34 protein-coding genes are annotated in these 44,382 nt (G+C 64.8%); 22 read left to right on the top strand and 12 right to left on the bottom strand.

Annotation, left to right across the window (positions count from 1 at the left end):
• Nucleotides 1-193: 193 nt before the first annotated feature.
• On the top strand, nucleotides 194-628 hold the full coding sequence (locus tag PI86_RS08050; protein ID WP_014900453.1) for a GNAT family N-acetyltransferase: 435 nt from the start codon (nucleotides 194-196) through the stop codon (nucleotides 626-628).
• Between the two features lie 37 nt (nucleotides 629-665).
• Here PI86_RS08050 and PI86_RS08045 read toward each other — a convergent pair whose 3' ends face one another.
• A complete protein-coding gene (locus PI86_RS08045; protein WP_039320721.1) occupies nucleotides 666-1,256 on the bottom strand; it encodes a GNAT family N-acetyltransferase in 591 nt (196 codons plus the stop codon).
• Between the two features lie 641 nt (nucleotides 1,257-1,897).
• Between PI86_RS08045 and PI86_RS08035 the strand changes: the two genes are divergently transcribed.
• Both PI86_RS08035 and PI86_RS08030 read left to right on the top strand, forming a co-directional pair.
• Nucleotides 1,898-3,058, top strand: a complete 1,161-nt coding sequence (locus tag PI86_RS08035) for a porin (protein WP_039320718.1) — start codon at nucleotides 1,898-1,900, stop codon at nucleotides 3,056-3,058.
• Nucleotides 3,059-3,250: 192 nt separating this feature from the next.
• Complete coding sequence (locus PI86_RS08030) at nucleotides 3,251-3,910, top strand: M24 family metallopeptidase (RefSeq protein WP_082012175.1); 660 nt, start codon at nucleotides 3,251-3,253, stop codon at nucleotides 3,908-3,910.
• A gap of 67 nt (nucleotides 3,911-3,977) precedes the next feature.
• Here the strand turns inward: PI86_RS08030 and PI86_RS08025 are convergent, their stop codons facing one another.
• The 4 genes from PI86_RS08025 to PI86_RS08010 form a co-directional block, all read right to left on the bottom strand.
• Nucleotides 3,978-6,428: a phosphocholine-specific phospholipase C gene (locus PI86_RS08025; protein ID WP_039320711.1), complete on the bottom strand. Its 2,451-nt coding sequence runs from the start codon at nucleotides 6,426-6,428 to the stop codon at nucleotides 3,978-3,980.
• A gap of 103 nt (nucleotides 6,429-6,531) precedes the next feature.
• The gene (locus tag PI86_RS08020; RefSeq protein WP_039320709.1) at nucleotides 6,532-6,792 is read right to left on the bottom strand and encodes a hypothetical protein; all 261 of its coding nucleotides are present in this window, start codon (nucleotides 6,790-6,792) and stop codon (nucleotides 6,532-6,534) included.
• 44 nt (nucleotides 6,793-6,836) lie between these two features.
• The gene (locus PI86_RS08015) at nucleotides 6,837-7,517 is read right to left on the bottom strand and encodes an HAD family hydrolase (protein WP_039320703.1); all 681 of its coding nucleotides are present in this window, start codon (nucleotides 7,515-7,517) and stop codon (nucleotides 6,837-6,839) included.
• A gap of 39 nt (nucleotides 7,518-7,556) precedes the next feature.
• Entirely contained in the window at nucleotides 7,557-8,501 is a 945-nt protein-coding gene (locus tag PI86_RS08010) for a choline ABC transporter substrate-binding protein (protein WP_082012173.1), read from the bottom strand.
• A 260-nt stretch (nucleotides 8,502-8,761) separates the two neighbouring features.
• On the opposite strand from PI86_RS08010, the gene PI86_RS08005 reads away from it, so the two are divergent.
• From PI86_RS08005 to PI86_RS07990, 4 genes are all read left to right on the top strand, one after another.
• A complete protein-coding gene (locus PI86_RS08005) occupies nucleotides 8,762-9,442 on the top strand; it encodes an MgtC/SapB family protein (protein WP_039320700.1) in 681 nt (226 codons plus the stop codon).
• Nucleotides 9,443-9,485: 43 nt separating this feature from the next.
• Nucleotides 9,486-10,253, top strand: coding sequence for a DeoR/GlpR family DNA-binding transcription regulator (locus tag PI86_RS08000; protein WP_039320698.1), 768 nt, complete (start codon nucleotides 9,486-9,488; stop codon nucleotides 10,251-10,253).
• A 142-nt stretch (nucleotides 10,254-10,395) separates the two neighbouring features.
• The gene (locus PI86_RS07995; protein WP_039320695.1) at nucleotides 10,396-10,887 is read left to right on the top strand and encodes a molybdopterin-dependent oxidoreductase; all 492 of its coding nucleotides are present in this window, start codon (nucleotides 10,396-10,398) and stop codon (nucleotides 10,885-10,887) included.
• A 100-nt stretch (nucleotides 10,888-10,987) separates the two neighbouring features.
• A complete protein-coding gene (locus tag PI86_RS07990) occupies nucleotides 10,988-11,311 on the top strand; it encodes a winged helix-turn-helix domain-containing protein (protein WP_014900447.1) in 324 nt (107 codons plus the stop codon).
• Nucleotides 11,312-11,341: 30 nt separating this feature from the next.
• Here the strand turns inward: PI86_RS07990 and PI86_RS07985 are convergent, their stop codons facing one another.
• Nucleotides 11,342-12,685: a DUF2325 domain-containing protein gene (locus PI86_RS07985; protein ID WP_039320693.1), complete on the bottom strand. Its 1,344-nt coding sequence runs from the start codon at nucleotides 12,683-12,685 to the stop codon at nucleotides 11,342-11,344.
• Nucleotides 12,686-12,794: 109 nt separating this feature from the next.
• Nucleotides 12,795-13,298 carry a hypothetical protein gene (locus PI86_RS07980; protein WP_039320690.1) on the bottom strand — a complete coding sequence of 168 codons (504 nt, stop codon included), beginning with the start codon at nucleotides 13,296-13,298 and terminating at the stop codon, nucleotides 12,795-12,797.
• 437 nt (nucleotides 13,299-13,735) lie between these two features.
• On the opposite strand from PI86_RS07980, the gene PI86_RS17915 reads away from it, so the two are divergent.
• Complete coding sequence (locus PI86_RS17915) at nucleotides 13,736-14,140, top strand: nuclear transport factor 2 family protein (protein ID WP_039320686.1); 405 nt, start codon at nucleotides 13,736-13,738, stop codon at nucleotides 14,138-14,140.
• Between the two features lie 351 nt (nucleotides 14,141-14,491).
• Here PI86_RS17915 and PI86_RS07970 read toward each other — a convergent pair whose 3' ends face one another.
• The 3 genes from PI86_RS07970 to PI86_RS07960 all read right to left on the bottom strand — a co-directional run bounded on the left by PI86_RS07970 (nucleotide 14,492) and on the right by PI86_RS07960 (nucleotide 17,995).
• Nucleotides 14,492-15,973 (bottom strand): aldehyde dehydrogenase family protein, encoded by a 1,482-nt coding sequence (locus tag PI86_RS07970; RefSeq protein WP_039320684.1) that lies wholly within the window; start codon nucleotides 15,971-15,973, stop codon nucleotides 14,492-14,494.
• 21 nt (nucleotides 15,974-15,994) lie between these two features.
• Nucleotides 15,995-16,945, bottom strand: coding sequence for an agmatinase (gene speB, locus PI86_RS07965; protein WP_039320681.1), 951 nt, complete (start codon nucleotides 16,943-16,945; stop codon nucleotides 15,995-15,997).
• Between the two features lie 162 nt (nucleotides 16,946-17,107).
• Complete coding sequence (locus PI86_RS07960) at nucleotides 17,108-17,995, bottom strand: helix-turn-helix transcriptional regulator (protein WP_039320678.1); 888 nt, start codon at nucleotides 17,993-17,995, stop codon at nucleotides 17,108-17,110.
• Nucleotides 17,996-18,192: 197 nt separating this feature from the next.
• Here PI86_RS07960 and PI86_RS07955 point away from each other — a divergent pair, with 197 nt between their 5' ends.
• The 4 genes from PI86_RS07955 to PI86_RS07940 all read left to right on the top strand — a co-directional run bounded on the left by PI86_RS07955 (nucleotide 18,193) and on the right by PI86_RS07940 (nucleotide 22,411).
• Entirely contained in the window at nucleotides 18,193-18,537 is a 345-nt protein-coding gene (locus PI86_RS07955) for a cupin domain-containing protein (RefSeq protein WP_014900440.1), read from the top strand.
• Between the two features lie 85 nt (nucleotides 18,538-18,622).
• Entirely contained in the window at nucleotides 18,623-20,083 is a 1,461-nt protein-coding gene (locus tag PI86_RS07950) for an NAD(P)/FAD-dependent oxidoreductase (protein ID WP_039320675.1), read from the top strand.
• A gap of 87 nt (nucleotides 20,084-20,170) precedes the next feature.
• Nucleotides 20,171-21,361: an MFS transporter gene (locus tag PI86_RS07945; protein WP_039320672.1), complete on the top strand. Its 1,191-nt coding sequence runs from the start codon at nucleotides 20,171-20,173 to the stop codon at nucleotides 21,359-21,361.
• A 129-nt stretch (nucleotides 21,362-21,490) separates the two neighbouring features.
• Complete coding sequence (locus PI86_RS07940; protein ID WP_039320670.1) at nucleotides 21,491-22,411, top strand: LysR family transcriptional regulator; 921 nt, start codon at nucleotides 21,491-21,493, stop codon at nucleotides 22,409-22,411.
• A gap of 15 nt (nucleotides 22,412-22,426) precedes the next feature.
• Here the strand turns inward: PI86_RS07940 and PI86_RS07935 are convergent, their stop codons facing one another.
• Nucleotides 22,427-23,257 carry a helix-turn-helix transcriptional regulator gene (locus tag PI86_RS07935; protein ID WP_039320668.1) on the bottom strand — a complete coding sequence of 277 codons (831 nt, stop codon included), beginning with the start codon at nucleotides 23,255-23,257 and terminating at the stop codon, nucleotides 22,427-22,429.
• A gap of 238 nt (nucleotides 23,258-23,495) precedes the next feature.
• Here PI86_RS07935 and PI86_RS07930 point away from each other — a divergent pair, with 238 nt between their 5' ends.
• The 4 genes from PI86_RS07930 to PI86_RS07915 all read left to right on the top strand — a co-directional run bounded on the left by PI86_RS07930 (nucleotide 23,496) and on the right by PI86_RS07915 (nucleotide 29,392).
• Nucleotides 23,496-25,220 carry an amidohydrolase gene (locus PI86_RS07930; protein ID WP_039320665.1) on the top strand — a complete coding sequence of 575 codons (1,725 nt, stop codon included), beginning with the start codon at nucleotides 23,496-23,498 and terminating at the stop codon, nucleotides 25,218-25,220.
• Between the two features lie 211 nt (nucleotides 25,221-25,431).
• The gene (locus PI86_RS07925) at nucleotides 25,432-26,547 is read left to right on the top strand and encodes a polyamine ABC transporter substrate-binding protein (protein WP_039320662.1); all 1,116 of its coding nucleotides are present in this window, start codon (nucleotides 25,432-25,434) and stop codon (nucleotides 26,545-26,547) included.
• A gap of 97 nt (nucleotides 26,548-26,644) precedes the next feature.
• Complete coding sequence (locus PI86_RS07920; RefSeq protein WP_039320660.1) at nucleotides 26,645-28,228, top strand: DUF3138 family protein; 1,584 nt, start codon at nucleotides 26,645-26,647, stop codon at nucleotides 28,226-28,228.
• Nucleotides 28,229-28,315: 87 nt separating this feature from the next.
• Complete coding sequence (locus PI86_RS07915) at nucleotides 28,316-29,392, top strand: C45 family autoproteolytic acyltransferase/hydolase (RefSeq protein WP_039320658.1); 1,077 nt, start codon at nucleotides 28,316-28,318, stop codon at nucleotides 29,390-29,392.
• Nucleotides 29,393-29,449: 57 nt separating this feature from the next.
• On the opposite strand, the gene PI86_RS07910 is transcribed toward PI86_RS07915, so the two are convergent.
• Nucleotides 29,450-30,829 (bottom strand): MFS transporter, encoded by a 1,380-nt coding sequence (locus PI86_RS07910; protein WP_039320656.1) that lies wholly within the window; start codon nucleotides 30,827-30,829, stop codon nucleotides 29,450-29,452.
• A 387-nt stretch (nucleotides 30,830-31,216) separates the two neighbouring features.
• Here PI86_RS07910 and PI86_RS07905 point away from each other — a divergent pair, with 387 nt between their 5' ends.
• From PI86_RS07905 to PI86_RS16265, 6 genes are all read left to right on the top strand, one after another.
• A complete protein-coding gene (locus PI86_RS07905; protein ID WP_152608066.1) occupies nucleotides 31,217-40,585 on the top strand; it encodes a hemagglutinin repeat-containing protein in 9,369 nt (3,122 codons plus the stop codon).
• Between the two features lie 243 nt (nucleotides 40,586-40,828).
• Nucleotides 40,829-41,632 (top strand): hypothetical protein, encoded by an 804-nt coding sequence (locus PI86_RS16270; RefSeq protein WP_200885187.1) that lies wholly within the window; start codon nucleotides 40,829-40,831, stop codon nucleotides 41,630-41,632.
• Nucleotides 41,629-41,898, top strand: coding sequence for a hypothetical protein (locus PI86_RS07895; protein ID WP_039320651.1), 270 nt, complete (start codon nucleotides 41,629-41,631; stop codon nucleotides 41,896-41,898). The genes PI86_RS16270 and PI86_RS07895 overlap by 4 nt, the downstream gene beginning before the upstream one ends.
• A gap of 54 nt (nucleotides 41,899-41,952) precedes the next feature.
• Entirely contained in the window at nucleotides 41,953-42,198 is a 246-nt protein-coding gene (locus tag PI86_RS16980) for a hypothetical protein (protein ID WP_152608065.1), read from the top strand.
• Nucleotides 42,199-42,231: 33 nt separating this feature from the next.
• Nucleotides 42,232-42,852, top strand: a complete 621-nt coding sequence (locus PI86_RS07890; protein ID WP_039320648.1) for a hypothetical protein — start codon at nucleotides 42,232-42,234, stop codon at nucleotides 42,850-42,852.
• A 449-nt stretch (nucleotides 42,853-43,301) separates the two neighbouring features.
• On the top strand, nucleotides 43,302-44,360 hold the full coding sequence (locus PI86_RS16265) for a hypothetical protein (RefSeq protein WP_200885188.1): 1,059 nt from the start codon (nucleotides 43,302-43,304) through the stop codon (nucleotides 44,358-44,360).
• Nucleotides 44,361-44,382: the final 22 nt, after the last annotated feature.

Genomic DNA, 44,382 nt, shown 5'->3' with positions numbered 1-44,382 from the left:
ACATGAAGGCGGCGTTCGCGTCGGCTTGAGCAGGCGCCATGCGTGATGAAACGGCGGGTGCGCGATGCGCCCGCCGTTTCCCTTCCTGTCATGATCGGCGTGACCGCGCGCAGCTGGCGGACGCGCTATAGTCGTGCGACGCCCGCTTTGGACACTGCACGTCCGGCGGCCCATGTACGCACGCCTTCATACCATGACCGCGCACCCCGCCGTTTCCCTGCAACTGACCGACACCGAACAACCGGCCGCACGCGACCTCATCAGCCGCAAGCTCGGCGAATTCAACCATGCGATGACGGGGCGAGCCGATGCGGCGGCGCTCGACGTCTACGTGACCGATCCCGCGACCGGCGAGGTGCTGGGCGGCCTCACCGGCCGGACGTCGCTCGGGCTCTTCTTCATCGACCTGTTCTACCTGCCGGAATCGCTGCGCGGCGGTGGCTTCGGCAGCAGGCTGCTGCGCGAGGCCGAAGCCGAGGCGAAGCGGCGCGGGTGCGCCCGCGCGGTGCTCTACACGATTACGTTCCAGGCGCCGGATTTCTACCGGAAGCACGGTTACGAGGCGTTCGGCGAGGTGCCGTGCGAGCCGGAAGGGACGGCGCGCGTGTTCATGGTCAAGACCCTTTGAGCGCGCCGGCCTGACGTCACCGCTTCGGCGTCGCGCGTCAGGACACCGGCCGCACCGATTCCGGGTCGACCGTCCGGCTCTTCGCGCGCTGCCCGTCGCGCAAGTCCTTGTACCAGAAGAGGGCGACTTCCCCGTCGTTCGCGCCGTCGGCATACAGGAAGCGGTCGTGTCCGCCCACGACGAAGCCGGCGCGGGCGTACGTACAGCAGGCCGCGACGTTGTTCGCCTGCGTTTCCAGTCGCATGAAGCCGAACCCGCGGCTGCGCGCCCACGCTTCCGCGGCCGCCAGCAGGAACTGGCCGATGCCTTGCCGTCGGCACGCACGTTCGACCGCGAGTTCCGCGATCTCGGCCATCCCGTTCCAGCTTTCCGTGATCGCGACGAATCCCGCGAGGCGTCCGCCCGCGGTCGCCCGAAACAGCGCGGTGCCGCCGGACGCCTCGCGTGCCCAGCCGGCCGGGTCGAAGCCGTAGTCCTTGCGCCGCACGGGCAGCGCGCGCAAATCGAGCAAATCCTGGTACGGCGCATTCAGCTCCCATGCGATCTCGAACGAAAAGTCGCATCCGTTCAGTTCGTCGGCGGGCAGGTCGATCGCCTGTTCGATGCTGATGTGCTCGGTTTGGTCCATGTGTCGGTATCCTGTCTTCAGCGGGATTGTCTTGTATTCCCCCGGGGCGCGCGCCGCCGCCATGCGGCGAGCCGGAACGCACCCGCTCCTGTTTTGAATTGCTGCGCCCGCACAATGCTTACCCCCGAGGCGCCATGCAACGCCTGATTATGCGGGATATCGGCGCGGACCCCGCCGCGCGTCGGCTGTCGCCATCGGATTGACGTTTGTCGCACGCGCTGCGCGCGCCTGTGGACGAAAGGCGACAGGAACCCGAATAACTGTTTACCGCTTGATGACAACTCGATATATTCCGCAGGATATATCGAAGGTCGTGACGCCGACAGGCGCCACGCAGTCCACCGCTCCACGACAGCCGGAAGAGATTCTGGCCGGCATCGCCGGAGCCAGGCGTCGCGATCGCATGTGCAACCGATGCGCACGCGCAGCGGCGCTGCAAGTCGAGCGACTGCCCTCGCGGCATGCCGCTTCAGCAAGACCACACCGGCATCGTTCCCGAACATCGTGCACCCGCGCATGAGGCGTGCGCGCGTCCGGCCGATCCGGCGCGGCTTGCGTCCGTTCGTCATCGTGTTTTTCGTCAACACGCCGCGCGTCATGCAGCGATGCAGGCGCGTGCGTCCACAACAACAGGAAGCAGCATGAAGAAGACCATCGCGGCCGCGGCCGCACTCGGGATGTTCGGCGCCGCGCACGCGCAAAGCAGCGTCACGCTTTACGGGCTGATAGATGCGGGTATCACGTACTCGAACAAGGTGGCGACGTCGTCGGGGCACGACAAGCTCGTCAAGTACGGTGACGGCGTCGCATCCGGCAGCCGCTGGGGCATTCGCGGCACAGAAGATCTCGGCGGTGGGCTCAAGGCGCTGTTCGTGCTGGAAAACGGCTTCAGCAGCGGCGACGGCACGCTCGGCCAGGGTGGCGCGCTGTTCGGCCGCCAGGCGTTCGTCGGCCTGTCGAAGAACAGTGTCGGCTCGCTGACGTTCGGTCGCCAGTACTCGTTCTCGACCGACTACATCGGCGGCAACTACACGATGGGCAGCCAGACGCCGGCCGGCAATTACGCGTATCACATCAACGATCTCGACCAGCTGACGTCGAGCCGCATCAACAATGCGGTGAAGTTTCAGAGCGCGAATTTCGCGGGCCTGACGTTCGGTGCGATGTACGGCTTCTCGAACTCGACGCAGTTCGCCGGCACGCCGACGACGACCGGTGCGAACGGCGCGCAGGGCGCGTCGAGCGCGTACAGCTTCGGCGCGAACTATGCGCAAGGGCCGTTCGGCATCGGCGCCGCGTACACCAACATCCGCTTCCCGAACGGCGCATCGCCCGCGTTCGGCGTGAGCATTGCGAACATCAACACGCTCGGGTTGCGCGACCTCGAAACGTTCGGCATCGGCGCACGCTATGCGATCGCGGCGGGCCTCGTGTGGGCGAACTGGACGCATACGAAGTTCGAACCGCTGTCGGGCGAATCGTCGAAGCTGAACAACTATGAGATCGGCGGCCGCTATGCGTTCACGCCGGCGCTGAGCGCGGGCCTCGGCTACACGTTCTCGAAGCTCGACGACCGCTTCGAAGGCAAGTGGCACCAGGTCAACGCGGCCGTCGACTATGCGCTGTCGAAGCGCACGGACGTGTACGTGAGCACGGCGTACCAGAAGGCGTCGGGCAGCAATACCGTCAACGGCCGCGTGGTGCCGGTGCAGGCCGAGATCGGTTCGTCGCCGTCGTTCATCGGCAGCGCGGGCGCGAACACGCAGTTCGTCACGCGCATCGGCGTGCGTCACAAGTTCTGAGCGACGGGCAGCACGGGCGTTGCCGCAGCGGGCGACGTCCGGAGAGCGGGCGCTCCTTGCGAGCGCCCGTTGCGCTGTGAAGAATGACGCAACCAGCCGACGCGTCGGCGCGGAACGCGATATATTCGTCTGTACATATCGAAACGACAATCGACTGTACCGACCCACATTCACCAGCACGGGAGCAGCATGTTGAATTCGACGCAGCGGGAAGCCGTCGGCGAAGCGTTTTCGCTCGACGCGATGCAGCACGCAAGGACCATGACGTGGCAGGCCGTCGACGCGATCGCCGCCGGCATTCGGCCCGGCATGCGGGAATCGGAGGCCAACGCGCTGGGCTTGAGCGTGCTCAAGGCGCTCGGGATGGACCGCATCTGGCATCCGGTAATCGTCCGTTTCGGGGAAAACACCCTGCGCACGTTCAAGGAGCGCTCGGTAGCCGACCCGCTACTCGCCGACGACGACATCTTCTTCATCGACCTCGGCGCCGTCTGGGCCAGGCACGAGGGCGACGCGGGCGCGACCTTCGTCCGTGGCGACGATCCGGACATGCATGCCTGTGCGCGGGCCGCGCGCGTCATTTACGACGAAGTCGAGCGCCACTGGCGCACCACCGGATGCGCGGGCATCGCGCTGTACGAATTCGCGGCGCAACGCGCCGATGCGCACGGCTTCCGGCTGAACGTCGACATCAAGGGCCATCGCGTCAGCGATTTCCCGCACGCGATCTACAAGGCCGGCAATCTCGGCGACTTCGACGGCGCGCCGGCCGCCGGGTTGTGGATCCTGGAAATCCAGATCGCGCACCCGACGCGACCGTTCGGCGCGTTCTACGAGGATCTGCTCGTCTGAGGCCGAGGCTTGGCCTGAGCAAGAAACAAGGCGACGCGCGCCGTGAACGCGCGTCGCCAGTCCGTCATCAGATGCTGATCGCGACAGGGCCTGCCAACGGCGTGTAGCCGTCGTCGAACAGGAACCACGCATCGTACTGGCCCGACCCCAGCGCGCTGTTCGCCGTCGACGAGAACAGCAGCGAGCCCGTGCTCTTCGGCAGATAGGCCCACGACTTGTAGCCGCCCTTGGTCGGCTGCGCACCGCGTGCGTAGATGCCGACCCAGTTCTTCGGGCTGTGGCGCCAGGGCGGCACGACATAGTCGAACCGCAGCGTGCCGTACGACGATCCCTGCGACGCAAGCACGGGCACGAATTTCCCGTTCGTATTGCCGATCGCCGAATCGGTCAGCAGCGTGCCCGCTTGCGCCTGCACGCAGCCGGCCACGCGGCGCAGGAAATTCGGATCGTTGGCGTCGCGGATGCTCGCGTCGTACCAGCCGGCGTCGCCGTACCACGTGACGGCCTGAGTCGCGCCGGCCGGTACGCTGACCGACTGCGCCGGATTCATCCCGTACGCGTTGTCGACGAGCTGGAACGTCGTCGCGCTCGACCCTGCCGAGTTGTCGAGCGTGATCTGCACGTTGCCGTTCTGCACGTCGTAGCAGAGGCTCACTTCGGCCGACGAACCCGTATTCCCCGACGCGCCGATGGTGCCGCGCAACGTCTGCAGGAAGCCGTTCGGGCCGTAGACCGAATAGTCGTAGCCGCCGGCCGGATTCAGCGCGAGCGAATCGGACAGGTTCCTGCATGCGTTCACGCCGGCGGCGATCGTGTATTGCCGCGGGATCGTGCTGGTGCCGTCGACCCACGCCTGCAGATGCACGCCGGCCGTGCCGGTATTGGTCATCGTCAGCGCGAGCATCCTGGCGGACCGGTCGACCTTGCCCTGCACGAAGAACTCGTACGGCAGCCGGCAGGCGGCGTTGCGGCCGGTCGCCTGGGCCGGTACCGCGGTGGTGGTGGCCGGCGGGATGATGACCGTCCAGCCGTTCGGGTTCATGTTGCTGGCCGGACCCGGGATCGCCGGAACCGTCTGGTCGGGGCTCGTGAAGTCGAACGCCGACGTGAGATCGCCGCACACCGTGCGCCGCCACGGCGTGATGTTCGTCTCCTGCAGCCCGAACCGCGACTCCAGGAAGCGGATCACCGAGGTGTGATCGAACACCTGCGAATTGACCTTGCCGCCTTTCGACCATGGCGAGATCACGAACATCGGCACGCGCGGGCCGAGGCCGATCGGCACGTCGCCGCTGGCCGAGCCATCGGACGCCGCACCGTTGCTGGCGACGAATTCGGCCGCGGTCGAGACCGTCGACTGGCCGGTGCCCGCGGACGCGCTCGGCGGCACGGCCGGCGGCACGTGGTCGAACAGGCCGTCGTTCTCGTCGTACATCACGAGCAGCACCGTGCTGGCCCATACCTTCGGATTCGACGTCAGTACGTTGAGGACGTTGCTCACATACCATTCGCCGCCGCTCGCGGCCCACGACGGATGCTCGCAATATGCGTAGGGCGCGGCGATCCACGAGACCTGCGGCAGCGTGTCGTTCGCGACGTCAGCCTGCAACTGGCTGAAAAGGCGCGTGTCGTATTCGCTGCCACCGCCGGTCGGGTCGATCTGCGTGCCGTTGAGCGCCGGCGCGAGCGGATCATCCGCGCCGAGGTTCTGATACTGCCTGAAGTTGAGAATGACGTTGTCGCCGTAATTGCCGTTCCACCAGAGATCCTTGCTGGAGCCGTTGTATTCGCCGTGGCCGTGGCCGGCATCCAGCCCGTTGCCCTTGTCCTGGTAGAACTTCCACGTGACGCCGGCCGCGTTCAGCCGTTCCGGCATCGTGGTCCAGCCGGTGCCGGTCATCGTGTTCGTCGTGTACGGCGCATAGCCGGGCACGTTGCCGCAGCAACCGGTCCACAGATACAGGCGGTTCGGGTCGGTCGGGCCGAGCATCGAGCAGTGGTAGCTGTCGCACACGGTGAATGCGCTCGCCAGCGCGTAATAGAACGGGATGTCGTTCTGCGTGAAGTAGTACATCGTGCCGCTCGTCTTCGCGCCGGCCCAGTTGTCGTAGCAGCCGTTGTTCCAGGCGCTGTGCGTGCCGTTCCAGCTGTGGTCGAGGTCGCCGTAATAGGTGTCGCCGTTCGCGGTGCCGGCCGGCGGCGACGGGTTGAACGGGAACACGTAGGACAGCAGCCACGGCTGGCGCCAGACCGGATACCCGCTCGAAATCACGACCGGGCGCGGATCGCCGAAGCCGCGCGCGCTGTGCAGCGTGCCGAGGTAGTGGTCGAACGAGCGGTTTTCCTGCATCAGGATCACGACGTGCTTCACGTCCTGAATCGTGCCGGTGACGGTGGCGGCCGGAATCGACTGCGCGCGCAGGATGCTTTCGGGCAGCATGCCGGTGACCGCGGTGGCGCCCGCGAGCTTCAGCGCATCGGCCAGGAACTGACGTCGTGTCGTGGGTTTTTTTTGCATGATCGCTCTCAGTCATGAATTGCCGGTCGGGCTGGCCGGACGCCGCGGTGCGTCGTGCGCGGCGCGTTGCGCGGGCAGCCATCCCGACATGGGCGTGCGCCCGTCAGTGGCACGCGGTGGCGCAGTGCAGGACCGGCGCGGCGGCCGGGCCCGATGCCGATGCGCGGTTCGCGGCGACGTTGCCGGCGGAGCCGGAATCGCCATCGCCGCAACCGGCCAGCGTGCAGAGGAGTGCGATCATGACAACGCCGCGCCAGTGCGGAAAACGGCGTTCCATACCGGCCGGCGGAGCGGGGTTGTCATGACTCGATTCGAGTCGGATTCCTGACTGATTGAGACACGTCGTTCCGGTTCCTGCTTTCATTACCCCTCCAGAAATGAAATGAACGGCGGAGCATATCGCCCGAATCAGAACAACTTCATGACAGGCCATCCACGTGTGCTGGCGACGTGCGACAGTCGTGCATCGGGATTGGTGGCGACCGGATGCGTGACGTAGTCCAGCAACGGCACGTCGTTGATCGAATCGCTGTAGAAGTAGGTCCGCTCGAAATCCGACGGCGTATAGCCGAGCGAATCAAGCCATGCGTTCGTGCGCACGACTTTCCCTTCGCGAAAACTCGGCACGCCGGTGCTGCGCCCGGTAAATTGCCCACCAGGCGTGCCGTCGTCGGTATCGAGCTCGATACCGAGTAGATGCTCGACTCCAAACTCGGCGGCGATCGGTCCCGTCACGAACACGTTGGTCGCGGTGACGATGCAGCAGAGATCGCCGTTCTCGCGATGGCGATCGACCAGTTCGCGCGCCTGCGGCGTGATCGCCGGCCGGATCACCTCATCCATGAACCGCGCGTGCCAGCGTTCGAGCTGTACCCGCGGATAGCGGGTAAGCGGCGCCAGCGTGACGGCGAGATACGCGTCCATGTCGAGCGTGCCGGCTGCATAGTGGCCGTAGTGTTCGTCGATCAGCGCCGCGTGCGCGTCGTCTTCCAGCGAGCCGACCCGGGTGATGAAGCGGCCCCAGGCCTGGTCGCTGTCGAGCGGCAGCAGCGTGTGATCGAGGTCGAACAGCGCGAGATTCTTGTGCATGGTCAAGTCCTTGTATTGCGTGCCTGCTTGCGTGCCTGCTTACGCGCCGATCAGCTTGTCGATCGCGTCCTTCGCGTTCTTCCCGTCGATGGTGGTGACGCCGTCGAGCCACTTCGACAGCACGCCCGGGTTCTTCTTCGCCCACGCCTTCGCGACCGCGACCGGATCCGCGTGGTTCATGATCGGCAGCATCAGCTGGTTCTCTTCGTCGGTCGTGAATTTCAGGTTGGTCAGCAGCCGGCCGACGTTCGGGCAGCGTTCGAGATAGCCGGGCGTGACGAGCGTGTAGACCTTCGCCGACCCATAGTTCGGGCCGAACACGGTGTCGCCGCCTTCCAGGTAAGCAATCTTGTAGTCGATGTTCATCGGATGCGGCTCCCACGCGAGGAACACGATCATTCGATGTTCCTGCACGGCGCGCGTGACCTGGACCAGCATCCCGGCCTCGCTCGATTCGACGAGCTTGAAGCCGCCGAGCCCGAACTCGTTCTTGTCGATCATTCGCTGGATCAGCGCGTTGCCGTTGTTGCCGGCGCCGATCCCGTAGATCTTGCCGTCGAGCTGGTCGCGGAACTTCGCAATGTCGGAGAAGCTCTTGAGGCCCTTGTCCGCGACGTATTGCGGCACGGCCAGCGTGTAGCGCGCGCCGACCAGGTTCGGCTGCGGCAGCAGGTGCACGGCGCCGGCGTCCACGAACGGCTTCACCGTCGGCGTCATGCTCGGATCCCAGTAGCCGAGGAACGCATCGATCTGCGCCTTCTTCACGCCGGCCAGCACGATCGGCGGCGACGCGATCGTCTTGCTGGCTTCGTAGCCGAGCCCGTCGAGCAGCATCATCGCGACGCCGGTGGTGGCCGCGATGTCGCTCCAGCCGACATCGCCGAGCGTCACCTTTTTGCAGACGTCGCCTTCGGTTGCGTGAACGGGCGCCGTCGCGATCGACGCGAGCAGCGTTGCGGCCAGCATCCATGCCTTCTTCATCATGTTGGTCTCCTAAGCAAGTGTTCCGGATCGGTTGCGTGAATGGTCCGACGATCGATCGTATTGATCGGATGAAACGAACGAACTTGGGTCTGGCTGTGTGGTTTTTCGTAACGTATATTAGAACGCACAAAATCGCAAGTTCGCACAAAAATACAACCTGCGACGTGTGCAAATCGTCGGCTAATCGAAAGCAGGCGAGGTCGGGCGGCGGTCCGGGCGGGCCGCGTTTCATCAAGTTGGGTAACGGAAGGAGACTTCGCATGATCAGTCAGATGGAAATCATTTCCCGTCTGTTGCTGGCCGCATTGCTCGGCAGCATCATCGGCATCGAGCGCGAGCGGCTGTCGTGGGCGGCCGGGTTGCGCACGCACATGCTGGTGGCCGTCGGCGCGGCGCTCGTGATGGTCGTGTCCGCATTCGGCTTCGCGGACATCCAGAACGCGAAGAACGTGTCGCTCGATCCGTCGCGGGTCGCCGCGCAGGTCGTGTCGGGCATCGGCTTTCTCGGTGCCGGCTCGATCATGCTGCGCGGCGAGATCATCCGCGGGCTGACGACGGCGGCGAGCCTGTGGGTGGTGGCGGCGGTCGGGCTCGCGGTGGGCGGCGGCATGTACGTCGCCGCGATCGCCGCGACGGCGATCGTGCTGACGATCCTTGCCGGCCTGAAGCCGATCGAGAAGCGCTTGTTCGCCGCGCGGCAGCGCTGGGGCGTGCGCATCCTCGCGAGCCGGGGCGCGGTGAAACTGACGTCGCTGCAGGCGATGCCGGGGATCGACCACGCGCGCATCGTTCAGTTCGTCATCGAGCAGGACGACACGACGCCGGACGACGACCGGATCCACGTGGTGTTCTCGAAGATGACGAGCCGCGAATTCCAGGCGGTCCGTCAATCCCTGCAGACCCTCGCCGGCATCAAAAAGATGGAGGAGAGCGCCGCGTAGTCGCGGTTCGAATACCATTGACGTTCATTTCCGAGGACATTTCATGTGGCAAGAAGAGCGATATCAGAGGATCCGGCTTCTGTTATCGAAGATGCAGCGCGTCTCCACCGACCGGATCATGGCCGACCTGAACGTGTCGCGGGAAACCGTGCGCCGCGATCTCGTCGATCTTGAGGCGCTGGGGGAACTGAAGCGCGTGCACGGCGGCGCGGTGCAGGTGGGCGACGAAGCGCCGATCGCCGAGCGCGCGCAGACGCACGTGAAGGCGAAACTCGCGATCGCACGCGCCGCGGCCCGGCTGGTCACGGGCTCGCAGACGCTGTTCATCGACGCGGGCACGACCACCACGCTGCTGGCCGAGGAACTGGCGAAGCTGTCCGGCCTCACGATCGTCACGAACTCGATCGACGTCGCGCTGAAGATGCGTTCGAGCGACCCGGGGCAGGCGAAGAACGAAACGATCCTGCTCGGCGGGATGATCGGCAGCCGCGCGGCCGCGACGGTCGGCGACGGCACGATCGCCGAGATCTTCCGCTACCGCGCCGATGTCGCGCTGCTGTCGCCGGTGGGGGTCGATCACGTGCGGGGCGCGACGAACTACGACCGGATGGAAGCGGAAGTCGCGCGCGCGATGGTGACGAATGCGGCGGACGTCGCGATCCTGGCCGACTTCAGCAAGCTCGGCACGAACAGCCGGATCGGCTTTTGCGAACCCGCGCGGATCGGCACGCTCGTGACGGACCAGAAGGCGGAATCGGTCGACAGCTACAAGAGCATCAAGCAAGTCATCAAGCACATCGTGCTGTCGTGACGCCAGCCGGCGCGCCGGACGTGATCCGGCGCCGTTATCCCGCGCATGCGGCCTGCCTTCTGTCTCGCGGCCGTTTCCCGGCGTAATATATCGATCGATACAACGAAGGCGCGCGTCAGGCGGGCCGGCATGGAGGCGGGCGATGGGGATGGCAGACACGACAGCGCCTTCGGCGCATCAGGTGGCAGCAGGCTCGATCGCGCTGGCGGGCGCATTCGAGCGACCGATGACGGTGACGCTCGACGACTTGCGCCGGCACGCGTGCGTGAGTGCCGAATCGTTCGACCTGCGCTGCTTCACGACGAACCGCTTCATCCGCTCGGTCGAGCCGTATCGCGGCGCGCGGCTGAAGGACCTGATCGACGCGGCCGGGCTGCGCAACGACATGCCAGGCGACTTCAAGCGGATGGTGTTCATTGCGTATGCGCACGACGGTTACGCAGTCACGTTCTCGTGGCATGAACTGTTCAACACGCCGATCGGCGAGCGCGTGATCGTCGCGTTCGAATGCGGCGACGCACCGCTGTCGATCGACGACGGCGCGCCGTTGCTGTTCTCCGGCGCGGACGTGCTGCCCGCGCCGCGTCACGTGAAGCGGCTGGCGGGGATCGTTGCGCGCGTGCTCGAGATCTGAGCCGGCGCCGCGCCATCGATCGTGTATGCTTGCCCGCATCGTTCAACCGGCAGAAAACATGAAGACTTCGGCACACCCCAAGCCAGAGGTGCGGTTCAGGATGCGCATCCAGCAGGCCGACACGATCGCGCTCGGGCCGGGCAAGGTCGCGCTGCTTGAGGCCGTGCGCGAGCACGGATCGATTTCGGCGGCGGCGCGCAGCCTGGAAATGTCGTACCGGCGCGCGTGGCTGCTGATGGACGAGCTGAACCGGTCGCTGAAGTCGCCCGCGACGATTTCCGAACACGGCGGTCAGAGCGGCGGCGGCAGCGTGCTCACGCCCGTCGGCGAGGAGATCATCCGGCTCTATCGCGAGATCGAGGCGCGCGCTTACGCGGCCTGCGCGAACGAGATCACCGCGCTCACGAAAATGGTGCGTCGCTGACGGCAGGGTTGCGGCGGCGCGTGGCCTGACCTAACCGTGCCGCAAGCAGAAGCGCGGCGGGTCGCCCGCCGGCGTATCCCGCGGCATGACGTCGCGCGCATGCGCATCGAGCCGCCCGATCAGTTCGACGAAGCTGGCGACGCTCGCAGTCCGCAGCCGGTAGTACGCGATCTGGTGACGTTCGCACATGCGCTTGAGCAGGTTCACCGAATCGTGGTCGATGCAGTCGACCGGGAACACCACCATGTTCGCGCCCGGCAACGCGGCGGCCAGCAGGCCCTTGCGGTCCTCGATGCCGCCGTCGTGCAGCGTCAATTCACCGCCTGCCGTTTCGACGATGCGCCGGATCGCCCGGGTCGAGCCCGGCCGCCCGCCGACATAGACGACGCGCTTGTGCTGCAGCATCGACAGTGAATCGGCAGCCGCATCGGCCGGATCGTCGGTCGACGCCTGCACCGCCTGTTCGATCGCGCTCGCTTCGGCGCGCAGTGTCTTCACCATCGCCATCAGGTCGTCGAGCCGCGCGCGCATTGCGCGGGCGCTTGCCTGTTCGGCTGCGATCCGCTGTTCCGCCGCCTCGCGGCGGCTCGTGTGCAGCGCCAGGCGTTCATCGCGCGCGGCCAGCGCGTCGCGCAGTTCCCGCACTTCGTCGTGCAATGCGCTTTCAGCGCTTGTCGGCTGCGCGTTCTGGCGTGCATGACACGCATCGCGTTCGTGCAGCGCCGCATCGCGCTGCGCGCTCATCTCGTGCAGGCGCGCCTGCTGCCGTTCGAGCTTCGCCTGCAGCGCGGCATTCTCTTCCTCGAGCGCAACCAGCCGGCGGATATCCGCGCGATTGGCCGCGCCGACCAGGTGCGACAGCATGTGCAGGTCGCCGAACGCGGCCTGGCGGACGGCCATCGTCGTGCGCGGATGCGTCATCAGCGCCCAGTACGCGGGCGGAATCTCGCCGCTTTTGAGCGCGTCCTGCCACAGCGCGAGGAGTGCGTCCGCGTCCTTGGCTTGGTCGAATGCGCGGATCGCGCCCGCATAGCGTTCGTCGAGCGCCTTGTGCAGCGCCTTGCCGCCGGCCGTACCCTCGATCGCGAGTTCGACGGCCGCGTGGTGGATGTCCAGGTCGGTCGCGCGCTGGCGGTCGAGATCGGTGTATTTCGGCACGAGCTTGCGCAGTTCATGCGTGGTCAGGCAGGTGCCGATGATCGAGCAGTGCAGGTTCGAATCGAGTTCGGACAGGCGTGCGCGGCGCTTCAGCTCGGCTTGCTGCGCACGCGACGGCGCGCAGCAGGCGTCGATCCGTCCGGCGCCGGCGGGTGAAGGGCCGCCGGACGACGGCAGGCCCGCCGTGCGGGCCAGGCGAAAGGGCGGAGCGTGCATGTGGACCTCGATCCGGGCCCGACGGGCCGGAGACGGATGCGCGAAAGATTGGCGAAATATACCACGGAATATAACGTGCGAAATGCCGGGGAAACGCCCGGTTCGCGGTTCAACCGAGCGCGGCGGATGCGGCGCGCGATGCCGGCGTGTGACGTTCGATCACGTGGTCGACGCACAGCCCGACTAGCAGTACGTCGACGCGCTCCAGTGCGGCGACCGCGTCGCGCATCGCGGCCGGGTCGTTGCTGAACGCGTCGGAGAACACGTCGTCGCGCGTGCGCTCGAGGCCGCGCGCCTGCGCGATCGCGCGTTCGAGGTCGGGCAGGCGCGTGAAGCGCGCCGCGCGCGCGTCGCTTTCGAGCGTCGCCAGCAGGTCGCGCAGGCTCAGCGCGGACAGCGTGTCGTCGGTCGCTGCGGAGAACATCCGGATGAAGCGCATGACGCTGCCGCGCAGGCGCCGGAATGCATCGACGACGTCCGTGACCAGCTGCGCGCGACCGTCGCTCGGCAGCGGCTTGAGCGCGCTGATCTTGCGCGTCAGTGTCAATGTTGGCGTCGGCGGCTGGGCGCGTGCGGTGCGCAGCGGGGCGCGGTCCGTCGGCGTGCGGGGCATGGTGCGTCTCCGGTGGTGCAGATGTCGATATATTCTATGGGATATAACGATGGCGTAGCGAAGACGCTTCGCGGATCTCGATGGATGTCGTTGATCGACTCGTTGCTCTCGCGCGACGCCGCCACCGCTTGCTGCGCGGGAACGCCGCTGCACGACGAAATCGCCGCGCGCGATGCCGGCCAGCGTCGACTGGCGATGGGCCGGGTGACGGAGGCCATTGCCGCGTGCCATGGCGACGGGCCTGGTGGCCGGCAAAATTCACGCGCATGGGATCGTTGCGGCAGGATAGCGGCGCGCCGGATTGCTCATATCAAATCGACGCCGCTCGATTGCTCGCGAACCCTATATGTGCCGCCCCGCGGTTCGACTATGCTGAATTGTTTGCGGCCCGTACTCCGCGCCGCAACGCGGCGAACCGGCGATGGCGGGAGGGTGCGATGAGCGAGCAGGACAACGTGCAACTGGTGCAGCAGGCATACGCGGCGTTTGGCAGGGCCGATATCGAAGGCATTCTGCAGACGCTTTCCGACAGCATCGACTGGTTCATACCGGGGCCGGCCGACGTCGTTCCGTTCGTCGGCAGAAGACAGGGGCGGCAGGAGGTCGCGGCGTTCTTCACGGCGCTGGCGTCGACGCAGACCGCGGAACGGTTCGAGCCGCTCGAGTTCATCGCCAGCGGCAATCGGGTCGTCGTGCTCGGCACGCAGCGCTGGCGTGTCCATTCGACCGGGCGCACCTACGAGGACGACTGGGTGCACGTGGCCACGATCGAAGGCGGAAAGATCGCGACGTTTGCCGAGTATCACGATACCGCGGCCGAAGCGGCCGCACATCGACAGTGACGGCATCGCGCGCGCCGGGCCGCCGAGGAAAACACGGTAGAACAGGTAAGGCCGTATCTTGCGGCGCCGGCATCCGGCGCGGCGATTCCAGCCCGCGGTACCAGTGCCCGAAGTGGCCTCACATGAAGCCCGGATTCCGCGGAGATGGCATCTCCAGTCGCCCCAGTCTGGCGTCGACATCGACACCATGGGAAGCGTGAATCGCATGCTTCGGCTGGCCGTGATCGCCATCCCTTTCTGACGGAACGCAGACAGGCCCCTCCACCTTCCCCGGCATGCCGCAAGAACCAAAAAAAGGCGACGCCGCCCCACCGGGCACGGCGCCGCCAACGGCCTGAACGGCCGCCCTGGTCAACCGATCGCGCGTATCGCGTGGCGCAGTTCCTGGTAGCTGCGCAGGCCGGTCACGCCGAGTTCGCGGCCGATCCCGCTGAGTCCGAAGCCGCCCCAGCACACGTGCGGGTAGGTGAGCTGTGGCGCGTTGATCCACACGAGCCCGGCCCGCACGCGCGCCTGGAACTGCTTCGCGACATCCGCGTCGCGCGTCACGACGGTCGCGACCAGCCCGTAGCGGGTGTCGTTCGCGAGCGCGATCGCCTCGTCGTCGGTGCGGAACGACTTCACGCACGCGACCGGGCCGAACACCTCGTCGGTCCACAGCAGGTTGTCGGCGGCCGGCTCCGCGACCACGACGGGCGCCATGAAGAAGCCGTCGCCGCCCGCATCGGCGACGCGGCCGCTGAACGCGACGCGCGCGCCCGCCGCGATCCCTTGCTCGAGCATTGCCGCGACGCGCGTGCGTTGCGCGGCCGAGATCATCGGCCCCATCGCGACCTGTTCGGTATGCGGCGGCGCGACGACGAGCGCGCGCACGGCCGTTTCGAACGCGGCCATGAAGCTGCGGTAGACGCTGTCGTGCACGAGGATGCGCGCGGTGGCCGAGCACATCTGGCCCGCGTTCGTGAACGCGCCGGCGATCGCGAGCGACACCGCGACGTCGAGATCGGCGTCGTCGCGCACGATCAGCGACGACTTGCCGCCGAGCTCGAGCGTCACGCGCTTCATGTCCTCGGCCGCGGCCTGCATGACCTTGCGCCCGGCAGCCGTGCTGCCGGTAAACGAGATCTTGTCGATCAGCGGATGCGCGGTCAGCGCCGCGCCGACCTCGGCGCCGCCGTTCACGACGTTGACGACGCCGTCCGGCACGCCGGCTTCGGCGATCAGGTCGAAGAGCGCGTGCTCGGTCGGCGACGTCAGTTCGCATGGCTTCAGCACGACCGTGCAGCCGGCCGCGAGCGCGGGCGCGAGCTTCCACGCGGTCGTCACCATCGGGAAGTTCCACGGCATGATCAGCGCGGCGACGCCGACCGCGTCGTAGAAGCGTTCGGCCACGACGGCGTCGCTCGGCAGCGCGACGGGCTCGGCCGCGAACAGCGCTGCGTCGTCGCACAGCTGCGCGTAATACGCGAACGTCGCGGCGACGTCGCCGACGTCGGCGTCGGCCTCGAACGGTGGCTTGCCGCTCACCTGCATCTGCAGCGCGGCAAGGCGCTCGCGTTCGGCTTCGACGCGTTCGGCGATCTTCGCGAGCAGGCGGCCGCGTTCGGCGGGCGGCGTGCGTTGCCAGCCGGCGAGTGCGTCGCGCGCGGCACGCACCGCAGCGTCGACGTGCGCGGGCGTCGCGAATTCCTGCCAGCCGATCGTCTCGCCGGTCGAGGCGTTGAAGATCGGCGCGCCGGCTTCATCGGAATGCGTGCGCACGGGCTGGCCGGCGATGCGCGCGGCGGGCAGCACGAGCGTCGCGGCGGAAGGGGAAAGCTCAGCGGTGGACATGGTGTTTTCCTGTCGATCGGGTTAGCGGTAGGCGACGCCCGGCATCACACAGAGCATCTCGAATGCGAGGTTCGCGCCGACGAGCGCGGTGGTGCCGGTCGGATCGTACGGCGGCGACACTTCGACGAGATCCGCGCCGACGATGTTCAGCCCCTTCATCCCGCGAATGATCTCGAGACCCTGCTGCACCGACAGGCCGCCGATTTCCGGCGTGCCGGTGCCGGGCGCGAACGACGGGTCGAGGCCATCGATGTCGAAGCTCAGGTAGACCGGCGTGTCGCCGATGCGTTCGCGCACCTGCGCCATCAGCGGCGCGAGCGACTTGTTCCAGCATGCTTCCGCCTGCACGACCGTGAAGCCCTGCTGGCGGCACCAGTCGAAATCGTCCGCGTGGTAGCCGGTGCCGCGCAGGCCGATCTGCGTGACCTTGTCGCATTGCAGCAGGCCGTCTTCCACCGCGCGGCGGAACGGCGTGCCGTGCGCGATCTTCTCGCCGAACATCGTGTCGTTCACGTCCGCGTGCGCGTCGACGTGCACCACGGCGACCTTGCCGTATTTTTTATGCAGCGCGCGCAGGATCGGCCACGCGATCGTGTGGTCGCCGCCGAGCGTGATCGGCCGGCAGCCGTTCGCGACGATCTCGTCGTACGCTTCCTCGATGCGGCGCACCGAATCCTTCAGGTCGTAAGGGTTGGTCGCGACGTCACCGATATCGGCGACCTGCAGCGAATCGAACGGCGCTGCGCGCGTGGCCATGTTGTACGGGCGCAGCAGCACGGATTCGGTGCGGATCTGGCGCGGGCCGAAGCGCGAACCCGAGCGGTTCGACGTGCCGAGGTCGAGCGGCACGCCGACGAAACACACGTCGAGCCCGTCGGTCGTGTCGGCCTGCGGCAGGCGCATCATCGTGGCGATGCCGCCAAAACGCGGCATCTCGTTGCCGCCCATCGGTTGGTTCAGTTCGCGGTGCATGGGGCCGTCTCCTCTTTCTGGTGAAAAACGATCGGCCGATGGTAGAGGAGAACGCGGGCGCGAAGATTTTGAAGTCGCAACGTTTACATCGACGGGTCTCGATGCGAGTGGTGCCGCCGCATCGACACGGCGCAACCGTCAGCGGCGGTGGTCAGCGAACGATCAGCGTGACGGCGCGGGCGGCGCGTCGTCGTTATCGTGCGCCGCAGCCGCACGGAACGCCGGTGCGGCCGAACCCCATGCGGCGAGCTCGCGCTTCGTGCGCACGCCGAGCTTCGCGAACGCGCGCTTCACGTACGACTCGGCCGATGCGACCCGCACGTCGAGGATGTCGGCGGTTTCCGGCACGGTCTTGCCGGAGATCAGGTGCTTGCAGGTTTCGTATTCGCGCTTCGACAGCTTCACGCCGTCGGCCGCGATCCGCGCATCGAACTGCGCGAGCGGATGCACTTCGGGCGTCGGGTGTGCGACGCGCCGCGCGGCGGTGGTCGACGCGTGCAGTTCGAGCAGCGGGAACAGCACGTCGCTGATGCTGCGAAAGCGGTTCATCTCGGCGAGCGTGAACGGCGGTCGGTCGCGGCCGCGTTCCAGCGCGATCGAATGCTGCGCATAGCGGGTGCCGCGCGCGAGCACGCATTCGTGGCCGATATGCACGTCGTCGAACAGCCGCTGGCGGAATTCGCCGGGCGGAATCGCCGCGATGTCGCGCACGACCAGCATCGTGCCCGTCTTGCCGCGCAGCCCCGCGAACAGCGGGTCGCTGTCGAGAAAGCGCTCGTAGTAGAGCGTCATCACGTCGGAGATTTCGTTGGATTCGGTGCCGATGCCGCTGCTGCCGATCCATTCGCAGCGGTAGCCGGTGGGCATCGTGCCGTCGACGCGCGAGCGTTCGACGTGCGCGACGTCGAGCGGCACCACTTCATTCAGCAATTGCGTGAGACGCGGCACGAAGTGCGGCGTGCCGACCGTCTCGATCAGCTCGCCCAGCGCCTTGAACGACACGTTGAAGCGGTCGTTGTCGCGGTGGAAGGGGTTCACGTTGAGCAGCATGCGGTTCCCCGGTGAAAAGCGGGCGCATTGTAGCGTCGGCAACGAAAAACGTCATTAGGGGGAAATACCGGCAGGTGTCCTTGCGACCTGCCCGGCCCCGGAAAACACGGTTTGTCCCCCCCGGAGGGGGGCATACCGGGGCAGTGTAAATGAGTAACTTTGTCTCTGCTTTTTCAATCAAGAGACGAAAGATTCCGATGACCAAACTGATCAAGGACATCCTGCCGCTGGGCGCAGGCGTGGGCGAATTCACGAAGCTCGACTTCGGCATGGACGAAAGCGACTGGCGCGCGGCCGAAGGCAAGAGCGGCAACTACCTCATCGGCTGGTGGGAAGGCAAAGTCGGCTCGGTGGAGTTTCCGGAAACGGCGGCCGACGAAGCGGTGTGGCTCGTCGAGGGCCGGATCGCGCTGACCGACGTCGAAGGCAACCGCAAGGAATTCACGCCGGGCCAGGGTTACCTGTTGCCGGCCGGCTTCGCGGGCCGCTGGGAGACGATCGAGGACGCGAAGAAGTTCTACGTGCTGCTCGAGAAGTCGTGATGTCCGAAGCCGCCGCCGTGGTTTCGTCGTCCGTGTGACGCGCGCCCGGCGGCGGTTTCGTTTTTCGCGTGTGATGGGTGGGATCATGGAAATGGAAGTCAACGAAGCAAAACAGACCGCGCCGATGCAGGCGCACGCGCTGCGTGGCGCGCCGGTCGCGCTGGGCGTCGAGGCGGCGCTCGCGAACACGAAGCTGTTCCCGTACTGGCTCGACAACCCGACCGCGCCGGCCACCGAGCCGGAACTCGTCGGCGACGTGACGGCCGACCTGCTGATCGTCGGCGGCGGCTTCACGGGGCTGTGGTCGGCCGTGCAGGCGAAGGAACAGATGCCGCACCTGAACGTGGTGCTGATTGAGGCCGGCAAGGTCGCGCACGGTGCATCGGGCCGCGCGGGCGGGATCATCTCGACGTCGGTGATGCACGGGCTGCCGAACGCGGTGCGCGTGTTCCCGAACGACATCGCTGAGCTCGAGACATTCGGCCACCACAACCTCGACGGCTTCGAGGAAACGCTGAAGCGCTACGACATCGACGCCGATATCGAGTGGAACGGCGAAATGACGGTGGCGGTCGACCCGGAGCACATCGCGCACCTGAAGGGCGACTACGACCTGCATCGCGAATACGGGCACAACGTCGTGCTGCTCGATCGCGAGGAAACGCTCGAACAACTGAACTCGCCGCTGTTCGCGGGCGCGCTGTGGTCGCGCAACCGCAGCGGCATCGTGCATCCGGCGAAGCTCGCGTGGGGGCTCAAGCGCGCGGCGCTGTCGCTCGGCGTGAAGCTGTACGAGCACACGCCGCTCACGACCGTGACCGACGAAGGCAGCACGGTGTTCGTGAAGACACCGAAGGGCAGCGTGCGCGCGCCGCGTGTGGTGTTCGGCAGCGGCACGGCAAAGGTCGGCATTCCCGACATCAACCGCCGCGTGATGCAGGTGCGCGACCACGTGCTCGCGACCGAGCCGCTCACCGACGAGCAACTCGCGCGGATCGGCTGGAAGAATCGCCAGGGCGTGTACGACACGCGCACGCAACTCAACTATTTCCGGCTGACGAAGAACAACAACATCATCTTCGGCGGCCTCGTCAGCTATCACTTCGACGGCGATCCGGAGCCGCATCAGGACGGCCAGCGCGAGACCTACTACCGGCTCGCCGAAGCGTTCTACCGCACCTTCCCGCAACTGAGCGACGTGCGCTTCTCACATGCGTGGGGCGGCCCGATCGACTATTGCTCGCGTGGCTCGGTGTTCGCGAAGCGCTATCTCGGCGACAAGGCCGTGTTCGTCGCCGGCTATACGGGCTTCGGCGTCGCGGCGAGCCGGTTCGGCGCGTTCATGGGGCTGAACATCCTGTTCGATCGCGACAGCCCGGAGCGCAAGCTCGACATCGCGAACCAGAGCCCGAGCTACATCCCGCCCGAGCCGATGCGCTGGGTCGCCGCGAAGATCACGTTCCATGCGTTCGACGGCGCGGATGCCGAAGGCGGCTGGAAGCGCGCGTGGATCAGCGGCCTCAAGGCGATGGGCTTCCCGATGTAAGCGACGCGGCGGCGCGGGTCCGGCCGCCGCCATACCCAACTCCCCTGAGGAGACGGTCCGCGCCGCGGACACGGAGAGAGACACCGAATGAACGTTGTGAATCTGCAGGATGAAGCGCGACAGGAAAGCGCGCTGTTCGTCGTCGTGATGCTGCTGCTCGGCATCCTCGGGCCGACGGTCTTTCTCGGCCTGCCCGCGATCGTCGGGCAGGTCGAACGCCATTGGGGCTTCGGTGAGGCCGCGCTCGGGCTGTCGAGCTTCATCGAGGTGCTTGGTGAATCGACGGGCACGCTGCTCGTCGCGTTCGTGCTCGGGCGCCAGCCGGTCCGGCTCGTGCTCGCGGGCGCGGTGACGCTCGCGGCCGGCGCGAACCTCGGCACGCTCGCGACGCACGGGCTCGTCGCGTATTCCGCATTGCAGTTCATTGCGGGCGTCGGCTCGGGCGGGCTGAACGGGATCGCGCTGCGCTACCTGTCGTATTCGCGCGCGCCGGAACGCAATCTCGGGGTCATGCTGATGGGGCAGGTAACGTGGAGCATGGTGCTGCTTGCGTACATTTTCCCGATGTTGAGCGGCACATGGGGCGCGCACGGCGTGTTCGGCTTCGTCGCATGCGTGCTCGGCATGTTCGTGCTCGCGACGCCGCTGTTTCGCCGCGGCGAAACGATGGCCGCGCCGACGCCGGCCGGTGTCGCCGGCCGCATCGACCGCAAGGGCGCGATGCTCGTGCTGTGCGCGCAGCTTGCGCTGTACGGCGGTGTCGGCGTCGTGTGGACCTTCCTCGAGAAGATCGGCACCGATGCGGGCCTGAGCGGCAAGTCGGTGTCGCTCGTGCTCGGCGTCGCGAACGTCGCGAGCCTCGTGATCTGCGCGGCGATGCCGAAGCTCGGCGCCGGTGCGGGTCTGCGCCGCTGGGCGCTCGTGAACCTCGGCGGCTGCGCGGTTGCGGCCGTGCTGCTCGCGATGCCGGCATCGGCCGTGACGTTCACGCTCGGCGCGATCGTGTTCATCGGCTGCTGGACCGGCGGCGCGCTGCTGATCTACGCGACGATTCCGCAATACGACCTGGTCGGCAAGTCGGCGGCGCTGTCGCCGGGCTGCGTCGCGCTCGGTTATGGCGTCGGCTCGGTCGCGGGCGGCTCGCTGATCGAGAGCGCGGGCACGCAGTCGGCGCTGATCGCGGCGATCGTGCTGTGCGCGGTGGCGTTCCTTTGCTACCGGCGACTGCGGCCGGCCGTGTTCGGCATGGAGCGCTCGCTCGCGGTGGCACCTGAGTGACAGATGCGGCGCGCGCCGCTGCCGATGGCGGCGCGTGTCCGGTTCGGTTCATCGGCGAAGGCGGCGGGCGGGGCGCGCGAGGCGCGTCGTGCCGGCCGGGCAACGCGCGTACGCGCAGCGGCTTGAAGCATGTTCTCGAATACCTCCGATCTCGATCTCCGGCTCATCCGGGTCTTTCTGGCCGTCGTCGACGCACGCGGCATCACGGCCGCCGAGGCATCGCTCGGCGTGCGGCAGTCGACCATCAGCACGCAGCTGTCGGCGCTCGAGGCGCGCGTCGGCTTCAAGCTGTGCGATCGCGGCCGCGGCGGCTTTCGCCTGACGTCGAAGGGGGAGCGGTTCGCGGCCACCGCGCGCACGCTCGTCGCGGCGACCTCCGAATTCGTCGCGCGCGTGCGCGACATCGACCGCAAGCTGGTCGGCACGTTGTCGATCGGGTTGATCGGCCAGGCGCCGCTCGTTGAGAACGCGCGCGTGGCCGACGCGATCGGCGCGTTCCGCAAGCGCGACCAGGCCGTCACGTTCTCGATGAAGGTCGCGTCGCCGCAGGAGCTCGAGGAAAGCCTCGTCAACAACCAGCTCGATCTTGCGATCGGCTATTTCTGGCATCGCGTGCCGGGCCTGCTCTACACGCCGCTGTTCACCGAGCAGCAGGTGATCTACTGCGGGCGCGGGCATCCGCTGTTCCATGCGTCGCGGCCCGTGACGGCCGACGACCTGCAGCTGCACGACTGGGTGTGGCGCACCTATCCGGTGCCGGAGGAGCAGTATCCGCTGCCGGAGCGGCGCGTGACCGCGAGCGCGGACAGCATCGAGGCCGCGACGATCCTGATCCTGTCGGGCGGCCATCTCGGCTACCTGCCCGCGCATTACGCGGAGCCGTTCGAGCAGCGCGGGCTCGTGAAGGCCGTCGGCCGCACGACGTTCAGCTTCGACGTGCCGCTGCATCTCGCGATGAAGCGCAGCACGAGCGACAAGCCGATCGTCGATGCATTCTGCGAGGACCTGCTACGCGCCTTCAACATCAAGGCGGCCGCGCTGGCCGCGTAAATACGGGCCGCGCGCTCAGCAGTCGACGAGTACCCAGTCGAACAGCTCGCGGCGCGTGCGTACGCCGAGCTTCGCAAACGCGCGCTTCACGTACGACTCGGCCGTCGACAGCTTCACGTCGAGCTGCTGCGCGGCCTCGGGCACCGAGCGCCCGCACAGCATCAGCCGGCAGATCTCGTGTTCGCGGCGCGACAACTGCACGTCCTGCCGTTCGAGGCGTGCGTCGAAGCTCGCCTGCGATTCGACATTCACCGACACCGCCGCCACGCGCCGCGCCGCGCAGGTGCGCGCATGCAGCTCGAACATCGGGAACAGCAGGTCGACCATCTGCCGGAAGTGGAACAGCTCGTCCGTGGTGAACGCGGCGCGCCCGACGGTGCGCGCGAGTCCGAGCGCGTACTGCAGGTGCGCGTTGCCGTGCACGAGCAGGCATTCCTGCCCGATGCCGGGTTCGTCGAAGATCCGCCGGCGGAACTCGCCCTGCGCGATGCCGTCGACATGGCGCTGCACGAGCAGCGTGCCGGCCTTGCCGCGCAGCGGCGCGACCAGCGGGTCGGCCTGGCAATAGTCCTGGTAGTAGACGTCCATCACGCGCAGCGTATCGGCCGCGAAGCGCAGGCTGCCGCTGCCGAGCCATTCGACCACGAAGCCCGACGTGCTGCCCGTGTCCGCGCGCCAGCGTTCGAGGTGCACGGCGTCGGCGTCGATGCTGTCGTTGACGAACTCCGTCACCGCGCCGACGAAATCCGGCGTGCCGACCGCGCGTAACGTCGCGCCGAGCGAGTCGGGGCGCACGCCGATCAGGTAGTGGCCGCGGGCGGCAGGGTCGGGCTGGAGAAGTCGCATGGTCGGGCGAGGGCGGTCAAGGGACAGCGCGACGTTACGCGAACGCCGTGCACGCGTCAGCCGGGAATTCACCGGATCCGCCCCACGGATTTCGTGCGTTGTCCCCAAAACGATGACAAGACCGTGCGTGCGGCGGCCGGAATTCGTCCAAGCCCCGGCGGCGGGGGGGCATACCGGTGCGTATCGTCTGCCTATAGTGAAAGCACTTCGAAAACCTGATGACCAGAAAGGACAGGCCATGCAGATGCAACCGACGCACGCCGCCGCGACGCCGGCGGATTTCGTTCTGACCAACGCGAAGGTCTACACCGTCGACCCGCACAAGCCGTGGGCGCAGGCCGTCGCCGTGCGCGACGGCCGGATCGTCCACGTCGGCGACACGGCGGCCGTGCAGGCGTACGTCGGTGCGCAGACGAAGGTCGTCGATGCGGCCGGCCGGCTCGTGCTGCCGGGTTTCGTCGAATCGCACTGGCACTTCGAGACGACCGCGTTCGCGTTCCAGGCGTTCGTGAACTACGAGGATCCGCAGAAGGTGCTCGGCGCGCTGCGCGCCTACGTCGAATCGCATCCGGACGAGCCCGCGATCACCGGGATGGGCTGGGTGCAGGCGACCATTCCGCCGGCGCTGCTGCGCAAGGAGACGCTCGACGCGATCTGCGCGGATCGCCCCGTGTGCCTGCTGTCGACCGATTTCCATTCGATGTGGGTGAACTCGAAGGCGCTGGAGATCGCCGGCATCGACGCATCGACGCCGCCCGTGCAGGAAGGTGCGAGCTGGTTCGAGAAGGATACGGTGACGGGCGAGCCGACCGGCCTGATCGTCGACGGTGCCGCGTATTCGGTGCTGATGCAGCGGATCAGCGCGGCCGGCCTGCTGCCGACCGGCATCGACCTGTACCTGAAGTCGATTCCGCCGTGGCAGAAGAAGCTGTGCGCGGCCGGCGTGACGACCGTGTTCGATGCGGGCTTCTTCGATCCGAGCGGCGACCAGTCGCTGCTGTACGAGACGCTGCAGACGATGGAGCGCGCGGGTGACCTGAAGCTGCGGGTGGTCGGCAGCGTCGCGGTGATCGGCGAGATCGACGATCCGGTCGGCACGCTCGTCAAATACCGCGAGCAGTACGATTCGCCGCTCGTGAAGGCGCGCGCGCTGAAGCTGTTCCTCGACGGCACCGAGGCGAACCACACCGCCTACCTGCTCGAACCGTACGCGGATCGCCCCGACACCTGCGGCGCGCCGACGATGCCGGCCGACACGTTCAACCGCTACCTGGTCGAAGCCGATCGCGCGAACGCGAACGTGATGGTTCATTGCGTCGGCGACGCGGCCGTGCGGATGGCGCTCGACGGCTTCGACGAAGTCAACCGCTCGAACCCGCCGCGCGACCGGCGCCACGTGATCACGCATGCGTTCCTCACGCATCCGGACGACATCCCGCGCTTCCGCCGCGCGGGCGTGATGGCGAACACGCAGCTGCAGTGGGGCGTGGTCGACGCGTACACCGAGCAGCTGCGCGACCACTACGGCCACGAGCGCTGGAGCAACATGTACAAGTTCCGCACCTTCCTCGACGAAGGCGTGACGGTGTCGATCGGCATGGACGGCCTCGCGTGCCAGTGCCGCTGCCAGCACAAGCCGCTCGAACACATCGAGTCGGGCCATACGCGCCAGCTCGCGGGCGAGCCCGACGCGCCGGTGTTCCCGGACATCGCCGAGCGCCTGAGCATTCCGCAGCTGATCGCCGCGTACACGATCCACGGCGCGTACCAGCTCGGAATGGAGCACGAGGTCGGTTCGCTGACGCCCGGCAAGCGCGCGGATCTGGTCGTGCTCGAGAACGACCTGTTCGAGGTCGGCCAGTACGACATCGGCCGCATCGACGTCGGGCTGACGATGATGGGCGGCCGCATCACGCACGTGGGCGACGATTTCGGCGCGCGCACGGGGATGCAGGCGTCCTGACCGGGCATCGGCTGACGAAGCGGTGACGGAAGCTTTCGGATGGCTTCCGTTTTTCGCGGGTCGGCGCATCCGGCCGGAACCGGATGCGCCGATTGTGCGGCGTGTCCCCCTATTGGCAGGGCAGACCAGCCAATTTCCTCTGGCTACATTTTTCCGGACCGAAGCACACACCGTTCATCGCGAACGAATCATGATATCGATGGAGGAAACCATGGCAGGGGATTGGAGCAAGCATCTGGGAACGGCATGCGCGGCGCTCGCGCTGGGCGGCGTCCTGTGGGCCGGCGCGCCCGTCGCGCACGCGGCGGACGTCGTCAACGTGTACAACTGGGGCAACTCGATCGGCAAGGCGACGATCGCGAACTTCGAGAAGGCGACTGGCATCAAGGTCGTCTACCAGGAGTTCGATTCGAACGAGACGCTGCAGGCGAAGCTGCTGTCGGGCACGTCGGGCTACGACGTCGTCGTGCCGTCCGACATCTTCTGGGCGCGGCAGCTGCAGGCCGGCATCTTCCGCAAGATCGACAAGAGCCAGGTGCCGAACTACGGGCTGCTCGATCCGGAAATCCTGAAGGCGCTCGCGAAGGACGATCCGGGCAACCAGTACGGCATTCCGTGGACCTGGGGCACGGATGGCCTCGGGATGAACGTCGAGAAGGTGAAGGCCGCGCTCGGCAACGATGCACCGCTCGACAGCTGGGCACTGCTGTTCGACCCGAAGTACGCGCAGAAGCTGAAGCACTGCGGCGTGTCGGTGCTCGATTCGCCGGTCGATGCGTTCGGGATGGCGTTCGTCTACCTGAAGAAAGACCCGAACACGACGAACCCGGCCGACTACCAGGCCGCGTATGAGCTGCTGAAGACGGTGCGGCCGTACATCACGCAGTTCAACTCGAGCAGCTACATCAACGATCTCGCGGGCGGCGACATCTGTCTCGCGCTCGGCTGGTCGGGCGACGTGAACTCTGCGCGGATCGCGGCCGCTTCCGCGAAGAAGTCGTATCACATCAAGTACGTGATCCCGACCGAGGGCAGCGCGATGTGGTTCGACATGATGGCGATTCCGAAGGATGCGCCGCATCCGGACGCCGCGCTGAAGTTCGTGAACTTCGTGCTGTCGGAGAAGGAGAGCGCGAACCTGACCAACGACACGTCGTATCCGTCGGCCGTGCCGTCGTCGAGGCACCTCGTGCGCGCTGAAGTGACGAGCGATCCGGCCGTGTTCCCGCCCGCCGACGTGATCCGCAAGCTGAGCCTCAGCAAGCCGGTTCCGCCCGAGCTGATGCGTCTGCAGAACCGTCTCTGGACGAAGCTGAAGACCGAGTAAGCCGGCCGCCGCTTCTCCCATTCCCGCACACCTTTCGCGCGCCCCGCCGCTGATCGCGGCGGGCGGGGGCGCGCTCGTCCCGACGACCACCCAGAACATGAAAATCAAACACATGACGGCGCTGTGCCTGCTCGCATTCGAAGCGGCTTCGGCATTCGCGCATACGTCACAGCAAGCGACCGACGCAGGCAAGATGAAGGCGCTGCAGGCGCAGGTCACGGCGTTGCAGCAGCAGGTGAACGAACTGCGCGCGAGCATGCTGGCGGCGAAGCCGGCCGGCGCCGCGACGACGGCCGCTGCCGCATCGGGCAGCACGAAGATCGGCACGATCAACACGGCGGCCGCCGCCGCGCCGGCCGCCGATGCCGCACCGGCATTCACGAACGACGACCTGCAGCAGATGCGCGAACAGATCGCGAACGCGTCGCTGAAGGTCGACTCGCTGCAGGAAGCCGCGACGACCGGCCCGCTCGCGGGCCTGAGCATCACCGGCTACGTCGATCCCGTGTACCTGTTCAACCGCGCGCAGCGCACGTCCGGCTTCCAGTTCCTGAATCACGACCCGGGCGCGTACGACTACTACAACAGCACCATCGGGGACCTCTACCTCGACATCAAGAAGACCTTCGGCGTCGGCCCGATGGCGCCGTCGGCGGAGGTCGTGATCCAGCCGAACCGCGGCTTCGGCAACGTGTTCAGCAATTCGCACGGCGGCGTCGGCAACAACATCGTCACGCAGGCCGTGGTGACGGTGCCGCTCAGCACGACGCGCACCTTCGAGATCGGGATGATGCCGAGCCTCGCGGGTTACGAGGTGCAGCCGTCGAACCAGATGCTCACGCTCACGCACGGGATGCTGTACGACTTCAGCGAACCGGGCAACCTGATCGGCATCGGGCTGAAGGGCTCCAACGCGGCGATGACGCGCTTCTGGCAGGTCGTGATCGGCAACGAGGTGCTGCGCACGGCCGGCGCGATCGCGAACGCGGCGAACAACACGACGAAGACCAACTGGACGCCGACGATCACCGCGCGCTTCGACAACGCGACGTCGACCGCCTTCGACTTCGGCATCTCCGGGATGCTCGGCCGGCAGTCGCTGTTCTCGCCGTGCGCGGTGGCGGGCGGCTACGGCTACCAGTGCAACGGCTCGTCGCCGACCGGCCTCTACAAATACGTGGAAGCCGACATGACCTATACGCACGACAAGACGCAGGTCAACGCGCAGGTCGACTACGGCGAGCTGCAGAAGGGCGCATGGAACGGCGGCACCGCGCGCTGGTACGGGATGTCGTTGCTGGGCCATACGAAGTGGACGCAGGCGTGGGTCGGCCGCATGGGCGCGACGCTGCGCTTCGACTACCTGAACAACACGTCGAACGGCGGCGGCGGCACGAACATCCAGTACGGGCTCGCGGGCGGCAACCCGTCGGTGAACGGCACGAGCGGCTTCGGCATCGATCCGGCGTGCTTCCAGGGTTCGGCGACGAACGGCACCGAGTGCAAGGGCGCGCAGCGCTATGCGATCACGGCCGACCTGTTGTTCTATCCGACGCAGCAGATCACCGTGAAGCTCGAATACCGCCACGACGCGGCGAACCATCCGGTGTTCCTGAAGAGCAACGGCACCTACGCGCGCAGCAACGACCTCGCCGGGATGCAGTTCATCTATTCGTTCTGACCGCTGGCGCGTGCCGGTTCTTTCGTACAACGAAACATGTTCCGGGCCGCGCGGGCCCGGATCCAGTTCAACAGAGGAGGTTTGATCTTGAAGCTGCACACATTCGCGACCGACATCACCGATCCGCGCGAGCGGGGCCGCCTGATCGGCGCGCGCTTCGCGCCGGCGATCCGCGAGACGGTCGCGCTTTATCTCGCGTTCTTCCCGAAGCTCGGCATCGATCCGCAGCGCGCGCGGGAGATCGGCGAAGCGAGCCTGGCGGCGCTCGACGCATGGTGCCCGCGCCTCGCCGCCGAAGTCGAGGCGATCGCCGACGGCGTCGACCTGCCGCGCTGGCAGCTCGCGTGCCTGAACGCGCGCACCGAGATTCTCGCGACCGCGCCGGCGTCGACCGAGGGCGAATGCTCGACGACCGTCCACGCGCCGGCCGGCCCGCATGCGCCGCGCACGCTGCAGACGTGGGACTGGCACGACAGCCTCGCGCCGCAGGGGCTGCTGATGCAGTTCGCGACGTCGCTGGGCCGCACCGTCAAGCTGTTCACCGAATTCGGGATGCTCGCGAAACTCGGCGTGAACAGCGCGGGGCTCGGGCTGCATTTCAACATCCTGCATCACGCGAGCGACAACGACAGCGCGGGCGTGCCCGTGCATGCGATCGCGCGGCGCCTGCTCGAGGAGGCGACGACGGTGCAGGAGGCGATCGAACTCGCACGCACCGCGCGCGTGAGCGCATCGACGGTGCTGACCGTGTTCACGCGGCACGACGCGAACCCGCGCGCGGCGAGCATCGAACTGAGCCCGTCGGGTGTCGGTGTGGTCGTGCCGCGCCCGGACGGCTGGCTGCTGCATACGAACCACTTCCTCGATCGCGCGTTGAGCGGTGGTGAGTGCATGCCCGACAGCTCGACCACGCGCGAGCGCTTTGCGCACCTGAACGAGGTCGTGACCGGCATGACCAGCGCCGAGGTGCGCGAGCGCGCGGCGGCAATGTGCGGTGCGGCCGGCGACGCGGCCGTCGTGTGTTTCCATCCGGACCTGTCGATGCCCGACACCGAGCGCTGGGAAACGTTGCTGACCGTCGGCATCGATACCGATGCATGCGCGCTCGACTACGTGGCCGGCAATCCGCACGATCTCGCGCGTGACGGGTTCATGCGGTTCTGACGCGGCACGCGGGCAGCGGTAAGGCAGGGCGGCACGCGTGTGCCGCCCTCGTGATGCTCATGCGTCGATGCGCTCGACCTTGCCGACAAGAAACCCATACGACAGGCTGCCCGCCAGCGCCATTGCGGCGATGTAGGTGATCGCGCGCGAGAAGTCCGCGCCGTCGACCAGCAGCCCGATCACGATCGGCGTCGCGATTGCAGACAGGTTGCCGATCAGGTTGAACACGCCGCCCGTGAGGCCGAGCAGCCGCGCCGGCGCGAGCCCCGACACCAGCGACCACGTGATCGACGCGAAGCCGTTGCCGAAGAACGCGATCGTCATGAACGCGATCACCCAGCCCGTGGACGTCACGTAGTTCGCGCCGATGATGCAGGTCGAGATCAGCAGCCCCGAGATGATCGGCAGCTTGCGCGCGAAGCCTTGCGACGCGCCGCGGCGCATCAGCCAGTCCGACAGCACGCCCGAGCACAGCACGCCGACGAACGCGGCGAGGAATGGCAGCGACGCAAGGAAGCCCGACTTGATGAAGTCCATCCCGCGATACTTGACGAGGTAGGTCGGGAACCACGTCAGGAAGAACCACAACGTCGAGTTCAGCGCGAACTGGCCGAGGTAGATGCCCCACAGCTTGCGCCGGCCGAGCACGACGCCCAGGTCGCGCCACGTCGACGGCGCGCGTTCGCTGCGCGCCGCGATGCGATCCTCGAGATCGACGAGACCGCCGCCGTCGCGAATCAGCGCGATCTCGGCCGCGTTGACGCCGCGAAACGCGCGCGGCTCGCGATACACCGCATACCAGATCGCGGCCCACACGATGCCCGCGAGCCCGGTCGCGACGAACACCATGTGCCAGCCGAGATGCACCTGCAGCCACGCGAGCACGGGCGTGAGGAACGCGAGGCCGACGAACTGCCCCGACGTATAGCCGCCGATTGCGCTGGCGCGTTCGCGGGTCGGGAACCAGGTTGTCACCACGCGGTTGTTGATCGGGTACGCCGGCGCTTCCAGTGCACCGACCGCGAGACGCAGCACGATCAATCCGACGAACGAGCCCGCGAAACCGAGCAGCAGCGTCGCGGCGGACCACAGCGCGAGCGCGCCCGCATACAGCACGCGCGGCGACACCTTGTCGACGAGCCAGCCGCCCGGAATCTGCATCAGTGCGTAGGTCCAGCCGAACGCGGAGAACACGAGGCCGGCGCGGACGGGATCGATGTTGAGTTCCTTGAACAGCGCGGGCGCGGCGATCGACAGGTTGCTTCGGTCGAGATAGTTGATCACGACCGTAATGAACAGCAGCGCGAGGATCAGCAGGCGCTTGCGGCTTGGCTGAGTGGTCGAGGCTGTGCGGGTCGTGGATTCGGGTGCGGTGCCGCCATGCGCGGTCGAGCGCTCCGGCGGGTTCGCGTGGGTGCGCGACGCGGATTGGGCCACGGTTGTCTCCTGTGTTCTATGCCCGGCCGGCGCCCGCGAGCGGGGCGGCCGAATCGAATGGCGTTGGGGCGAACGTTAGAGCGGTGGAGCGAAGCGCGTCAACATTTGGGCAGGTATCCCTATTAATGGGAAATTGTGCGCTCAGTATGTGGGAAGGCGTGGCAATAGCGCCGCATCCAGTCTGAGGCGGGACGCATATATGTGCCGCCCGAATGCCTTTGAAACTCGACCAGAGATGCCCGAGCGCACGTCAATTGGACGAGTCAGAAATTTGAAATTTGTGGTTTCCATTCAACAGCTTGCCATTTTTTGACAGATACCTTTCAGTGGTCTCGGTAAGATCGCGTCCAATAAACCAACGAATGGACGTGGGCCGCGTCGACGAGAATGAGCAAGAATACGCATCGCCTGGTGTATTCCAGGCATCGGGGAATGATGGTCGCCGGCGCGGAGACGGCGACGGCTGAGGGGAATTCGGCAGCAGGCGAGGCGCGCGGGCGGCGGCGCTCTTCGGCGTCCGGCTCGCGCGCCGTTGCGGCGGGTGTCGCCGTGCTCGGCATGCTGCCCGTGCTGTCCGGTGCGCAGATCGTCCCGACGCCAGGTGCCAGTACGCAGGTGATTCAGACACCGAACGGTCTGCCTCAAGTCAACGTGGCGCGTCCGTCGGGCGCAGGCGTCTCGGTCAACACCTACAACCAGTTCGATGTACAGAAGGCTGGTGCGATCCTGAACAACTCGGCCACGATGGTTCAGACGCAGCAGGCGGGCTGGATCAACGGCAATCCGAACTACGGGGCCGGACAGGCCGCGCGGATCGTCGTCAATCAGGTCAACAGCCCGAACCCGTCTCAAATCCGCGGCACAGTCGAGATCGCAGGCGCCCGTGCGGAACTCGTCCTGGCTAACCCGTCCGGGATTTTTGTCGATGGCGGCGGCTTTCTTAATACCAGTCGCGCGACCCTGACAACCGGCGTGCCGTTCTATGGTGCCGATGGATCGCTGGCCGGCTATAACGTCAACCGCGGCCTCGTGACCGTCGCTGGCGCGGGCCTGAATGCGGCCAATATCGATCAAGTCGATTTGATCGCACGCGCGGTGCAGGTGAATGCGGCGGTCTACGCGAAGAACCTGAACGTGATCGCCGGCGCGGCCCAAGTTAACCACGACACGCTTGCCGCGACGCCGATCGCCGGCGACGGCCTGGCTCCGGCGGTTGCAATCGACGTGAGTCAGTTGGGCGGCATGTATAGCGATCGGATCTTCCTCGCATCGAACGAATTCGGCGTGGGGGTGGCCAATGCCGGTACGATTGCGGCGCAGGCGGGCGATCTCACATTGCAGTCGAACGGTCGCCTTGTGCTCACGGGTAAGACCACCGCGAGTGGCAACCTCGCGCTGTCGGCGGCCGGCGGGATCCAGAACAATGGCACGACGTACGCGCAGCAATCGCTGTCGGCTGCCACAAGCGCCGATCTCACGAACAGCGGGACGCTCGCGGCGCAGCAGAATACGACAGTGAATGCCGGCAGCGTCAATTCGACCGGCACGCTCGGCGCGGGCGTGAGCGACGACGGTTCCGTAGCACGTGGTGGCGACCTGAACCTGACGGCCTCGGGCCAGTTGAGCGCGACCGGCCAGAATGTCGCGGGCGGCAACGCATCGTTGACAGGCGCCGGCGTGAATCTCGCCGGCGGCCAGACTGCATCGAACGGCAATCTGTCGCTGAACGCGACGGCTGGCGACGTGAATCTCGCGAACGCGACGACGAGCGCACAAGGCGCCATTCAGGCGAATGCTTCCGGCACGGTAATCAACGATCACGGCAGCCTGTCGAGTGGCGGAGGCACGACGCTGACCGGTGGCGCCCTCTCGAACCAGAGCGGCAAGGTCTCGTCGCAGGGTCCGCTGTCGGTCAACGTGGCTGGCCAGATCGCTAACCAGTCGGGCGAACTGATCTCCGAAAGCACGGCGGACATACACGGCGGCGCCATCGCGAACAACCAGGGCACCATCCAAAGCGCGGCCGGCATGACGATGGCCGGCGCGTCGCTGGATAACACGGCAGGGCGGATCACGTCGCTCAACGGCGATGGCTTGTCGGTGACGACGAGCGGCCAGTTGACCAACGCCGCGGGTACGACGGCGAACGGTGCGCAAGGCGGTGTCATCGGCGGCAACGGTGATGTTTCGGTCCAGGGCGCAAACGTTGTCAACCGCGGCGCGATCACGTCCAACACGAATCTCCACGTTGCGGGCCAGTCGGTCGACAACGGCGGCGGCACGCTGCAGGCTGCGCAGAACGTAGCGGTCGATGCCGGCGCACATTTGACGAACAGCGGCGGCTCGATTGTCGGCCAGACAGCAACGGTCAGCGCAGCGACGCTCGACAACAGCGCCGGTACCGTGCAGGCCGATCAGGTGTCGTTGAATGCGACCGACCTCGTGAACCACGGCGGTACGATCACGCAGACCGGCACTGGCCAGATGGCCGTTAACGTGTCGCGCACGCTCGCCAATTCCAAGGGCGGCACGCTGCAGACCAACAGTTCCGATCTGACGATCGCGCCGGCGGCGATCGTCAACGATGGCGGCACGATCACACATGCCGGCAACGGCATACTGACGCTCGGAAGCGGTTCGGGCTCGGTGTCGAACGTGGGCGGGTCGATCGCGAGCAACGGACACATCGTCGCGCAAGCCGGCGCGCTGAACAACACGTCGGGCGCGATCAACGCGCAGAGCGGACTGACGGCAACCGTTGCCGGCACGCTGAACAACGCGAGCGGCAAGCTGCTGTCGAACACGGACGTGGGCGTCACCAGCGGTGCGCTGTCGAACGACGGCGGCCAGATCGGTGCCAGCACGAATGCGACGATCCACACGGGCTCCATGACGAATCAGGGCGGTTCGATCGTCGCGCCGAACCTGTCTGTCACTGCCGATTCGACGCTCGACAACAGCGGCGGCAAGCTCGAGGCCAATCAGCTTGCGCTGACGGCCGCAAACCTCGTCAACCATGGCGGCACGATCACGCAGTATGGGTCGTCGGCGATGGGCATGAATGTCAGCGGCACGCTCGACAACTCGGCCGCGGGCGTGATCCAGACCAACAGCACGGATCTGACGCTCAAGCCCGCCGAGCTGAACAACGCAGGCGGCACCATCACGCATGCCGGCACGGGCACGCTGACGATCGCACCGGGTAGTGGCGCCAGCGCGTTGCACAACGCGTCAGGCACCATCGTGACGAAGGGGCAAGCGATCGTCGATGCGAGCAGCTGGAACAACGCGAGCGGTATTCTCGCGGCACAGCGCGGCATCAACGCCACGATTGCGGGCGACGTGAACAACGCGCAGGGCCTGCTGCGATCGGACACGTCGCTGTCGTTGACGAACGGCGGCGCTCTGTCGAACCGAGGCGGCTACGTCCAGGCCGGGCAATCGACAGCGGGCGACACCAGCACGCTTGACATTCAATCGGTTTCGATCGACAACGCGGACGGCGCCATAGTCGACCTCGGTACGGGCAAGATGACGGTGCAAGGCGGCAGCCAGATCGCGAACAGTCATGCTGGCGGTGTGTCGGGTATGGGTGCCATCACCGGTAACGGAGAAGTGACGGTCAGCGCAGCGTCGATCAGCAACACGCAGGGCGGTCAGCTCAGTGGTGCATCGCTGAAGGTCCAGGGGAACTCGCTCGACAACAGCAGTGGCACCATCGGTAACGTCACGAATTCGAACGGCGACGTGAACGTCACGACGACCGGCGCGATCACGAACACGAACGGCCAGATCAGCTCGACACACGACCTGTCCGTCGGGGCGGCTACGCTGCAGGGCGGCGGCACGTACAGCGCAACGCATGATGCCAACGTGAACTTGCAGGGCGACTACACGGCGGCATCCGACACGCAGTTCAACGTTGGTCACGATCTCGCCTTCACGCTGCCCGGCACCTTTACGAACAACGCAAACCTGCAGTCGGTCAACAATCTGAGCGTCAACGCGGGCAACATCGTCACCGTGGGTGCCCTGACTGCCGGCGGCCTGCTGCACACGCAATCGACCAACCTGATCAATACCGGCGCGCTAGTGGGTGCCAGCGCCTCACTCAACGCGACGAACACGATCTCAAATCTCGGGCCGACCGCACTAATCGGTGCATCGGACAGTAACGGCACGCTCGAAATCCTCGCACATGACATCGAAAACCGCGACGACGCGACTACGACCGATTCGACTGCCACGACCGCCATCTTCGGCATGGGCAAGGTTGTACTGGCGGGCGGCAAGGACGCGAGCGGCAATTACAGGAACGCGGCGCTGGTCAACAACGTATCGGCCTTGATCCAGTCCGGCGGCGACATGGAACTGCACGCCGACAAGATCACGAGCACGCGCCGTGTGATGAAGACGGTCACCAGCCAGATCGATCCGGCATCGCTCGCGCAGTTCGGCATCAGTATGTCCGGGTGCGCGGCGTATTTCGTGGGGAACTGCACGGGTCAGACGAGTTACGGTATCCAAGACCCTACACCGGACCAAGCGGCCGAACTGATCAAACAGCCGGGCGGCATGTTCATTTCGCCGCCTCATAGCGGTCAATGGAACAGCAGCTATCAGTTCACGACCTACTATGCCGACAGCGCGACGGCGACGACCGTGACGGACATCAGCCCGGCCGCGCAGGTCGTGTCGGGCGGCAAGATCGATGCGTCGTCCGTCGGCACGCTGCAAAACTACTGGAGCAACATCGCCGCGGTCGGCGACGTCAAGATGCCGATGCACTACGACGCCGACGGCTGGGCGGCATCCGGCCAGAAACTGCCGGTTGTGACGGTCTCCTACTCGGGGCAGTATCACTACAACAACTACGACAATTCCGAACACGACTGGCAGCTGCCGTTCGGCAATGCGCCGTTCGTGACGGGCCGTCCGGGCGGCTTTACGCAGGCGGCGCCGGCATCGATCAAGGACTACAAGCTACCGCGTTATGATCCGACGTTGAATTCGAACGACACGATTTCGGGCACCGGAGTGAGTGTCAACAACACGGCCGGCAACGCATCGATTCCGTCGCTGGGCTTGCTGCCGGGCCAGTCGGTGCCGGGTCTCACGCCGACCAACCTGAGCGGTAACGCGAGCGGTGCGAAATCGGGGGCTTCGGCGGTGCACGGCGGTACGCCAGCGCCCGTCGATCCGATCACCGCCAGCGCGACCGCACTCAATGTGCTGAACAACCTGACGATTCCACAGGGTGGACTGTTCAAGCCGGCCACCGCGCCGAACGCGAGCTACGTGATCGAGACGAACCCGGCGTTCACGAACCAGAAGAATTTCATTTCGAGTGACTACTTCTTCGGGCAGCTCGGCGTCGACCTCACGCATATTCCGAAGCGCCTCGGTGACGGTTTCTACGAACAGCAGCTCGTGCGCAACGAAGTCACGTCGCTGACCGGCAAGGCGGTGCTCGGTCCGTACGCCGACCTGGAGACGATGTATCAGTCGCTGATGGCGGCCGGCGCCGACCTGTCGAAGTCGCTCGACCTGCCGATCGGCGCGAGCCTGTCGGCCGATCAGGTATCGAAGCTGACCAGTAACGTGATCATGATGGAAATGCGGGTGGTCGACGGGCAGTCGGTGCTGGTACCGGTCGTGTATCTCGCGAAGGCCAGCCAGCAGAACATCGACGGGCCGTTGATTTCCGCGACGAACATCGATTTCCAGAACGCACAGACGTTCACGAACAGCGGCACGATCAAGGCGGACAACACGCTAGCGATCCAGGGCAAACAGATCGACAACGCGTTCGGCGCGCTGCAAAGCGGCGCGCTGATGTCGCTGAAGACCGAGAACAATATCGACCTGACCTCGGCGAACGTGACGGCCGGCAGTTTACAACTGGACGCCGGCAAGGACCTGATTCTCGATACGGCGACGAAGACGAACACGCGTGTGAGCCGCGACGGTGCGACGAGCGTGGTGACAACGCTTGGGTCGACCGCGAAGCTGGATGTCGCGGGTGATGCGTCGATCGTCACCGGCGGCAACTTCCAGCAGAACGCGGGCAACCTGTCGGTCGGTGGAAACCTCGGGGTGAACGTCGGCGGCAACTGGGATCTCGGTGCGGTCCAGACGGGCGAGCACAAGATCGTGCAGCGCGCGAACGGCGTGTCGAATACCGACATCAACAAGGTCACCGGCAGTTCGGTGACGGTCGGCGGGCAATCGTTGATCGCCGTCGGCGGTGACCTGACGGCGAAGGGCGCGCAGATCGACCTCGGCCAGGGCGGGACGCTTGCTGCCAAGGGCAACGTGACGCTCGGCGCGACGAGCACGACATCGACGGTGAACAGCAACAGTTCGGGCAGCGACAGTCACGGCAGTTCCGCGGATACGCAGCACCGGTTGGATCAGGCGTTGACCGGGACGGCACTCAAGGGCGGCGACACGGTCAATATTGTGTCGGGCAAGGATATAACGCTCTCCGGTAGCACGATCAGCCTCGACAAGGGTAACGCGAATCTGCTGGCGGCAAGCGACGTGAATGTCGGCGCGGCAACCGAGACGCACGAGCTGAATTCGCACGAGACGCACAGCCACAGCAATGTCGTAAGCGGCGTGAAGGTCGCAAGCGGGATCGACCAGACGATGACGCTCAATCGCGGCAGTCTGGTATCGGCGGACGGCGTGAACATTGTCAGCGGAAAGGACGTCAATGTTCAGGGCAGCACCATCGTCGGAACGAACGACGTGACGCTCACTGCAGCGCGTAACGTGACGGTGACGACGTCGCAGGACACCTTGCAGTCGTCGAGCTACTACAACAAGAAGGAGTCCGGGCTGACGTCCGGCGGCGGACTGTCGGTGTCGGTGGGCAGCAGTTCGCTGAAGACGACCAGCCAGACGACCGAGGTGTCGAACAATGGCAGCACGGTCGGGTCGCTGAAGGGTAACCTCAGCATTACGGCCGGCAACGATCTGCACGTGACGGGCAGCGACCTGATCGCAGCGAAGAATCTCAGTGGGACAGGCGCGAACGTGACGATTGACGGGGCGCAGGACAAGAACCAACGCGGCGAAACGCAGGAAGTCTCCAAGAGTGGCCTGACGCTGGCACTGAAGGCACCGGTGATCGACGCGGTATCGAATGCCGTTGGTCAATCGCGTGCGTCCAGAAACAGCCAGGATGGTCGGGCGGCCGCGCTGCGCGGGATGGCCGCGGCTAGCGCGGCATGGGACGCGAACGTTGCCGCGGGCGATGTGGTCCGGGCGCTGGGGGCCGGCGAGACGCCTCAGTTCAAGGTCGAAGTCAGCGTCGGCAGCAGTCGCAGCAAGAGCGCATTCTCCGAAGACAGCGTGACGAATCGCGGCTCGAATGTGAATGCAGGCGGGACGGTGGCGTTTGCGGCGACCGGCAACGGTCCGACTGGCAGCGGCAATGTGACTATCGCCGGCTCGAACGTGAACGCGAACGATGTAATCCTGGCGGCGAAAAATCAGGTCAATATCGTTAATACGACGGACACAGACTCGACGCGCAGCACGAACGAGTCGAAGAGCGCGAGCGTGGGCGTGTCGGTCGGCACGGGCGGGTTCGGTGTTTCCGCAGCGATGTCGAAGGCCAACGGCGATGGCAACAGCGATCTGGCCACGCAGAACAATAGCCATGTAAACGCAGCAAACAATGTGACGATCATTTCGGGCGGCGATACGAGCATCATCGGCTCGAACGTGAAGGGCAATCAGGTGAACGCCGACGTGGGTGGGAATCTGAACATCGTCAGCGTGCAGGACACATTGTCGAGCGCGGCACATCAGTCGAGTTCGGGCGGCGGCTTCAGCATCAGTCAGGGCGGCGCCAGTGCGAGCTTCAGCCAGAGCAAGGGCAACGCGTCGGGCAGCTATGCGGGCGTCAATGAGCAAGCTGGGATTCATGCGGGCGATGGTGGATTCGATATCAACGTCACCGGCAATACCGACCTGAAAGGCGGACTGATCGCGAGCGACGCAGACGCTTCGAAGAACGCGCTGACGACAGGTTCGCTGTCCTTCTCGGACATCCAGAATCAGTCGCACTACGATGCGAGCTCAAGCGGCTTCAGTGCGGGGGCGACGACTGGTGACGGTGGGATGAACTACAGCACGCACGGCAGCACGTCGGGCAAGAATGCGGGTGGCGCCGCGCCCATGCTTGGACAGAACGACAGCGGCAGCTATAGCGCGACGACGAAGAGCGGCGTGAGTGCGGGGGTGGTCACGATCACGGATTCGGCGAACCAGAAGCAGGATGTGGCGAGCTTGAACCGCGATACGACGAACACCAATGGTACGGTCGCTAAACTCCCCGACATGCAGAACCTGTTGAGCAACCAAGCGGACATGATGGCTGCGGCCAGTGCAGCCGGTGAGGCAGTGTCGCGCCGGATTGGGGACTACTCGGACAAGATGATGAAGGACGCCGCCGCGAACGGTGACCAGGCCGCCGTTGACGCGTGGAAGGAGGGCGGAGCGAACCGCGCGCTGATGCAAGGTGCCGGCGCGGCGCTGGTGGCGGGACTGGCGGGCGGCAATGCGGTGGGTGGGGCAGCCGGTGCGGCGATTGCGTCGATTGCGTCGGGCAAGCTGAACGAGTTGAGCAGTGCAATCGCAGGCAGCGATCCGACTGGCAACGCCAATATGAATCAGGCGTTGGGGAACATCGTGGCGAACGCGCTTGCGACGGGGGCTGGTGCGGCAGCGGGTGGTGAATCGGGGGCGTTCTCTGGGTATAACGTTGATCGGTTCAATCGGCAGCTCCATCCTGCAGAGAAGAAGTGGATCAGTGAAAAGGAAGCGGCGTACGCGGGGAAGTACGGTTTGACGGTGGAGCAGGCGCGTAACGAATTGACAACACAGGCAAATCTGCAAGTGCAGAATGGCTCGTCGGGCACATGGAATCAGCACGCGAATGACTTCCTGAGTCAGGCACACGGCATGTTGCCTGCGGATGGAAGTAGTGGGCCGGGTTACATGTTCTATGCGACGCCGGAGCAGAAGGCGAATGTGGAGATGTACGCGAAGTACTATCCGGGCGGCGTTGGCACGAACGTGCCGAGTGGTTCGGCGATTGCGAGTTCAACGAGCCGAGAACAAGCGTATCGCGATGCTTATGCGAAGGGCACGATTGGCGCGGCGGCTGGTGCTGCGGGGATCGTGGTAGGAGGACCGATCGCGGCATTGCCGGGCGCGCCGATATTTAGTACGGGCGGAGCGCTGGGTTCGGGGGCGTTGGCGTCGCCAGTTGGAACGGGAACGATCAGTGCGGGAATCAATGCAGGTTCGCAGTATGTGCAGAACGGAAAGATTAACCTGATCGATGTGACAGGCGCGTTTGGTACGGGCGCAGCAGGTTCGTATGGCGGCCTGTTGTGGAACGTGAGCGTGAACACGATTGGTGGAGCGACGACAACTGCACTTAATAATATCTTGCAGGGGAAGAACGATAGCGTTATCGGATCGGCAGTGAGTAGTGGTGTACTGTCGAGTCTGGGTTACGGGCTTGGGAGGCTGGGCGAGTCCGGTGTCAATTCTGTTCTCAAGCCAACGATTAATATGCCGAATTGGACTTCTGCAGGATCATGGTCTGGTAGCGGGTGGAATTTGTTTAGACCCAATAGTGTTGGGGCAATTGGCGGTACCGTTATGGGTGGCATGGGGCAGGAGGCTGCAGGGGCAATGATTCCGTCCACGAATATAGGAAGTCAGAAGAAATGATGAGATGGACTTTGGGATTTCTAATTGCATGGGGTGTTTGCCTTGCCGGTGTCTTTGTCGCATGGCTGATTGGCGTATGCATTAACTGCGCTTTTATACCCGGGTGTCTTGATCGCCTGGATTTTCATGGTCTCGTGGCTACCGTGAACGGTAGAGGAATACTCGCTAGAGGAACGCTTCTGGCGGCTGCAATTACCTCGATAGTTTGGTTCCGGAGACGGGCTGGATAACGACGAACCCGGCGTGTGCCGTGTTCGGTTCAATCGGAAACTGCATCCGGAAGAAAGGACACTCGCGAAGCAGCTGGCAGAGAAGAGCAAAGGTAAATATACCCAAGCGCAGATCGAGGATCAGATGCGAATCATGGGGGTATTGGTTGACGGGCCACATCAATCGGGCACGCCGGACACGCTGGTTGGGCAACCGCCGACGGACTCGGGGGCGAAGTGGATTTATGCGGGGTCAGCGGCAGATGGCAAGCCAATCCTGACTCAAGTGACGGCGCAGACGAACTCCGAATTGCGACAGTACATCGTTGCGAATGCCAACACGGCCACGTCTGCTCGACTCCCGGGCCAGTTTACCTATGGTCGACCGTCGAACAGTGATTGGTGGTTCAATGTGATCGGACCGTTTACGAAGTTTGATCAGTCGGATACGAACTATGTGAAAGGCACGACAGCGGATACGGCCTCGATGGTGTCGAATACCGCAGGGTGGATTTCGTCGACTGCGGCAACTGGAGCTGCCGTGCCATCACCCTTTGCTCCAGCGTTTGGAACAATTGCCTACGGAGCGACGGTCGTAGGTATCGGAGCCGACGCCGTGTCTCAGCTGGTAAGTCCCAATGCGGGTCAATACACTTACGAAGGTACTTTGGCACTGGGTGGTCAAGTGGTTGGAGATAAGATTCCTATCGCGTCGCTGGTCATCAATGGCACATCCGAAGCCATAAAAAAGCAGCTATTCTCAACAACGATCGGCAACTGGGTAGGCCAACAGTTGAATTCGTTTTTCGGTCCGAATGCTGACAAGGGAAAGAAATGAGACTCATCGAAGACGGTAATTTCTCAGGGTGGTTTAGAGTTGTCCTTTTTTTGGTTGGTTTAGCCCTGGCTGTTGGGGGGCTTGGACTTGACCAAATGCCCCGATGGATCAGAGCTGGGGCATTCCTCTTTGGCTTTGCGATGATGGCTATTGGAGGCATTTCCAGTCGAGCGCATATGCTGAAGATCAAGCCCTTCGGTAACGGTTACAAAAAGGCACGCAAGAGCTACGAAGTGAAGGCCGACGAGCCGGACAAGTCCCGATGATAAGGGCGCAGTTATTGTAAGCATCGTCACTCCCCCGTCCAAATCGATAAAGAAATGAGCAGATTGAAGCGCGAAGTCATAGCTATCGCTTATTTTTCATTTTTTCTTCTCGTGCTGTTTGTGATGGCGGGTTTTTTTGAATTTTTGTTCTGGCCTGCATTGATGTCGTTGAGGGGGGGAGATGGCTATCATCTGCCGCAAATTGACCGACTGTACAAATGGGTGAGGCTAATTTCCCTAGTGGTTCCTCCATGCTCACTGGTACTTTGGTTATACGAAAAAAGCGCATCAGGCCGTTAGGGATCGACCGGCGCTTTGGGAGCCAGTACATGGATGTCGTTCGTCGGTATTGGCGTTTTCGCTAGTAGCGTAAATGCCGCGTCGAAGCGCATCCAGCCGGGTTACATGTTCTATGCGACGCCGGAGCAGAAGGCGAATGTGGAGATGTACACGAAGGACTATCCGGGCGGCGTTGGCGCGAACGTGCCGAGTGGTTCGGCGATTGCGAGTTCAACGAGCCGAGAACAAGCGTATTGCGATGCTTATGCGAAGGGCACGATTGGCGCGGCGGTGATCGTGGTAGGAGGACCGACCGCGGCATGGCCGGGCACGCCGACATTTAGTACGGCCGGAGCGTTGGGTTCGGGGGCGTTAGCGTCGCCAGTTGGAATGGGAGCGATCAGTGCGGGAGTACAGTATATGCAGGGCGGCACGATCAATTCGGTCGACGTGGCGGGAGCGTTCGGCACGGGCGTAGCGGGTTCGTATGGAGGGCTGTTGTGGAACGTAGGCGTGAACACGATTGGTGGAGCGATGACGACTGCACTGAACGATATCTTGCAGGGGAAGAACGATAGTGTTATCGGATCGCCAGTGAGTAGTGGTGTACTGTCGAGTCAGGGTTACGGGCTTGGGAAGTTGGGCGAGTCCGGTGTCAATTCTGTTCTCAAATGAACGATTAATACGCCGAATTGGGCTTCTTCAGGCTCATGGTGTGGCAGTGGATGAAATTTGTTTAATCCAAACAATCTTGGTCCTGTCGGTGGTGCAGTTGGTGGTGCGGGGCAAGAGCTTATCAATGGCATGTACCAAAGCATGCAGTCCACGAGTAGTGCAAAAAAATGATCGTTCGATTAGTGCGTGCACTGAGTTTATTTGTTTTGATTTGCATCCCGGGAATGGGGGTGATTTACATTATTGGTGCCTATCTGAGCTGTGCTTTCGTAGATGGCTGTTATGCCAAGCTTGGTCTGACTGGTATTTTTGAGAGTGTGAGTGTAAAGGGGGTTATTTTCAGAGGAGGGATTTTGACTGCTGCGTTTACATTGATCGTGTGGCCAAGAATTCGTCAACCATAAGAGTGCTGACTATTTTATTCGAATGCCAATCGCTTCAGCCGGCAGTTGCATCCGGAGGAAAAGACACTCGCGAAGCAACTGGCCGAGAAAAGCAAGGGAAAATATACCGAAACGCAGATTGAAGATCAGATGCGGATCATGGGCGTGTCTGTGAACGGAGGTCACGAATCGGGGGCGCCAATAACCTTCGTGGGTACGGCGCCGACGGACATGGGCGCACAATGGGTTGGAGCGAATCCGACGGCGGATGGCCAGATGGTTCTGACGCAGAAAACGGCGGCCGCAAATCCTGAATTGCAATCGTACATCGTGGCAAACGCGAACTCTGCAACAAACAGTCAGGTGCCCAGCCAGTTCAACTACGATCACCTGTCTAGTACCGGTCAAGACTTCACGTTGACGGGCCCTTTCACGCGGTTGCCGAATCAATCCGACTTAAATTACGTCAAATCGACGACAGGCGATCTGGCATCAGCTACGTCGACGACTCCAGGGTGGGTCGGCTCAACGAGCGGCGCCCTCGCATCCGCACCGACTCCATTCGCGCCATTGTTCGCACAGATTGCGTTCGGTGCAACCGTTGTCGGCGTTGGTGCCGATGCTGTTGGACAAATTGTCAGCCCGAACGTCGGTCAATACGGAGTCGGTGGCGTACTAAACACGGTATCGAATGCGGCATCAGAAAAATACTCTCTCTTGGGCCCTGTTATCAACGGAGTATCCAATAATGTGAATAACGGTGATATATCAAATAGAGTCCAAAGAGTTCTCAATTCTATCGGCAGGAAGTTGCGAAGGATGCCGCAGGGAAGACGGGAGGAAGCGGTGCAAAAAATTAAACTGATCGAAGATGGCAATTTCCCTCGATGGATCAGATTCAGTTTGATCGCGATTGGCATCGCGGCAATGTATGTCGCGGTGAAGTTCATTCCGCCGTCGATTCTCGGAGGGATCGTGTTGTTGGCCGGCTTCGGGACGGCGCTGGTCGGCGGGTTCACAAGCCGTGCTGCGATGTTGAAGATCAAGCCATTCGACAACAGCTACAGGAAGGCGCGCGATAGCTATAAGACGAACGACGGCGAAGACGAACACAAATCAAAATGAAAATTACTCGGCGACTGGTGCT

Source organism: Burkholderia sp. A9 (assembly GCF_000801975.1).
This window is presented reverse-complemented; position numbering and strand designations above follow the sequence as displayed.

Coding starts and splice junctions, on each gene's coding strand:
- PI86_RS08050 (WP_014900453.1), top strand. CDS start 194: ATGACCGCGCACCCCGCCGTTTCCCTGCAACTGACCGACACCGAACAA.
- PI86_RS08045 (WP_039320721.1), bottom strand. CDS start 1,256: ATGGACCAAACCGAGCACATCAGCATCGAACAGGCGATCGACCTGCCC.
- PI86_RS08035 (WP_039320718.1), top strand. CDS start 1,898: ATGAAGAAGACCATCGCGGCCGCGGCCGCACTCGGGATGTTCGGCGCC.
- PI86_RS08025 (WP_039320711.1), bottom strand. CDS start 6,428: ATGCAAAAAAAACCCACGACACGACGTCAGTTCCTGGCCGATGCGCTG.
- PI86_RS08020 (WP_039320709.1), bottom strand. CDS start 6,792: ATGAAAGCAGGAACCGGAACGACGTGTCTCAATCAGTCAGGAATCCGA.
- PI86_RS08015 (WP_039320703.1), bottom strand. CDS start 7,517: ATGCACAAGAATCTCGCGCTGTTCGACCTCGATCACACGCTGCTGCCG.
- PI86_RS08010 (WP_082012173.1), bottom strand. CDS start 8,501: ATGATGAAGAAGGCATGGATGCTGGCCGCAACGCTGCTCGCGTCGATC.
- PI86_RS08005 (WP_039320700.1), top strand. CDS start 8,762: ATGATCAGTCAGATGGAAATCATTTCCCGTCTGTTGCTGGCCGCATTG.
- PI86_RS08000 (WP_039320698.1), top strand. CDS start 9,486: ATGTGGCAAGAAGAGCGATATCAGAGGATCCGGCTTCTGTTATCGAAG.
- PI86_RS07995 (WP_039320695.1), top strand. CDS start 10,396: ATGGGGATGGCAGACACGACAGCGCCTTCGGCGCATCAGGTGGCAGCA.
- PI86_RS07990 (WP_014900447.1), top strand. CDS start 10,988: ATGCGCATCCAGCAGGCCGACACGATCGCGCTCGGGCCGGGCAAGGTC.
- PI86_RS07985 (WP_039320693.1), bottom strand. CDS start 12,685: ATGCACGCTCCGCCCTTTCGCCTGGCCCGCACGGCGGGCCTGCCGTCG.
- PI86_RS07980 (WP_039320690.1), bottom strand. CDS start 13,298: ATGCCCCGCACGCCGACGGACCGCGCCCCGCTGCGCACCGCACGCGCC.
- PI86_RS17915 (WP_039320686.1), top strand. CDS start 13,736: ATGAGCGAGCAGGACAACGTGCAACTGGTGCAGCAGGCATACGCGGCG.
- PI86_RS07970 (WP_039320684.1), bottom strand. CDS start 15,973: ATGTCCACCGCTGAGCTTTCCCCTTCCGCCGCGACGCTCGTGCTGCCC.
- speB (WP_039320681.1), bottom strand. CDS start 16,945: ATGCACCGCGAACTGAACCAACCGATGGGCGGCAACGAGATGCCGCGT.
- PI86_RS07960 (WP_039320678.1), bottom strand. CDS start 17,995: ATGCTGCTCAACGTGAACCCCTTCCACCGCGACAACGACCGCTTCAAC.
- PI86_RS07955 (WP_014900440.1), top strand. CDS start 18,193: ATGACCAAACTGATCAAGGACATCCTGCCGCTGGGCGCAGGCGTGGGC.
- PI86_RS07950 (WP_039320675.1), top strand. CDS start 18,623: ATGGAAATGGAAGTCAACGAAGCAAAACAGACCGCGCCGATGCAGGCG.
- PI86_RS07945 (WP_039320672.1), top strand. CDS start 20,171: ATGAACGTTGTGAATCTGCAGGATGAAGCGCGACAGGAAAGCGCGCTG.
- PI86_RS07940 (WP_039320670.1), top strand. CDS start 21,491: ATGTTCTCGAATACCTCCGATCTCGATCTCCGGCTCATCCGGGTCTTT.
- PI86_RS07935 (WP_039320668.1), bottom strand. CDS start 23,257: ATGCGACTTCTCCAGCCCGACCCTGCCGCCCGCGGCCACTACCTGATC.
- PI86_RS07930 (WP_039320665.1), top strand. CDS start 23,496: ATGCAGATGCAACCGACGCACGCCGCCGCGACGCCGGCGGATTTCGTT.
- PI86_RS07925 (WP_039320662.1), top strand. CDS start 25,432: ATGGCAGGGGATTGGAGCAAGCATCTGGGAACGGCATGCGCGGCGCTC.
- PI86_RS07920 (WP_039320660.1), top strand. CDS start 26,645: ATGAAAATCAAACACATGACGGCGCTGTGCCTGCTCGCATTCGAAGCG.
- PI86_RS07905 (WP_152608066.1), top strand. CDS start 31,217: ATGAGCAAGAATACGCATCGCCTGGTGTATTCCAGGCATCGGGGAATG.
- PI86_RS07895 (WP_039320651.1), top strand. CDS start 41,629: ATGAGACTCATCGAAGACGGTAATTTCTCAGGGTGGTTTAGAGTTGTC.
- PI86_RS16980 (WP_152608065.1), top strand. CDS start 41,953: ATGAGCAGATTGAAGCGCGAAGTCATAGCTATCGCTTATTTTTCATTT.
- PI86_RS07890 (WP_039320648.1), top strand. CDS start 42,232: ATGTCGTTCGTCGGTATTGGCGTTTTCGCTAGTAGCGTAAATGCCGCG.